Raw genomic sequence first — 57,671 nt, 5'->3', positions numbered from 1 at the left:
GTCCCCCACTAGCTCTCGATCTCCATTATTTGCTAACAGCTTACGGAGCTAAGGATTTTCAGGCGGAGCTTTTATTGGGCTATGCAATGCATTTATTACACAAAACACCAGTTATCACATCGGATATTATTGAAAATACTCTGATAAATGCATCTACAACCAATACCTCAAGTGCTTTTTCGCAAGCTGTAGCAAGTGTGTCTGTATCCGATTTAGCTGAACAAATTGGTCAGATTAAACTGACTCCAGAGTTTTTCAACATGGAAGAAACTTCTAAATTATGGTCTGCTTTACAAACACACTATCGACCTTCAGCTACCTATCTGGCATCAATGGTGTTGATTGAGAGTAGCATTGAAAATTCTCAAGGTTTCTACATGATGCCCTTGTCTCAACCGAGTATAGAGCAAGTTATGACTCCGGCAAAGACCGATCAAATGATTGTTACGGGTACAACATTAGTAATTCGTGGTAAACGGTTACGCGGTGAGATTACCCGAATCCGTTTGAGTAATACGGAAACTTTGATTGTACCTGATGATGTTAAAGAAACCCAAATCAGCCTGTTAGTCCCATCAGATTTATCCGCAAGTGTGCAAGGTATCCAAGTTGTCCATCTCAGAATGGGCAATGGAGGGCAAACAGATTATGCCGTTGAATCAAACGTTGCGGCTTTTGTCCTCCATCCAACAATTACCGCATTTGTCGCTCAAGTGGGAAATAGCGGCGACAATTTACGCACAGCAGAAATTACCGTGAAATTCCAGCCGAAAGTTGGTAAGGCACAACGGGTTGTTTTGCTACTCAATGAGGCATCAAATAAGAGTCCGGCAACTTACTCTTTCTGGGTTGCACCACGCAATGAAGACACCGATGCAATTATTGTTCCTGTCAAAAACATCAAACCAGGAACTTATATTGTGCGAGTGCAGGTAGATGGGGCAGAAAGTCCACTGCACAAAAATCAGTCTGGGGCTTATGATTCGCCAGAGGTGACTATTCTATGAATGCCACAACAAATCACAATTGGGATGAGGCAAATTATCGCTATCTATCGGCAGCCCTCGCCGTGGTGCGTGGTTTTTTAGAAAATCACACGGCAAAAGAGCAAAACCAATCTGTAGAGAACAACCAAGAGCATTTACAGCAGACGTTACAGGAAGCTGCTGCTGCTATGCCTGCACCATCGGCATTAGAAAGAGTATGCAAAATATTTAGCCTCTCATCCTTTGAACGCGATTTGTTGCTTTTATGTGCAGGTATGGAATTAAATGGAGATTTTGCTAAATTGTGTGCTATAGCGCACGGGGATTTACAACGAGCTTACCCAACTTTAAGTTTAGCTCTGGCAGCTTTATCTGATGTCCACTGGGATGCGATCGCTCCAAATTCTTCCTTACGTCATTGGCGGTTAATTCAACTTGGTGATGCTCATTCTCTGACTCTCAGCCCCGTAAGAATTGACGAACGAATTTTACATTATCTCACGGGCATTCAATATCTTGACGAACGATTAGCTGGGATCATTGAACCATTACCAGAGGTTAGCGATTTAGTCCCCTCGCACCAAGATTTAGCCGAGCGAATAGCAGCAGTTTGGTTGCAAGCTTACAAAGTTAATAGCTTACCAATTGTGCAATTATGTGGTAGCGAAAATACTAGCAAACGTGCTATTGCCGCTAAAATTTGTGAACTTCAGGGTTTAAGCTTGTGGGTAATGCCTGCACAAATGATTCCATTAGCACCTAGCGAGTTAGATAATCTCATCCGCCTGTGGACTCGTGAGACGATTTTAAGTAAATGTGCGTTACTCATAGACTGCAACGATCTGGATACTAATGATATAGCGCGGTTAAATGCGATCGCACGTTTCATCGAACGCACAAAAGGCTTTTTAATAGTTACAAGTCGGGAACGCATTGGACTAGGACAACGCCTGGTAGTTAATTTTGACGTACATCAACCAACTACCACAGAACAAGGTACAGTTTGGCAAGATGCATTAGGTTCAATTGCACCGCAAATGAACGGGCAAGTTAAAACCCTAGTAGATCAGTTTAACCTCAGTGCCGCAACCATCCGCGCTGCTTGTGCAGAAGCCGCAGGACAGTTAGCCCAAACGCCAGAAAATGATATCACTAGTATTTTATGGGATGCCTGTCGCGTGCAAGCACGTCCCCGCTTGGATGAACTCGCCCAACGGATTGAGCCATCTGGTGATTGGGAAGATTTGGTATTACCAGAGGCACAGAAACAAGTTCTCCGGGACATTGTGGCTCATGTGCGTCAACGCAGTACTGTATATAACAATTGGGGTTTTGCTGCCAAAAGTGCGAGAGGATTGGGAATCAGCGCCTTATTTGCAGGTGCTAGCGGCACTGGTAAAACCTTGGGGGCAGAAGTGCTAGCTCAGAAATTGCGCCTCGACCTATATCGTATTGACTTATCATCGGTAGTTAGTAAATATATTGGGGAAACAGAGAAAAATTTGCGCCGGGTGTTTGATGCTGCTGAACAAGGCGGGGTGATTTTGTTATTTGATGAAGCTGATGCTTTATTTGGTAAACGCAGTGAAGTTAAAGATGCGCGCGATCGCTATGCCAATATTGAAGTTAGCTACCTGTTGCAACGAATGGAAAGCTACCCAGGTTTAGCAGTTTTGACTACGAACTTGAAAAGTGCAATTGATACAGCCTTTCTGCGGCGGATTCGCTTTGTGGTGCAATTTCCCTTCCCCGATACAACACAACGAGCCGAGATTTGGCGGCGTGTTTTTCCCGCCGACACGCCAACCGCAGACTTAGATGCTCTCCAACTAGCACGGCTAAATGTCGCTGGGGGTAATATCCGTAACATAGCCTTAAATGCAGCTTTCCTGGCTGCCGATGCCGGGGAAGCAGTGCAAATGAAACACGTATTGCGGGCTGCTCAGACGGAATATAGTAAGTTAGAGAAACCTTTAACTGATGCGGAAGTTGGTGGGTGGATGTGATTTTAAGCGTTGCTGAATCAAAATATGCGTTATTTAGAATCCTTGTAGAGACGTAAAACTGCTATGTCTCTACATTTTGCATCCGCAGCAATCTGTCTATCTTACTCATTAGAAATTTGTGGGTGTTAGATAATAGGAAGCAAATACACATTTACTGATTCAGGAGACCAACTTTTGAATAGGCTGCAAGGATTAACCCTTAACGGATTCAAGTCTATTAAGACGATAGAGCTTGAGTTGCGTCCCTTAAATATCTTGATTGGAGCAAACGGAGCAGGCAAAAGTAATCTCATTTCGTTCTTCAAGATGCTTAATGAGATGATGGCTGGACGCTTCCAACAATATATCGGTATGTCGGGGCGTGCTCAATCACTCTTACACTTTGGATCTAAGATCACTCCTCAGATAGAAGCAAAACTGGAGTTTGAAGTTGACAACGGGTTAGATACCTATCATCTGCGATTATTCCATGCTGCTGGTGATACACTGATCTTCGCTGAAGAGACATTAAGCTTTCTACAAATGGGTTGGACATCCCCAAGAATAGACCAGTTGGGTGCAGGACAGCAGGAAACAAAAATTAGTGAAGCAGTAGAGCAAGGTAAACAAACAGCCAGAGCGCTCAAGTACTTGCTTGATCGTTGCCGTGTATACCACTTTCACGATACATCTTCTACGGCGGAAGTGCGGCAATCTTGTTACGTTGGCGATAACCGATGGTTAATGCCTGATGCCGGAAACTTAGCTGCAATACTTCTGAAATTCCGCGAAGACGAGATTTTAGCTTATCAACGGATCGTCGGAACAATCCGTTTAATTGCACCATTTTTCAAAGACTTTGTTCTTGAGCCAGATGCATCTAATCGTGTCATTCTAAATTGGCAAGAAAAGGATTCAGATAGGGTATTTGGGCCACATCAATTTTCAGATGGCACTTTACGCGCTATATGTCTGGCAACACTGCTCTTACAGCCAGAAGATCAACTACCAAAACTCATCGTTGTTGATGAACCAGAACTAGGTCTTCACCCCTATGCTCTAAATGTTGTGGCTGCACTATTTAGCAAAGCTTCGCTTCATACGCAAATTCTTATCAGCACCCAATCGAGTTCTTTCTTAGATAATTTTGATCCTGAAGATGTCATCGCCGTTAACCGAGAGGGTAAGGAGTCGCAATTCAAACGGCTCAATCCTATAGAATTAGAAGCTTGGCTCGACGAGTACAGTCTGGGAGAAATCTGGGAAAAAAATATCATTGGGGGAGGACCACATTAATGATCCGCCTCTACGTATTTGCTGAAGGACAAACTGAGCAGACATTCGCTGACACTTTGATAAAACCGCACTTAGCTCAACATGAAGTGTTTATACACTACCCTCGGCTGATCGCTCACGCCAGAAAAAATGGGAAGGTGCATCGTGGCGGTGGACGCAATTACGCGCCAATGAAAAACGATATTCTGCGATCGCTCAAGGAAGATAGTAATGCTGATGTATTTTTCACTACTATGATTGATTTGTATGCTATTGCTCCTGATTTTCCGGGATTAATTGAGTCTGAAAGTTTGCGCCAAAATCCTATAGAGCGAGTTGAATTTTTAGAGCAACGCTTTGCAGAGGATATCAGTGATTACCGATTTATCCCATACATTCAGTTACATGAATACGAGGCATACCTTTTTGCCGATCCAACGTGCTTTGAATATCTTGATGCTCGTCGGACAAAGGAAATTGAGGCTCTCCAAGCGATCGCTAATCAATATGAAACACCTGAGTTTATCAACGACGGACAACAGACGGCTCCCAGTAAACGGATCATCGCTCAGTTTCCTGATTATGGAAAGTCAAAGTCTGCTTTTGGGCCACAGTTGGCTGAACTAATTGGACTGGAAGTAATTCGGAGTAGATGTCCCCACTTCAATGCATGGCTCTCACGCCTAGAATCATTAAAAAATTACTGTAACAACTCCCTTGAGACAGTCTGAAGTAAGTGACTAAATATCTTATTCTCTCCAAAAAGATGACATTGTAAAATAGACCTGTTAAGAAATAAGAGAGAGATATATGACAATATATACATCCATGTAGTAACGGTTAGACTAAATTCAACCTGGGGCATTCAAAGTAATCAGCAGCATCCAAAAATGGCAAAGAATAATCAGACTGTTCTGACACTAACCTTACTAATCACAGCAAGTCTTATCGGTATATTTGCTGTTTTGGGCTGGATTGGATATTCGTTAACGCGATCTAAGTCTGAGAGCAAAAATCCCGGAAAGACTGATTTAGTTAATACAACTACTAATTCTAGCTCATTGAAGCAGGTAGAAATTACCACAGCCCGCAATGTCGATTACAGTCAGTTGCAGAAATATTTACAAAACAAAGATTGGCAACAATCCGATCGAGAAACTTATCTGAAAATGCTAGATGTTGCAGGGACTAAGGCACAGGCAGAGGGTGCTATTAGCAAAGATGAAATGAATGCACTTTCGTGTGTTGACTTAAAAACTATTGACAAGCTTTGGAGTACAGCCAGTGATGGTAAGTTAGGCTTTAGCGCTCAAGAAAAGATTTTGAGGGAACAAAAAAACGACTATCGCAAGATGTATGACGCGATTGGATGGCAAACGTTAACAGGTGAGTGGCTGATTCAGTGGAACTATAATCAGCAAACTAAAAGATACGAGTATAAACCTGGCAAAGAACCAAACTTTAAAACCTTCCCCCCTGGACATCTGCCAACTGTGGAGAGAGGATATAACTTTGGTGTTTCTCTGGATGTGGCACTGACGAGGTGCGGGATTTAAGTTAGCACAACTTGAAGCGGTTCTTGCCAATCTAACTGTAACGTTGAGTGAGCATTGCCGCTATTAATGGCAATTTCTACCCAGCCGTGACTGCCAACTAAAGCTACTACCTCTCCCACGCTGACATCACCGTAAGTTTTACAGCCTGGTATAGTCAACCCAGCAGCTTGCACATACCAAGTTTTGCCTTGTACGTAACTCGCTGGAATGTTGCTCACTAAGTTGCCGAAGCGATCGATATATTGAATGCAACCCACTACACCATTGCTTGTCTGCTTGCACTTGTCTATATCCAGTTTGACTAAACTTGCTGGATCAATTTCTTGTCCTAGCTGTTTGAGGGGGACACCACTAGCAAGATTAGCTGCTACTGGTGCAAAGATATCTCTACCGTGAAAAGTGTTACTTGGTTGGGAAGTTCGCCAATAGTTAAGATTTGTCAGTTCGACGGCTGCGTAGGCGTAGCCCGTCGTAGACATCGCCAGACTTTGACTAAGTACCCCACTAAAGATCCCATTATCTGGGCCGACTAGAAAGCCTTGAGCAAATTCTACTGCGATCGCTCGTCGCTTGCTTCCCACACCTGGATCTACTACTGCCAGATGCACTGTGCCTACGGGGAAATAGGGATAAGCATTCATCAGGCAAAACCTGGCTGCGGCGATGTCTTGCGGCGGAATTTGGTGTGTTAAGTCTATTACTGTCAGTCTGGGGTTGATTTGGGCGATGACTCCCTTCATTATGCCTACATAGGTATCGCGATCGCCAAAATCGCTGAGAAAAGTCATGAGTTGTTGTTGACCTATCTGCTTTTCAGACATATTTCTGCTAAAATCTACGTTAAGTTATAAATTTCTGTAGCAACAGCTACAAAATATGTGTTATGTTAAGAATACAAGATATAAAGTAAAAAATTAAAGAAGGTAATCACTATGAATCTAAGTAGACTGCAAAGTGCTAGAAAAGCACAAGAAGCTCACAGAGAGAATATTCAAAAAAGCCTAGAGCATCGTTTGCAAGTAGCCAAAGCAAAGGGCGACGAACAACTGATTCGTCAACTGGAAGCTGAGATGAGGTATTCGGGCTAAATCAAGTTTTCAATGTTCTTAGTTTGTTGTGTAACCCGCTACGGCGGGTTTTTTTTGTTTTTAGGGAGTTTTCTGGTAGCAGCATTAATCCCCTTCATCCTACCAATAGATTTTCTACACCTACTGTTGTCGTCGTAGTTGCTACCTGGATAATCCTACTGGATTGCGATCGCCACTGTAGTGCATTATAAATTGTTAGATAGCCAATTTCTGGCGGTTGCTGCAAAGGCGAAACCCACCAATACCAACAAAAAGCTCTAAGGCTTTGAGTTTGTTTGTTGTCATGCCACTATTGCAACCGCAAAGCATAATGGTAAAACTCTTCATTCTTTAGGACTTTGGCTAATATAAAGATGGATACAATTAGGAATGAATTTAATAAATATTTTTCTAAATGGAAAATTACCTTGCCAGAAGAGAATATACAAAAGCGTCAGCAAGGTTCAATTTTTTAAGCTGGTTGGAAGATAAATTTTATTTTTGGGATAAAAGATAATGCTGAGTACCTTGAGTATTACACTATGCATAGAATGACTAACGATCGTCACATCATAATTTATGAAAATGGAGAAAAAGAACATTTACAGTGTTTAGAGCCTCCTTTAGAATACAGTCCAGCAATTGACGAAAGGCAAAGGGAGCATAATAAACATAACAGAAGAGTTAAAGAAGAACTGAGCTATAAAGGCTTACTTTAACTTTCTGTACTCCCCTTACACTTTGCTAAGATTTTGGTTTATAAGTTGAAGCAACGTGCAATTCTTTCAACTGTTTAGCATCTACACTCGAAGGCGCATCTGTTAATAAGCAACGCGCTTGTTGTGTCTTCGGAAAAGCAATTACATCTCGAATGGATTCTTCTCCAGCTAACAACATTACCAAACGATCTAAACCGTAGGCGATGCCACCATGCGGTGGTGTACCATATTCAAATGCTTCTAACAGAAAACCAAATTTACTTTGTGCTTCTTCAGGAGATAAACCAATCGCTTCAAACACCTGCTGTTGAATTTCTCGCTGATAAATCCGCAGACTTCCGCCACCAACTTCTACGCCGTTGAGTACTAAGTCGTAAGCTTGGGCGCGTGCTGTCTTTAAGTCGCTCAAATCATCAGGATGCGGTGCTGTAAATGGGTGGTGGAGTGCTTCTAAACGTTTTTCGTCAGCATTCCACTCGAACATCGGGAAGTCTGTAATCCACAGCAAGTTGATTTTTTCTGGATCGATTAAGGCGAATTCTTTAGCGATCGCTTGCCGTAATCTATCTAATGTTTTATTAACTGTAGCAGTATCACCAGCCCCAAACAAGAGCAAATGTCCAGCTTTTGCACCTGTACGCCGCAAAATTTCTTGTTTTTGTTCAATACTAAGGTTGTCTTTAATCGCGCCGATGGTGTCAATTTCGCCATCATCTCTGACGCGGATATAAGCTAAACCTCTAGCACCGGCTTCGCTGGCTTCTTTAAATAAATCGCCACCTGGTTTAATACGGACGTTAGAAATTACATCGTTACCGTTAGGAATGGGCAAGATTTTAACGATACCACCATTAGTAACAGTGTCCCGAAAGACTTTGAAACTAGAGTCTTTGACAATATCTGAGACATCAACTAATTCCAAACCATAGCGGGTATCTGGTTTATCACTCCCGTAGCGTTCCATCCCCTCGGCGTAAGTCAGGCGGGGGAAGGGGCGCTGTAACTCAATGCCTTTAACGGTTTTGAAGATATGGCAAACTAAGTTCTCATTCAGTTCGATAATTTCTTCTTGAGACATGAAACTCATTTCCATGTCCAACTGGGTAAATTCCGGTTGTCTGTCGGCGCGTAAATCTTCGTCACGAAAGCAACGCGCAATCTGATAATATCTATCTAAGCCGGATACCATCAGCAATTGTTTAAATAGCTGGGGTGATTGGGGCAAAGCATACCATTCACCAGGATTAACGCGGCTGGGTAGAACATAATCCCGCGCCCCTTCTGGGGTAGAACGGGTAAGGATTGGGGTTTCGACTTCAATAAAACCTTCCAAATCTTCCAGATAACGCCGCATAGCTTTAACAATTTGATGACGCAGTTGCAAATTTTGCGCCATGCGTTCGCGTCGCAAATCTAAATAACGATATTTTAGCCGCAAGTCTTCGCGCACTGTCTCGGTATCAACTATAGAAACTTGGAAAGGTAACTGTTTACGAACAGCATTGAGGAGTTGAATTTTATCGGCGTAGATTTCTACCTCGCCTGTGGGGATGCGGGTATTTAGAGATTCTTCGGGACGGTGCGTTACCCTACCAGTGATTTCGACAACATATTCGTTTCGCAGGGCGTTCGCCTGTTCGTAAGAATCTGGGGTGCGTTGCGGATCGCTGACGATTTGGACAATTCCAGAGCGATCGCGTAAATCTAAAAATATCACACCACCGTGATCGCGGCGACGGTCTATCCATCCGTAAAAGGTAACAGTTTCTCCAATATGTTCTTTTCGGAGTTCGCCGCAATAGTGAGTTCGCATAAGTCTTAGTTATTGTTTCCGGGCTAGATTGGGAAGAAAATGTCAAAGCTTTCCCATTATCTAGCATCAATAGTAATTGTAGTAATAAACATACAATAATCTCACGCCAATTTGGCAAAGGTGGATTGCGGGAGTGGGTGAGACGCAAAAGCTCAAAGAAGACGCAATGAGGCAAAGAAATTATCGGATATTCTAACCGTGTCCTGTCACCACCATGTTTTCCGTAATATAATGTTTCCGTTTTTACAATGTTTTTTGTGTAACTTAACTATGGAACACAACTGATAACTGTTAATCACTGTCTCCATAAAAATCTTCATCTAATAACTGTTCTATCAGAAAAGGACAATCGAGAGGATATTCTGCGTCCGTTGGTTTTCTGACTCCTAATTTAGCTTTTTTACTTTCTTTGATTGCCAGTTTGCGAGCATCGGCATAGGCTTGAGAAATAACTTCAGTAATATAATTTTTAAAAGAAGGATTTTCTGAAAAATCCTTGTTTACTCGAAAACGATGTTCTGTGACAGAACTATACCAGCTTGTTTTCATCATCTCAGGAGCATCAGATTGAACAGTTAACTTGAGTAAATGAGCAATCAAGATTGTTAAATTACTCATAAATGACCGTTTCTCTGACTTTCCCATGTCTTCTAATTCTACAAGCAAATGCTCCCAATCTATGTCATTAAAACGATGTTCTTTTATCTGCTCAATAATGCTTTCTCGCCACAGATTAAAATCTTGTTCATACAGTTGATTGTTCATATAATATTGAATGGTTGGGACATCTGGAAATTGTTATTTCGGAGAATAATATAATTTTAGAGTAGCCCAGTAGCTGCGATCGCCAGTAGAAGAACTTATGCCAATAAAGTAACCTTTAGTTTTATTGATAGGTGAAAAGCTATGACACAGATAGCAGCGATTGCAGAAGCAATTACTAGCTTAACAGATGCCGAAACCCGATTTGGTTTAGTCCGCATTGAAGACGAGCAGTTTTTCCTAGAGTGGTTTGAGGAATTACCTCAAATTACTGAAGCTGAAAAAACCTCACTGGATGTACTGCGGCGCAGATATCTATATCATCGGGCTGAAGGTGATTTGTTAGAGGGGACAGTGATTCGCCGGATTTTACAATCCTCCCTTTAAAATTGCCGCCGAGTCATCAGTAGAGTTAGTGCTGAATGATAGAGAAGAAGTACTGCGTGGACGGATTGACGTTCTAGTGCTGCAAAATCAGTTGTGGGTGATGGTGTTAAAGTCTAACAAAACTACGCTTTCGGTTTAATCAGCTTTGCCACAAGCACTAGCTTCTTTGATGGCTAACCCTCACCCTGATAAACCTGTGTTTGGGATGTTGACTAACGGAGACGATATTTTATTTATTAAATTGAGGCAAACACCTACTCCTCAATACGAACTGTCGCGGGTGTTTGCTCTGTTTACCTCTGCTAAAGAGGTGTATGATATATTGCAAATTCTAAAAAGTATCAGTCAAGCGATGTCTACGACGGGCTGCTTCTAACCACCTTGATAAACTCTGCTGCTCTTAGAGGATGTTTGAAAAGTGTTTCGCTGTGACTTTAGGCACTTTTAGATCCCCCCTAACCCCCCTTAAAAAGGTGGGAACTGCAATCAAAGTCTCCCTTTTTAAGGGAGATTTTGAGGGATCTAAAACTTTTGATACCGACAAAAGGACTTTTCAAACATCCTCTTAGTGAGTAATATTGCAAGGTAGATGCCTCCCATAAGTTGTGTAACCGCTCCCGTCACGAGGTAAGTCGCTCCCGTTACGAGGTAAGTCGCTCCCGTTACAAGGTAAGTCGCTCCCGTTACGAAGTAAGTCGCTCCCGTCACGAGGTAAGTCGCTCCCGTCACGAGGTAAGTCGCTCCCGTTACGAGGTAAGTCGCTCCCGTTACGAGGTAAGTCGCTCCCGTCACGAGGTAAGTCGCTCCCGTCACGAGGTAAGTCGCTACAGTTGCAATATTGATAACTACAGATGATTGGTTTTGGTTTCTCTACAATACTTATGGCAATTTTTGCTATTTACTGTCACAAGTGAATAAAAAAGAGGTTGAAATCATGGATGTAATTAATGTTAATAATGCACAACAGCACCTTGATGCTGTCATTAATGAAAGTGCAAAATCTCATATACCAGTAATAATTAGTAGTAATTAAAATCAAGCAGTACTTGTTGCTCTTAAAAACTGGAACGCAATTCAAGAAACATTGCACATACTGCAAGTTCCGGGAATGCGAGAGGATATTCTTGAAGGAATCCGTACTCCTGTTGAGGAATGTGTTACCAAAGAGGAACTTGATTGGTAGTGTGGGAATTACGTTTTACCAAGCGGGTACACGGGTAGGGACACAACATGTTTTGTCCCTACGATTATCTGTACCTCACCAAGTTGTAATCTGCTGTATTGATGAAAATTTCCCAAAATCGGGAATATCACAGGGCAAAGTTGTATAAAATCTCAGTAACACCAGTTATCCAAAATCCGCCACCAGATTCAAACCCTCAAACCCAGATTTAATCTGACTTTCTTAACTACGAATTACGAATTACGAATTAGTGATTATGCCGCCAGACTACTCCGGTCAAAATCTCCGAGGTCGCTCTTTTAAAGGTCAAAACCTGACTGGAGCCAACTTTAGCAAGGCGGATATTAGAGGAGCAAACTTTAGCGACGCGATTCTTAAAGATGCTGATTTTACAGGAGCTAAGGCTGGATTACAGCAACGTTGGACAACTGGTTTGCTCATAGTCTCATGGCTGCTATCGGGACTATCAGGGTTTTCATCACTCTTCCCTAGTGCATTTTTAACATATATTTTTGACAAAAATACTGATAAGACTCAAAACTTGATCATAGGGATAGTCTGCTTAATTTTGTTGCTAGTTTTTTATATTATTACCATTCGTAAGGGTTTAACAGCAGGTTTAGGAGTCGTAGCCGTAGCCTTCGCCTTTGCCGTAGCCTTCGCCGGAGCCGGAGCCGGAGCCGGAGCCGGAGCCGGAGCAACCTTCACCTTTGCCGTAGCCTTCACCTTTGCCTTCGCCTTTGCCGTAGCCTTCGCCGTAGCCGGAGCCGTAGCCGTAGCCGGAGCCGTAGCCGGAGCCTTCGCTGTAGCCGGAGCCGGAGCCTTTGCTTTCGCCGTAGCCTTCGCCGTAGCTGGAGTCGTAGTCGTAGCCTTCGCCGTAGCCGTAGCCGGAGCCGGAGTTTTTACATTATTTAGTGCTTACACTGGCTGGCGTAGTCTGGCTGGAAATGAAAAAGACGCTTGGGTTCGCTCATTTGCTGTCGCCTTTGCTGCTACAGGTGGAACTAGTTTTCGTAGTGCTGATTTAACTGATGTTGACTTTACAGGTGCAATTCTCAGAAATACAGATTTTAGAAATGCCAACCTCACACGCACTCGTTTTTATGAAGTCAAAAAACTCGACTTTGCCAGAGTAGACAACACTATACTAATTAACCTTGCTGTTCTCAATTTGCTCGTAAGCTGCAATGGGAGAAAAAAATCATATATTGGCGCTAACCTTAAAGGTGCTAACCTGATATGTGCAGATTTAAAAGAGGCAAATCTCAGAAATGCTAATATTATTGAAGCAACCTTTCAAGGAGCTTGTTTAGAGTGGGCAAATTTAACCCTAGCTCAAGCTATTGGTACTAATTTCACTAGCGCCAAAATGACTGGTGCTTGTGTGGAAGCATGGAATATTGAAAGTTCAACTCGGTTAGATAATGTTGATTGTCGCTTTATTTATCTTCTAGAACACCCCAAGCCTGAAACCGATGACAGCGAACGCCGTCCCAGTAGTGGCGAATTTAAATCAGGAGAATTTACCAAACTATTTGAAGAGGTTTTAAATACTGTTGATTTAATTTTTGATAATGGTATTGATTGGAAGGCTTTTGTTAATGCCTTCCAAACAGTGCAAGACCAAAACGAAGACACAGAATTAGCCCTACAGAGTATTGAAAACAAAGGTGATGGCGTAGTAGTCGTTAAGGTTGGTGTACCTGATGGTGCTGATAAAGAAAAGATTCATAGTGATTTCTCACAAAATTATCAACTGGCATTGCAAGCTGTAGAAGAAAAATATAAAGCACAATTACAGGCTAAAGAGAATGAAATAGTTATCTATCGCCAACAAAGTGGAGAGATGACAGAGATTGTCAGATTATTAGCGAATAAACCAATTAATGTTCAAGTTGACAATAAAGTTGAGAATAACAATATGACTAACAGCAATGATGCCAGCCGCAAAATTGAAATTGGCAGTGTTGGCAGAGACTTTAATGCCAGTGGACAAGCTTTAAATTTAGGTGATATTAGCGGTACGGTAACAAATACCATCAACGAGTTACCAGCGTCTCCCGAACCAGATAAACCGGGAATTAAGGAACTGTTGACGCAATTACAAGCAGTAATTGAGGCTGATACAAACTTACCCCCAGAAGATAAAGCTGAGGCATTAGAACAGGTGAAAGCCTTAGCAGAAGCGGGGAAAAGTCCTCAAGAGGGGGCGATGCAAAAGGCGGCGAAAACGGCGATAAAAATTTTAAAAGGGACAATTTCTAGTTTACCCAGTGCCACAAAATTGGTTGAACAGTGCAGCAATCTGTTGCCGTTAATTTCAACTTTTTTGGGTTTAGGGTAGCGTGTCAAATTAAGAGGTTGTTTAAAAAGTGTTTCGCTGTGAATTTAGGCACTTTTAGATCCTCTTTAACCCCTGTGTACATACAAATTTTTGATGAGGCCAACCTCTGAGATACCTCAAGAAAGGTTATGCTACGCAAAACTTGTCCCTCTCCTTAGTAAGGCTATGGTGTATACACAAGTCTGAAACAGTCTACTCCCTTTTATTAGGCGTAAATTTACCCCACCCTAATCCTCCCCTTATAAAGGCTACGGTGTACACACAAGTCTTTGAGAGTGACCTTATAGGCTTTTGATCCCCCCAACCCCCCTTAAAAAGGGGGGCAAAAGTCTCTTAAAGTCCCCCTTATTAAGGGGAGCCACTGCGATCTTGGGGTTTCCCCAAGTGGAGCATGTGGCGTGGATTTAGGGGAGCCACTGCGGTTTTGGGGTTTCCCCAAGTGGAGCATGTGGCGTGGATTTAGGGGGATCTCCAACAATTTTGGGTTTGTATAAAGATGTGTGTACACCGTAGCTTTACAAGGGGAGGGAACTAGATTTTCCGGTTTCCCCCCTTTATAAGGGGGGATTAAGGGGGGTAATTCGATGACTTGTGTACGCCAGCACCCTTCGACCCCATTCAACTCAGAGATTAAGGTAAAATTATAAATAAAGATATTAAGAATCTTAAAGAAACTAATCAATGTCCAGCGTACCTCTTGACAAAAGTAACTCTCATGTCGTTGTTATCGGTGCCGGCATAGGTGGACTGACTGCCGGAGCATTATTAGCCCATAGAGGTTACAGCGTTTTAATTTTAGATCAAGCCCTCGTACCGGGAGGCTGTGCTTCGACGTTTAAACGCCAGGGATTTACCTTTGATGTGGGCGCAACTCAGGTGGCGGGGTTGGAACCAGGGGGAATTCACCACCGCATTTTCTCAGAATTGTCAATAGATTTACCAGCAGCAACGCCTTGCGATCCTGCTTGTGCAGTATATTTACCTGGGGAAAGCATACCAATTAATATCTGGCGCAACCAAGAGAAATGGCAAGAGGAACGACAAAAACAGTTTCCTGGTAGCGAACCCTTTTGGCAATTGATGGCAACTTTGTTTAATGCCAGTTGGGAATTTCAAGGACGCGATCCGGTGCTACCACCACGTAATTTATGGGATTTGTGGCAGCTAACGCAAGCGGTGCGTCCCAGTACATTAATTACCGTACCCTTCACTTTGTTTACGGTGGGAGATGCTTTACGCTTATGTGGACTGGGAAATGACCAGCGATTGAGGACTTTTTTAGATTTGCAACTAAAGCTATACTCCCAGGTGGATGCAGAGAATACAGCATTACTTTATGCTGCTACAGCGTTGAGTGTATCTCAACTTCCCCAAGGATTGTTTCACCTCCAGGGAAGTATGCAAGTATTAAGCGATCGCCTGGTACAATCTTTAGAAAGAGATGGCGGCAAATTATTGATGCGCCACACTGTAGAACAAATCAAAGTAGAAAACGGTAAAGCTACTGCTATAGTCATTAGAAATCAGAAAACTGGCGAAGTCTGGACAGAAGCAGCCGATCATATTGTTACTAACGCCACAGTGCAAAACTTGGTGCAATTATTAGGAGAACAAGCGCCATCTGGATATAAAAACCGGGTGGAAAAACTACCCCAAGCATCGGGTGCGTTTGTGGTGTATTTGGGTGTAGATGCTAGCGCGATTCCAGTTGGGTGTCCTCCCCACTTACAATTTTTGTATGATGTTAATGGCCCCATTGGCGAGAATAATTCTCTATTTGTTTCCGTTAGTCATCCTGGAGACGGCCGCGCACCGGAGGGGAAAACGACAATTATTGCTTCTTCATTTGTCGATCCTGCACAGTGGTGGGAGACTGAAGATTATGAAGGACTAAAAGAAAAGTTTACCCAAGAAGCGATCGCTCATCTTGCCCAATACTTCTATCTCAAACCAGAAACGATTATTTATCAAGAAGCTGCAACACCGCGCACTTTTGCTCATTTCACAGGGCGCGATCGCGGTATAGTTGGCGGCATAGGTCAAAGAATACCCACATTTGGCCCCTTTGGGTTCGCCAATCGGACACCAATTCAGCATTTGTGGTTAGTTGGTGACTCCACACATCCCGGTGAAGGTACGGCTGGGGTGAGTTATTCGGCGCTGACAGTAGTCAGGCAAATTGAGGCGCAAAAACTTATCAACTACCAATAATCGAAAAGTCCTCCTTCCTTGGCTGGCAAGTCATACTTGTAACCGATGGCAAACAGGACACAAAACTGATGAAATAAGGTTAGTGTTGCCAATCTGGAGTAATGACAGATAACGTTTTAATTCTTGGTGGAAGGGGGCGGATTGGTAGCAGTGTTGCTCAGGATCTAGCTACCCATACGCAAGCTCAAATTACGATTACTGGACGTTCTGCGGAATTTGGCAAGGCTGTTAGCTTGTCTTCAGGCGGACAAGTGCAGTTTTTGGTATTGGACTTGGCAGAAGTTGACAAATTGCGAGATGCGATCGCAAACTCTAACTTAGTCATTCATTGTGCTGGGCCATTTCACTATCGAGATACTAATGTTCTCGAAAACTGTATTGCTGAAGGCGTTAATTATGTAGATGTCAGTGATCATCGTTCTTATACCAGAAAAGCTCTCAATTATCACGAGCAAGCTGCGGCGGCTGGTGTGACAGCAATTATTAATACTGGGATTTTTCCTGGTATTTCTAATAGCATGGTACGTCAAGGTATTGAACAATTTGATAAACCAGAAAAGATCCATTTAAGTTATTTGGTTTCTGGTTCTGGTGGTGCTGGCATTACAGTGATGCGGACAACTTTTCTGGGGTTGCAGTATCCTTTTGAGGCTTGGATAGATGGAAAATGGGAAATAATCAAGCCTTATAGTGAAAGAGAAATAATTGAGTTTCCACCTCCATATCAACGTAGCGGAGTTTACTGGTTTGATATGCCAGAAACCTTTACACTACCCAAAGCTTTCCCATCAGTAAAAACTGTAATTACTAAGTTTGGCTCTATTCCCGATTTTTACAATCACCTAACTTGGATTGCGGCACACGTTTTTCCCAAGTGGTTAATGCAGCGTCGTTACATGATTGAATTCCTATCTCATGTCAGCCATTCGATGACAGATGTCACTAATAACTTTAGTGGAATTGGGGTAGCAGTTCGTTCAGAAGTTACAGGACAAAAAAATGGTGAAACCGCCGTTTATTGTTCAACTGTAGTGCATGAAAATACAGCGATCGCTTCTGGTTGTGGCACAGGTAGTATTGCCCAATTACTCCTAGAAGGTAAACTCAACAAGCCAGGTGTTTTTGCTGTGGAAGAAGCACTCCCAACAGATTTGTTTGAAGAGATAATGCAAAGCCGAAGAATTAACATTACTCATAGTTGGTTATTACACTAGATCCTAAAACGTTTAGATAAGTAAGTACGTCAAATTAAATATAAAACCTCACCCTACCTCCGGCTTCCCTCTCCGATACTTTGGAGAGGGATTGAGGGTGAGGTTTTGTCTTATATTTAATTACGCCTACCTACTTAGCATTAACTGAACTATAGGTAAAAATTAATATACCTTGCGATAGAAGGAAAAACTGTACCTAAACATTTAGGATGCCTGTGAGCCTTAAATATTGAATATATTTATAGATAACCAAGGCTTATAACAGAATAACAGGAGCAGTTTTCCATGCAAAAAATTCTATTAACTTTAAAAAAAGCGTTACGTTCAAGCTTTTTAATTGTTTGCTTGATGCTTTCCATCAGCTTATCAGGCTCATTTATTTTTGTTCAGCAAGCTAGTTATGCAACTACTCTTGAAGAATTAAAGCTAATCCCCCCAGAATATAAACCAAATTCTGAAGAAAAAATTAATCGTGCTAACGAATTTGATCCAGGTGTTGCCGTTGAAGAAGAAGAACGACAAGAAGCTTATGAGCAAGCAATAAAAGATTCAAAAAACCTTAATACTATAGAGAAAACTTACGAAAGAAATTTGAAAGCTGAAAAATCACAAAATCCCCCAGAAACTTTTGGCGAAAAAGCGAAAGAAGTTCTTGAAAAGGTGACAGGTAAATAGGGAATATAGACTGTAATATTCAAAGTTTCTCTAGTTTCACTAGTTCAGAAGATTAAATTGTAGGGTGTGTTATCGCTTTAGCGTAACGCACCCTACAATTTTAAATGGATTCGCCTTTTTCAGAAGAGATCATAAAAAATTACTTTTATTCAAATTCATCAATTGTGGCCGCAGGAGTAGCATTTCTATGATTAACAATATTGCGCTCATACCACTTCATTAATGGAGTTGCACTAATACCATGTATAATTACAGAAGCTACAATAGTAGTGTAAGTTATCCAAGCAATTTGTTCCGCAGCTTCACCTTTTAAGCCATTACCAAAGGCATAGGCAAGATAATATAAAGAGCCAACACCACGAATACCAAACCATCCAAATAACCAACGAGTCCCTGGATGAAAGGTTCGGCGGTGTGATTCTACAGGGCGTTTACCTATGGTGCTAATCCAAACTCCTACAGGTCTAATTATCAAGAATAACAAAATTATTACTAACAACGATTGCATAGCATAATTGAGCATCGGCTGCAATAACAATATTGAACCCAATAGTAAAATTGTTCCAACTTCTAGGAGTTTTTCAACTTGCTCAACAAATTCCAACTGTGCTAGCGGTCTTTCAGGATTGCTGTAACTGCGTTGGACAACTAACCCAGCAACAAATACTGCCAAAAATCCATAGCCATTAACCATTTCTGTTAAAGAATAAGTTATTAGAATTGTGCTGATAGCAACAAAATCTTCCATTAACTTATCAGCAGCACGGCGTTTTTGAATTTTATTTTCAATCCAAACTATAGATTTGGCAACAACAATTCCCATAATAATGCCAACTGCGATCGCCCAAATTAAATCAACCTTAATCCACTCCTGAAACCAGTTATCCCAATTGTCATCTTTTAATGCATGGAGGCCAAAATAAACGAAGGGAAAAGCTAAAGCATCATTTAACCCACCTTCCGAAGTTAAACCAAATCTCAACTCATCTTGGTCATTTGTATCAGTCAGTTGTACTTCTGATGCTAATACTGGGTCGGTAGGTGCAAGAATTGCTCCTAATAAAATTGCTTCTGCCCAATTCATCCCTAAAAACAATTTACCCACAGCAGCCAGAGCAAAAATTGAAATTGGCATCAGAAATACAATTAATCGTACCGTAATATCCCAAGCCCCCAATCTAAGAGGACGAACAATTTTTAACCCGCAGCTAAATACAGAAATAATTACTACAAGTTCTGTTATTCTCTCCAGCATTTCGGCGTTAAAAACTTCATCTCGACGTAATTGAATCAGCCCAAAGGCGTAAGGGCCTAACAAAATACCAACTATTAGATAGATAATGGCAAAAGAAAGAGGTAGGCGAGCAATCCAACCTGATCCTAATGTTACGATCAATAGAAGTAGACCAATCACAAATAGGTCAATAATATAGATATCTACCATATAGTGATTTCTATAAGAATTAGGTGTTGCTTGTAAGTTTAATTGCAATAACTTTTAATTAGAATTACCTATAGGTAGATTTTCTATAATTAGGGATTCAGACGGGACACTAAGTTGGAGAAGAAAGGAGTAGATAAGAGGATTTACCTACTGTAAACCTGAAATTTAGATCCCCTCTAACTCTCCTTCAAAAGGCTATAGTGTATACCCAAGTCTTGTTGGGAATCAAAAAAGCTGATGTGCAGCTAAATTGCATAACACGAAAACGTAAAATTATTGTAGTGCGGACATCTTGCACGCATCGTATATACGAATTAAGTACGCAACGCCTTAAAGCAATGGGATGGGATGTGGCACGCAAATATCGCTAATGTACATCTTGCTGCAATGAATAGTCTAAGCTGTCGTGCTTATAACTTGTACTTTTTATAGTCTAGAACCCTTATTACAACGAGAATATTTTGGAAAATTAAAGATGCGACAGCTTATCTACCCTAATTTCTCACTCCGATATTGCCCATTTTAGTACAAATATACTATAATATGGATAGCGTCCACAAAGCCTAATGAGATGCCTAACGGCTGTGTGAAAACCTTCCAGAAGATGGATTCAAGGGTTAGTTCGATGATGAAGCATTACATTCTCAACCTCAATCCGACTGCCAAGCATGAATGGGATCGGTGTATTTTACGCGATCCGTTGACTGCCAAACGCCCAGACATTGCTAGACTAATTGCTGAAGCGGTTGGTGCTGATACAGGCAGTTATTTAGTCAGTGTGAATATCGAAGTTCAAGTTTTGCAGCAAGCCGCAGTTCCTCAAGCAGAACAACTCTCGCTTTCTTTTCCAGAAGTGAGTGTGCCATCACAACCGCAACTGCGAGAAGCGGCTTAATATAAGCGATCGCTTGGAATATCTAGCTAAGTTGAGAGCCAGATTAGCGATCGCTCAATAACTTATATTATTTAACCAGACAATGTAAGATCAGGGGTTTCCAAAAAACAAATTATCCCAAATTATTTGTAGGGGATCTTGGCCAAAATCCCCTACTTCTGCCACAGTGTACTAGAATCTTTGGGACAATAGTTGAGCAATTTGTTGATTAATAATTGCAACATCAAAGCGCCCACTAGCAGTAGTCCTGGCATTATTGGCTATAGTTGCAGTGATTTCCGTCTCCTGAAGACAGGTGGTAATTACTTGTGCAAGTTCTTGGAATTCTCCTGGTGTCACTAGAAAACCATTAAGCCCGTGTTCTACTAATTCCATAACACCCCCTGCTTTTGCTGCAACTATCGGTTTTCCAGATAGCATTGCCTCTACAATCACTCTACCAAAAGGTTCTGGAGAAGTAGAAGTATGTGCTACCAAGTCACAAGCTGCCATTAACGGGGGAATATCTGAACGAAATCCTAAAAATTTGACGCGGTTTTCTAGTCCCAGATTCGCAACTTGTTGGTGTAATTGTTTGACATAATCTTGTTCACCAAAGAGGGCATCACCCACTAAGATAGCTGTCACTTCTTGCGGACATTTGGCAAGGGCATCAATTAAAATATGTTGTCCTTTCCAAGGTGCAAGACGGCTAAAGTGTCCAACTACAAATTTTCCTTGTAATCCCAACTCTTGCTGCAATTTATTAATCTCAGACTCATCAGTTTGATAATTTTTGGGATTAAAGCCGTTATAGACAACTTCGATGATATCTCGTCGTCCTCCTGCTTGGATAAAGGCTGTTTTACTAGCTTGAGAATTGGCAATTACTAATGAAGCAAAACGATTAGCTAAGTTAATAGCAATGCGAAGATTAGTTTGACTAAAATGTTCTGTCGAAAGAATATCATGTAAATGATAAACCAGAGGACGACGACTAAAAAAACTTGCTAATGCTCCGACAACTAATGCTTTTTGAGTGTTGGCATAAATTAAATCGTATTCACGTGCTTTTTTAATTACCTTAGTAATCAAAGGTGCAAGTTGTCCCAAACTCTTTAATCCTTGCACCAAACTGCTTTCTTTGCGAACTTGGATTGCTTGAGTAGCGAGAACTTCTACTGGAATATTATTTTGCTGTAATAAAATTTTAAAAGGCCCATCTGCAAATAAACCTACCAAAGCCCTATCGCAGTATGGTTTGGCAATATCTATTAAACATAATTCTGCACCGCCTGGTTTACCGCTTTGGTCTAAGAAAAGAATTTTCATAAAAGTTCCTTATAATACAATACAAAGACGCTAAATCTTGCGCGTCAGTTTAAGCTAATAAAATATTCCGTACTTGCTGGGCGATTTGATTCCAGTCGTAGTGTGTGGTGGCGTACTGGCGACAGGCTTCTCGTGAAGGTATGGGGATATTTCCCAAAAGTGCTTGTTCTAATTTTTCAGCAATAGCTGAAGCTTCTGTTGAAGTAGTAATTAAATTGGGTGAAAATTCTGATAAAATTTCTGGCATTCCCCCAACTGGTGTACATATAACAGGAGTACCACAAGCCAGAGATTCAACTATTACTAATCCGAACCCTTCAAAAGATTGACTAGGCATAATAGTCAATTCCGCAGCTTGGTAAGCTATAGGTAATTGCTCATCAGGGAGAAAACCTAAAAATTTAACGTTGTCGTCTAGTCCTAATTCTGTAGCTTGTTGTTGTAGTGCAGCTTGGATGTGACCACGACCTGCGATCGCTAGCCAAACATCTGGTATTCTGGGCTTAATTATAGCCAGTGCTTGCAATAATTTGTCAACCCCCGTTCGATGCACTAAGCGGCGAGATGTAAATATTATCCGGCGATTATTTGGCCAGCCTAACTGTCTACAAGCCTCTGGCTGTGATAAATTTGCTTGAAAGTAGTTAATATCAACTCCACCAGGAATAACATTAATTTTGCTCCACGGTACTTGATATTTTTCATGTAATATTTTACCAAATGCTTTGCTCAAAACAATGAAGCGATCGCAGCGATTGTAAGTATTTTTTTCTATCAGCCAGTGTTTGATTAAAAGACTAAGGTTTTTATTAACTACTTCTTGCTGACTCTCAGAAGCCCAAGGGCCATGAAAGTTAAAAGTAACTGGTACTCCCTTTGGTAAAATATCTAAAATAGGAAAGCTATATAATGCAAAGTGCAAATTAATAGCATCTGGTTTGCTTGTTCTTGTTTTCTTGAAATTACTGCGAATAGACCATAATCTTTGCCAAATCGCGCTATCAGGTGAAGCTAAATTATTAAGCTTGATTGGTGAATTTAGTTCAGTCTCTGGTAAACCAACTCCACATAACTCCACCTGGTCTTTATTTGCTGCTAATTTATGAGTTAGTTCATAAATATACCTTTCTAATCCTCCAGGTGTTTTGGGAAACCAGCCTAATCCTAAAGTAACAATAGATGCAGATGATGAAGCAAAAGTTTCTGGTTTATTTTCCATTCATGTATTTCCTATAAATATATTCAAACGGTAGAGTAGCACAGATGTCTTAGAGGTTGTTTTAAAAATGGTTACTGAGGTATGCAAAACTTGAGATCCTCCTAAATCCTCCTTAAAAAGGAGGACTTTGAGAAGGTTATTCCTCCCTTTTTAAAGGGGGTAGGGGGGATCTGAATACAAGCGTAGACTTTTAAAACATCCTCTTACCCTACAGTATCTTCAAAAGATGAATCGCTAGAATTTATAAATACACATTACCAATAAAACTTTTATATAAAACACCAATTTATAAACTATTTATCCGTCAACGTCAACAAGGAATAACTTGTGTTTTTATTAACTTCATAACACCGATGTGGACATGTATTATACCTGCTAAATAATTAAATAAATGCTAGACAGAGAAAGACAAAAACCATTACAAACTAATATTTATAGGAACTTAATGTATTAATACTTACCATTCATAGCTATAACTGAGTAACTATTAATACCTAAAATAGATATTAGCTGAAGAATTACATGATAAAGAAAATATTGTAAAGATTATGTGAAATTTTCGGTCATTTATAATAATTATATTTTTTACTGATTTACGAAAATATGATTGTATATCAATAATTAAAAGCTTAAAAAATATATGAAAAATAAATTATTGGTGCAGTTAGTAAAACTACGCCATAAATTCAATCAGCGAATCAAAAAATTATCTCAGCTTAGATATTTACAAAAAAGTAAAACTTTCAATTTATTACTAAGTATGGCTGTGGGAGTCATTGTTACTACCATTGGGATTACAACCGACTGGGCGACAACTGGAACATCCACACTTACATACAAAACATCGTGGATAGGTAACACTATTGGCAGTGGAAATCTGCGGGTACAAAACAATATTGAGGCAATGTATGTTGCACCTGATGGCATAGTTTATACCAATAGCCATTGGGATGAGGCGGGAATGGAGGCAGCCATATATAAAGATGGTAAAGTTATTAGTGCCATTGGGGATACTCACGGCTGGAGTCGTGGAGGTGGCATAGCTATAACAGCAAATAGTAAATATATTTACCTTGCCATGACTCAGGGATCGAAAGGCAAAACCGATGAAGATTATCCCCCTGAAGGAACAGCTTGGCATTGCGTTAGACGTTATGATTTGTCGGGAAAACCTGCACCGTTTCCAGAAGGGCGTGGCTGGGATAAAAGTATGTTAATTACCAGTACTAAAAGTGAAGTCACTGGATTAGCAACTGTCGGAAGTGAGTTATATGTGAGTGATTTTGCTGCTAATCGCATTCGTGTCTATGATACTGATACGATGAAGGAACTCCGCAGTTTTACCTTTGCTAATCCGGGAGCAATAACTATCGATTTACAAAAAAATCTGTGGATTATTCAAAGTAAAAATAGTACTAAGCCTGGGAAGATTTTACATTATTCTCAAAGTGGAAAGCAATTACCCCAACAGATTGCAGATATCGTTGAACCAACTGCGATCGCAATTGATCGTGAAGGTAAGCTGTTAGTGGCAGAAAATGGCCCACGTCAGCAAATGTTGGTTTATGACATCAAAGATAAGCCAGTGCAGGTGGGTAGTTTTGGCTGTAAGGGAGGTATTTATACAGGAATTGCTGGTGAAGTTCGAGATTTAAAACTTTATGGACTTACCGGAGTTGGTAAAGATGCTTCAGGTAATATCTATATAAATAGCAATGGTTTCAACAAATCAGGAACAGATTTGCGGAAATTTTCGCCATCGGGAAAACTAATATGGCGATCGCTAGGATTGATATTCGTCGATAATGCAGATGCCGATCCTAAAACTGATGGTGTAGATTTATTCACCAAGCAAGAACACTATCTCATGGATTACAGTAAGCCTGCTGGTAAACAATGGACTTACCAAGCCTACACTTTAAATCCTTTCAAATATCCTCAAGATCCCCGACTGCATACATCACCCGATGGAACCTTTGTTCGCCGCATCAAAGGGAAGCCGTTTTTGTTTCTCACAAATATGTATAACAGCTTTCTGCAAATATATCGTTTTAATCCAGCTACAGATGGTAAAGTTGCCATCCCAGCCGGAATGTTTGTCGGTAGCAATGGCGCAGATAAACCATTTCTCGCCGGAAAATGGCCACCCTCTCAACCACAAAAAGGTGAGTGGATCTGGCGCGATCGCAACGGTAATGGCAAATTTGAAAAGAACGAATATGATACTAGCAAAGATTATCCCTATATCGGCGGCTGGTGGGTAGATAGCAAAGGAGATGTTTGGAAAGCTTTGCGAACAAAAGATGGGATTCGCCACTATCCTTTACAGGGAATAGATGCTAAAGGCAACCCCATCTACAACTATAGTTCGATGGAAAAGCAAACTACTCCCAACATCTTTAACGACTTGCGGCGAATCGAATATTTTCCTGAAACAGATAGTATGTATTTGTCAGGTTTTACAATAGATCATCCTGCATTTGGTGACGATACTGGAGTTGCTGGATCTGAAATTGCCCGTTTTGACAATTGGAGTAAAGGTAATCGTACTCCCCGTTGGCGAATTGTGATTCCCTACGACACCACTGGTAAGCGCGAAGTGTCTACAGCAGCCATGAGTGTGGCGGGAGATCGTGTATTTGCTGTGACAGTCAAAACCGCAGAGGTATATGTTTATAACGCCAAGACAGGAGCGCAAGTACAAATTTTAAAACCAGGCTCAGAAGTTGGTAGCGAAAGTGGCTGGATTGATATACCCTACGGTATCCGCGCTTTTCGACGTTCAGATGGTGAGTATCTGGTATTTGTAGAAGAAAACTGGAAAGGAAAAGTGATTATGTATCGGCTAGCGGGGTGAACATTTAATAATATAGTGTCCGCTTAAAAAGTTATCATCAGATTTAGGAAATAGCTGTAGCAATCCTATCTGATCTATAAAAATCCGAGTATCCAGATCCCCGATTTATTTGATAAATCGGGGATATAACTTTTTACGAATGATTTAGAATTGCTATATGTAACGAGATATGTGATTAAATGTATTGCACGTTGAAGAAATCAAGCATAATGCTTCATGCGTCGAGACTCGATTTTTTATAAACTCTTTCAACAATCTCCCACTTTACTATTTGAATTATTGGCAAATCCGCCTACCAATGCAGATGCATATCGATTTTATTCGGTAGCTGTAAAAGAACCTAAATTTGAGATAGACTGAGTGTTTCTCCCACCAGAAAATGAGGGAGCAGGAATTGTATATTTCTGTGAAGTCCAGTTTCAAAGAGATGAACAACTTTACGAAAGAGTATTTGCAGAATCTTCACTATATTTCTACCGCAACTGTACCAGATTTAGTGACTGGCAAGCAGTAATAATTTATCCATCTCGCAATACTGAACAAAGTAACATCTACCCTCATCGGGGATTGCTTAACAGTAACCAAATACATCGGGTGTATTTAGATGAATTGGGGAATATTCGCAAATTACCTTTATGGGTAGCTTTGATGGTGTTAACTACCCTAGAAGAAGAACAAGCACCACAAGAAGCTAGATATTTACTTGAGCGATCGCTAGTAGAGGATGTTTGAAAAGTCGTAAAGTATACTAGAAACCCCTCTCCAAACCTCTCCCCGAAGCGGAGAGAGGCTTTGAAACCCCGGGGGCTAGGGGGGTTAGGTCTCTGGGGCTTTGATGTTAATAAAAATACTTTTCAAACATCCTCTTAGACTTGCAAAGCTCAGATCCCCGACAACTTTTACGAAGTCGGGGATCTCATTGTTCAGTATCAATATTTTTTAAGCTCCAAATTTATTTGTGGCGTAATTATTAATTATGCAGATGGCGATAGCTAGTTTTGCTGAAATCACCTAAATTTCGTAGTACCAAATTTCTTCTTCCTTCAGCACAATTCTATGTAGAGAGAGACGAGCAATCAAGCCCTCTTGCTCAAACTGTCCAAGAACACGAGTTATAGTCACACGAGTTGAACCAAGCATTTCCGCCAAGTCTTCGTGAGTTAAACGCATATCTATTAAACGTCCTTTGTCAACTTCCGAACCAAACTTTTTAGATAACCATGCCAACAACTTGATCAGCATGGTATCAACTTTTTTATGGCTACGAATAACCATCAATTCTTGAGCCTGTTGGATATGAGTCAGTAGAGTTTCTGTTAGTTGAGTCCACTCCTCTAAAGGTAAGACTGTCGCCTCTACTTTAGTTAGGCATTCCATCTGATAAGGTTCTAATTTTGACAAAGACTTACCAACTATATCTCCAGGCCCCCACAATCCCAAAGCGACGGTTGTACCATCTTCCAAATAGGTAAAAGTCCTGACAAAACCGGTTTCAATTTTCCAAAGACTATTTTGATGCTCTGGTAGAAATGACCTACGGGCAAAAATTTCCTTAGTATTATTACTCTTTAAGCTAGTTAAATTCGCATATAAAGATACCATATTCTTATTACTATTCTCCGATAAATTAACCGTAGTACTATACTTATATCAGGTTCTAAGAGCATCTGGACATTTTAAATAGGGAGTTAGGAGTTAGGCAGATGAGGGGAATAGCCAATGCCCAATGCCCAATGCCCAATTCCCAATTCCCAAAATTAAATTCCCGCACCATCAAGAAAATCTTCAATTATCCCATCAGACTTATTGCTCTTAGAGGATGTTTGTTCCTCACCAAGCTCGGTTGGAGACAAACTTGATTGTTGCAACTGCTCAAACTCTTTCTCTAGAGCCTTGACACGTTCAAATAAAGCGCGGATGACTTCAGCTTCTACGTCGCGGACTTTATTATGATCCAGAACATTGGTAGACAAATTATTCTGACGAGTCACACGTCCTGGAATCCCAACTACAGTAGTATTACTGGGTACATCTCGTAGCACTACAGAACCGGCTCCAATACGGACGCGATCGCCAATTTCAATATTTCCTAATACCTTCGCACCCGCTCCCACAACTACATGAGAGCCTAAAGTTGGATGGCGTTTGCCGCTTTCTTTCCCAGTCCCGCCAAGGGTAACACCTTGATAAATCAGCGCATAGTCACCCACGATCGCAGTCTCACCAATCACAACTCCCATACCGTGATCGATAAACACTCCCTGCCCAATTAATGCTCCAGGATGGATTTCAATCCCAGTTAAAAACCTACTAATATGAGAGATGAAGCGAGGTATAAAGGGAATTCCAATTTTATACAGCCAGTGTGCTAATCGATGGAATATTAGAGCTTGAAGTCCAGGGTAACAGAACAATACTTCTAGCCAGTTACGGGCTGCTGGGTCACGCTCAAAAATGGTTCGCAAATCAGTTAGTAGCATACTTTCTTGAAGTTTTCGTTGGTAAGTGAGATTCTGAAAACAGAAACTCAGGATAATTCCCACAAAAAGATCCAGCCATTTATGGGAATTGTGTAAGATAATAATCTACGGTAAGTCGATAGAATATAGTGTTTTTGTGTCTAATAAGTGGGATACTATCACATTCCACTCTTTGAAAAATTAATTTCGCATTAACTGCGACAAGTCCCCCAATTCACCGTAGTATGTTGAGTACAGTCTTGAATAGCCAAAACTACGCTCTCTTGGATCTGTCTTCCAAAGTGGAATACGCGCTGCTGGCACTCTTAGAACTGGCAAGCCACCACGGAAAAAAACTTCCTCTAACCATGAGCGAGATCGTTGCCAAACAACCCATACCTGAACGCTACCTGGAACAAATTTTGACCAACCTCCGGCGGGCTGGTGTGGTGCAGAGTCAACGCGGCTCGAAAGGAGGTTTTGTTTTAGCTCGTGAACCTTGGCAGATTACACTGCTGGAAATTGTCACTTTTGTTGAAGGCGAACGGAAAGAGAAAGATACTTCTGACTCTCGGACTCTAGAAAAGATTCTGGTTTATGAGGTTTGGGAGCAAGCTAACGCTGCCTCAATTGAAGTTTTAGGTCGCTATACACTCCAAGACTTATGCGAGGAAAGAGCAACTCGCGCACAGCAAAGCCCGATGTATTATATTTAGACACCACGGAGTATTCACATGCGGATAGCGAAAGATATCACAGAGTTAATCGGACGGACTCCTTTAGTTCAATTAAACAAAATTCCCCAAGCTTCAGGAGCGGTTGCTCGGATTGTGGTGAAGCTAGAAAGCATGAATCCAGCATCTTCTGTGAAAGATCGGATTGGCGCGAGTATGGTGGAAGCGGCGGAAGCAGCAGGCTTAATTCACCCTGGAAAAACTGTTTTAGTAGAACCGACTTCTGGGAATACAGGAATTGCGTTAGCGATGGTGGCGGCCGCTAAGGGGTACCATCTTATTCTAACGATGCCTGACACAATGAGCCATGAAAGACGATTAATGCTCAAAGCTTATGGCGCTCAATTAGAGTTAACGCCAGGGGTAGAAGGGATGCGAGGAGCGATCGCTCATGCAGAGGAGATTGTAGCTAAAACGCCCAATGCTTATATGTTGCAGCAGTTCCGCAACCCTGCCAACCCGAAAGTTCACGCCGAAACCACCGCAGAAGAAATCTGGAATGATACCGATGGAGAGGTGGATATTTTGGTAGCTGGAGTGGGTACTGGTGGGACGATTACGGGAATTTCAGAAGTTATTAAAAAACGGAAGCCAAGTTTTCAAGCGATCGCAGTTGAACCAAGCAATAGCCCAGTTTTGTCAGGTGGTAAATCAGGTCCTCACAAAATTCAGGGTATCGGCGCGGGTTTTGTTCCAGCAATTTATCGTCCAGATGTGGTGGATGAAGTGATTCAGGTAGCGGATGAGCAGGCGATCGCTTACAGCCGTCGTCTAGCAAAAGAAGAAGGATTATTATCGGGGATTTCTACTGGCGCTGCTTTATACGCGGCTATTCAAGTAGCACAACGACCAGAAAATGCAGGTCGTTTAATCGTCATGATCCAGCCTAGCTTCGGCGAACGCTACCTCAGCACCTCACTGTTCAAAGATCCAGAAGAAAATGAGTGGTTGAGTAAAGTTTGATTCCATATACCAATTTGAGATTTTAGGTTTTGGGGACTTCCAAAAAAGAAATTATCTCTTGGGGTGTGTTGACGGGACAGCGTAATACCATTTCTGTGACATATCCTACACTGATTGTAAGCAATACAGTGTAGGCTTCTCTGCGTCTGTAGTGGTAGCCTGCGGCAAGCCGCTTTGCGTCTACGTTTATTTGGATGATTTATATCATGTCCACTTGATTACTTATTAAACCCGGAGAACCCCACCCCGCCTGCGGGGCTATGGTGTATACACAAGTTATCGAATTACTACCAGTCCTTGAATTACCCCACCCTAACCCTCCCCTTAGAAAGGTGAGGGAAAGAAATTCTCTCGTTTCCCACCTTTCCAAGGGAGGATTAACGGGGGTAATTATACTTGTGTGTACACCGTAGGACTGCGGGAAGGGGTTGGCGGTGGGGTTCTTTTATTAGACCTCTTGCATAAATCAAAAATACAAGAACCTCACCCCGCCAAAGCTACGCTTTGTCTCCCCTCCCCTTAGCAAGGCTACGGTGTACACACAAGTCTTTGAGAGTGGCCTCATAGGCTTTTGATCCCCCCAACCCCCCTTAAAAAAGGGGGCAAAAGTCTCTTAAAGTCGCCCTTATTAGGGGGAGCCACTGCGGTCTTGGGGTTTCCCCAAGTGGAGCATGTGGCGTGGATTTAGGGGGATCTCCAACGATTTTGGGTTTGTACAAAGATGTGTGTACACCGTAGCCTTAGCAAGGGGAGGGGTTCTTTTCTTATGGGTAATTTGGCGGACATGATATTATTTCTCAGAAATCCCTTAAATGACGCTTTTTTAGGCAATTCGAGTTACTTGCTGATTCACACGGGGACGGCCAAAGCGCTCCCAAGCACTCCCTCCTCGCAGAAACAATTCTAGAAAGCGTAATGGCTCTGCTGATTCGCCTCTTGACCAACCGGAACTCCCAGGAGCAAAGGCCAAAGTTCCTTCAGACACTTTGAAGCTGCCATCAGAATACACTGCATCGCTCACCACATCTCCAATTCGAATCACAATCTTGCTTTGAGGCTCCAAGTTAAGCGTATGCGCCCCAATAGTTGTTTTGATGTTACCGTAGCCATCAATCCAGGCAATTCGATCTGGTGGAACATCTGGGATTTGCTCACTCTTAAGGTTATCTCCCAGAACGCTAAAATCTTCATTCATAATGGCCTCTGCCGCCGGAGGAAAAACATCTCGTGAGCGAAACTGCGAACCACCACGAGAAACGTTAACCACTTGCAATTCCTTTGTATAGTCTTTGATAAAAGAAAGGGTGTAACCTGCATTCACACCCACTACTTTTACACCATTGGATAAAAGGGCATAAGTTAGCCCTTCACCTTCATTGTCTCGACGGGCTTCGGGATCATCCTGGCGAGGCGCACAATTGTGATAAATTAAGCGATCGCTAGGGCCTGAGTTAAGTCCCAGTTGGGCAATCCAGAATCCTGTTGCCAAGGTGCTGAATGCTGGAACCGAAAGCAAATGAATTTGGGCATCAGGAAAAGCCATCAGCAGACGTTGGGTAACTTCTGTAAATGCCGGATCTCCTGTACCGTAGTCTGCAATGACGCAAATAAACATTCTGCTTCTCCTTCTTTAAGATAGTAATTTGCAATCAACTTAATTCATATAGGACTTAGAGGTTGTTTGAAAAGTGTTTTGCTGTGATTATTAGACACTTAGCGATCCCCCCTAACCCCCCTTAAAAAGGGGGGAACCGGAATTAAAGTCCCCCTTTTTAAGGGGAGCCACTGCGTTGGGCGGCTCTGCCGACTTGAAGCACGTGGCGTGGATTTAGGGGGATCTAAAACTTTTGATCCAAAAATAGGACTTTTCAAACATCCTCTTAGATAATTATCAATTATTCGGTCATCATTTGATTACAGTGTGAGAAGAACAGTTGTTTGTTCATTTCACTGCTATTAGTAATTTCAAGTCTTAGCCAACGCAATGAAAACAATAATTTCACTTTTTAGCGAAGAACGCAACCAACTTCAGACAGATATTGAGAACACAACCAATATTGAGGAGACAGTTAAGCTGGTTCAAAACCGAATCGATGGTTTTGAAAGAATTTATATTGAAAAACTTAATTTGGCTCAAGTTCGTCTAGCTTCCTTTTTTTTAGATACACTGCGACAATCTATTGCCACTCTCGCGGCGGCTAACTATTCTCAAGTTTTTCCCACAGAAAAAAGACAAATTACGAACCCAGGTACAAAGTTTTTTCCTAGCAGAATAATCTTGAAATTGCTACGGGGACTCATTTATATAGGTATTTTAAGTTTGTTGTTCTCTCTAACTAAAAATACCCCAGGTGCATGGATGGCAATCTTGTTAACCCTTATACTTCTGGGGCTAGAAGTTGTGCTTCAACTTGACTTAAATAAGCAGCAAAATTCTATGTCTTTAGAACTATTAGAATTACCTCAACCGATTGTTAGGGTTGATAGTAAAGTATTTTTACATTGCCTTGGCGATGCTCTGAACACGATTGACCTAGCAGTGGCTAGAGTAGAAGAATCGAATAAACATGAAGGCGATCTAGCAATAGAAGAACTACCAGAACTATTAAATTTTCTGCAAAGGCTAATGGGCGCATCAAAACTTGATAAACCCCAAATGGCTTATGAACTGGCAAAACTTTTGCCACAGATTTTAATGTCTCAGGGAATTAACGCTCAAGTTTACCGACCAAATGAACCTGATAGCGATCGCAAATATTTTGACTTTGAGCCAAGCATCGACCCCGATACCAAAGATCACGTCACTTTAACTCCTGCTCTGTTAAAAGGCGATCGCTTACTCAGGCGCGGTCGGGTAATTGAGCCTGCATATTCCTCTTCTAGAGAATAATAGACAATAAGGGTATGGAAATTTTAGAAACAATCGGTTTTGATTTGGGACACGGTGAGACGGCTGTAGCAAAAGCTGTAGTGGAAAGCATCGAACCCCCCCAAATGCTGGAGATTAATAACAAAAAGAACCAAATTACGGCTCTTGGTTGGCATCCTAAACTTGGTTATCTGGTTGGAGAACAAGCATTAATTCAAGCTGGTGTTACTCAACTGACAATTTCTTTCAAGCAAAAACCCAACAACGATCCTAAATATCGGGAAACAATTAGCACTTTTGTTGCAACCTACTACCGCCTTTTGAAAGAAAGCAAACAAATTGAAGGTGGGGAAAGTAGCTATTTTTACATTGGTTGCCCTTCAGGATGGTCAGTTAGCGATCGCATAGAATACCAAAAGCTACTCCAAGAAGCTGGCATTTCTCAAATAAATGTTGTCCCAGAATCGCGGGCTGCTTTCATGCAAGCTAAGGAAGCCGGGAGGCTGGAATATGACAAACTTGTTGCATCGGTGCTAATCGTCGATATTGGTTCTTCAACCACAGATTTTACTCTAGTTAAAAACTTAGAAGAGATTCCCATAGATTTTGGGAGTAATACTTTAGGTGCATCCCTAATTGACAAGGCTATTTTTGCCCAGACTCTCGCCAACCACGAACAAAAAGCATTACTCGAAAAAGTATTTAAAGAATATCCTCATCACCAAGCTCGTTGTGAACTTGCTTGTCGCAAAGCTAAAGAAGATTACTTTTCTAATGAACAGCTATACAGCGATCCTGAATCCTTTGCGCGGGGGTTCGAGTCCATCAACGAACAGATTTATTTTATTCCCCAAGTAAATAAATTGCTGATGGAGGAAATTTTAAACCAACCCTTAGCTGAATTGGGGTTTCAGAGTTGGATTCAAACTTTTAACGAGTCTTTAAATGAAGCCCAAGAAAAGTTAGAAAAACTTGGAATTGTGCCAAAACTTGTGCTGATGACTGGCGGTGCATCTCGAATGAAATTTACGCACATTCTTTGTCAGGAAATGTTTCCCGAACCAGAAACGCTACTTCGTCCCGATCCTGAACCGGAACGGTGCATTGCACTGGGTTTAGCACGAGTCGGAAGATGGGATCTGCGTGCTGCTGCTTTTAAGCAAGAAGTCAACAAACTATTTACTTCCAATCAGCTTAAAACTTTGATTGAGAGGCATATCCCGGAGTTAATCAAATCGCTAACTAAGCCTTTGACAGATGGTTTGATTGTCAACGCAGTTAAACCAGGTTTAAAAGATTGGCAAAAAAACAAAATACGAACTTTGGCAGATTTGGAAACATCTTTGATCGGTCGTGCAGAACAGTGGCTCAAAAGCGAACTCGCTGTGCAGATAATTAATAATCAATGTGCTTTTTGGTTTAGCAATAAAATACAACCAGATTTAGCTGCACAAACCGATCCAATATGTCGAAAGTTTCAGATACCTAGAAGCAGCTTAAGGTTTCAAGATAGCATTGACCCAAATTTTGTTAACCCAGAACTCCGAATTGGAGATGCGATCCTTGCTGAAACAGTGGCGTTTATCGTCAATGTAGTAATTGGTGGAGGTACTGTAGCTAGCATTATCACTTTAATCTTAACTGGACACTTAACCTGGCCTATAGCATTAGTATATGGGGCTTCGGTTATGGCGGCAGGAATGGAGCTAAATCGCAAAAGTGTTCAAGAAGTAATCAAGACAAATGTGGATGTACCTAGTTGGGTTCGTTCTAGTTTTTTAAGTGACAAAAAAATCGAGGAAATGTGTGAGCAGATAAAGCCGGAGTTAGAGAAAGTTATTCAAGAACAACTCACAGCAGATAGAGAGGCTTTTGACAAGCTGATTGTCAAAGTTGAGCAAGGGCTTCAAAAAAGTCTTTCTAACAAAGTTCAATCTTGCATAATTTTGATTCAATAGTGGTGATGTCTGCTAATAAATTATGTATGAAGGTATGGCAATATAGGACTCATATTTGATTTTTTAAATATACGTAGGGGAGCCAGTCGTCTGGGCAGGTTTCCCGATTTGCAATGCTGGGAGTGGCAGTTACGCGAAAAGTTTCATCTGTTTCAATCCCTAATAGGGATTTAGATGAATTGCAATCTATTTCTGTAATAAAATCTGTAACTGTCATACTTATGTTTCAATCCCTAATAGGGATTTAGATGAATTGCAATTGGCTAGCAAGAATTGGTGAAGGAATTGAAATTGGTTTCAATCCCTAATAGGGATTTAGATGAATTGCAATTCATCGTAATAGGCTATAAAGGTCGATGGCAGGGATAGTTTCAATCCCTAATAGGGATTTAGATGAATTGCAATTGGCGCTAATAAACCATTTGGGAACTTGAAGCGAGTTTCAATCCCTAATAGGGATTTAGATGAATTGCAATTCATCACTTATTGCTTACTCTCCCCATCGAGCCTTGTTTCAATCCCTAATAGGGATTTAGATGAATTGCAATTTGGTCGCCAACCTAGAACGATTATTCGCTCTCTGGTTTGCGCGTTTCAATCCCTAATAGGGATTTAGATGAATTGCAATGCGGATATGGGGCGGTTACTACTTTAGACACTGCGTTTCAATCCCTAATAGGGATTTAGATGAATTGCAATAGACTTTGGCGGGCAGTTTCATTGGCTGCTTTAGTTTCAATCCCTAATAGGGATTTAGATGAATTGCAATTTTATGCCAAGAAAGCTGTGAACGAGAAAGAGAAGAGGTTTCAATCCCTAATAGGGATTTAGATGAATTGCAATCCTTCCTTTCTATTTTTGTGGGTGGTGGTGGGGTAATGTTTCAATCCCTAATAGGGATTTAGATGAATTGCAATCTCTGTTACTTTCGCTTCAGGGATATTTATTTGCGTGTTTCAATCCCTAATAGGGATTTAGATGAATTGCAATACAATTCAGAAAATATCGGGGCATGGAGACTTGGGGTTTCAATCCCTAATAGGGATTTAGATGAATTGCAATTCGATTCTCCTTATGCTTATGCTTCTGCCCTTACTTCGTTTCAATCCCTAATAGGGATTTAGATGAATTGCAATTCCTAATCCCAATTCCACTCCAACTCCAACTTCTGTTTCAATCCCTAATAGGGATTTAGATGAATTGCAATGTGATGTAAAAGCAACTGCTGAATCTGCTGAAAGTGGTTTCAATCCCTAATAGGGATTTAGATGAATTGCAATCAAATCCTACAAATTCCTTAGTGTCAGGAGGCATGTTTCAATCCCTAATAGGGATTTAGATGAATTGCAATTGGTTTTGATTAACCTGCAAAATGTAAATTAATTGGTTTCAATCCCTAATAGGGATTTAGATGAATTGCAATTCACAATGGCGATGCACTTCAAAGTCCCTGCGATCGCAGTTTCAATCCCTAATAGGGATTTAGATGAATTGCAATTTGCAATTCTGCTACTACTTTTTTGCCAAATTTCCCTGTGTTTCAATCCCTAATAGGGATTTAGATGAATTGCAATTCTAACGGAAAGATTAGTGGCGAAATAGCGAGAAGTTTCAATCCCTAATAGGGATTTAGATGAATTGCAATATTCCCGGCGTTCACCTTCCTCAACTAAGGCTACTGTTTCAATCCCTAATAGGGATTTAGATGAATTGCAATGGCGATCGCCTGGCTTGCCATTAATTGTTCATGGAGTGCGTTTCAATCCCTAATAGGGATTTAGATGAATTGCAATCCGCTTGATTGCGGGGTTTCCTATTTCTGATTCAAGTGTTTCAATCCCTAATAGGGATTTAGATGAATTGCAATCAGCCAATCTTTTAGCTAAAATTAATGCTGGTGCAGTTTCAATCCCTAATAGGGATTTAGATGAATTGCAATCTTTCCTGTTTTGGATGAGAAAATTAATTCTGTGAGGTTTCAATCCCTAATAGGGATTTAGATGAATTGCAATGTCGGTCGGTGTACCTTCACACTCATAGACGCGGTTTCAATCCCTAATAGGGATTTAGATGAATTGCAATAACGATCACCCCCCACGATCACCCCAAAGATTCAGTTTCAATCCCTAATAGGGATTTAGATGAATTGCAATTCTTCCAGCAAGGCTATGCCTGTCATCAGCAGAGAAGGTTTCAATCCCTAATAGGGATTTAGATGAATTGCAATATGCAGCTACGGAATGAGAAAGGGGACGCATCCCTCGTTTCAATCCCTAATAGGGATTTAGATGAATTGCAATTCACCTAGAAGTAGCAGCAGGGTAGCTTGCACGATGTTTCAATCCCTAATAGGGATTTAGATGAATTGCAATAGCGGCAGGCTGAAACCCAAGCTGTATTTAGTTTTCAAGGTGCAGTTGCGCGACTTAAGAGCAATCATAGCATTACAGAATTTGTTTGGAAAGAGTGTCAGGAAAATTTAAAAGCTGAAATCGTCTTTTGATCGGCATTTCAGAGATTGCGCGGATGAGATTAGACGACTAATGGGTTGAAAGCCTTACTGGAACTGGGATAAAAGCATTTTTTTGGGGCTGGGTAAATTGTACACCTACCCTTCCGCGCATTTGAGACACAAGAAATTAATTATATGTGCCATACGTGTAGCTTTTTGCTGAGAACAGACAGTTAACAATTCAAAATTCAAAATTCAAAATTAAAGACAATTTCAAACGGGGATTTAAACCCCGACTGAAACTGGGGCTACCTTTATGGTTGGGGTCTTAAACCTTTTTATTTACGATAATACGGTAAACTGATTCATAAATTGTAATATTTCTTGTTGTACACCTGTACTGATAACCAACAATAAAATTTCCGCCAATTTAAGGTAAAGATGATGAAAGAAATAACACGCCGCAAATTTATCGCTACAACCACCTTAGCGACGGGTTTTGCTTTAGCGGTACAACCTATTTCTGCTCAAGTCACCACCACCGATGCTAAGGGGTTGGTAGCTGGTGCGGTGAAAATTCCCGTCAAAGATGGCGAAATTCCTGCCTATAGAGCAGTACCTGCTACTGGTGAAAACTTCCCAATTGTCTTGGTAATCCAAGAAATCTTTGGTGTACACGAGCATATTCAAGATATTACTCGTCGCTTTGCTCAGTTGGGATACTTGGCGATCGCACCAGAATTATTTATCCGTCAAGGTGATGTCACTAAGTTAAGTAGTATAGACGAAATTCGCCCAATTGTTGCCAAAGTACCAGATGCCCAAGTCTTATCCGATCTCGATGCCACGGTAAAATGGGCTGTGAAATCAGCCAAAGGGAATGCCAATAAATTAGCAATTACAGGCTTTTGCTGGGGCGGACGGATTACCTGGTTGTATGCAGCACACAATCCCAAAGTGAAGGCAGGTGTAGCTTGGTACGGGCGACTCGTAGGCGATGCTACCAAACTTCAGCCCAAGTATCCCGTCGATATTGCATCAAAACTGACAGTTCCCATTCTCGGACTCTACGGCGGCAAAGATACAGGTATTCCTCTTGATACAGTAGAGCAAATGCGCGATCGCTTAAAATCCAGCAGCAGCAAATCTGAAATCATCGTCTACCCCGATGCACCCCATGCTTTTTTTGCCGATTATCGCCCCTCCTACCGTGAAAAAGAAGCCAAAGAAGGTTGGAAACGTCTTTTAACTTGGTTTAAGAAATATGGCGTATCTTAACATCACGCCCTTTTACCCCCCTTAATCCCCCCTTATAAAGGGGGGAAATGATATTTTCGGTTCCCTCTCCTTTATAAAAAGACTACCTAAAGAACCGCGCTGCAAGCTTAAAGGGGAAATGATATTTTCGGTTCCCTCTCCTTAGTAAGGCTATGGTGTACACACATCTCTGTACAAACCCAAAATTGTTGGAGATCCCCCTAAATCCCCCGATAAATTGAGGGACTTTAAGAGACTTCCGCCCCCCAATTTATCGGGGGGTTGGGGGGATCAAAAGCCTATGAGGCCACTCTCAAAGACTTGTGTGTATACCGTAGCCTTTATAAGGGGAGGGTTAGGGTGGGGTAACGCCGATTGTGATAGTAAGTGAGCGATAAGTGAACTCAATATCCAGTTTTCACAAGGGTTTCACATTAAGTTGACACCAATGGGCGCTGCCGTGTCCTACACCTGGCAATATAATCTTATACAGCATCTGAATCAAAAACGCTTGCGATCGCCTATTATTTTTCTGTCTACGCAGCAATTTCTAGCAACAAATCGCTTTGCGTTTACGCATCACTCACAACGGGAGCGACTCCACTCACGACGGGAGCGACTCCACTCACGACGGGAGCGACTCCACTCACAACGGGAGCGACTCCACTCACGACGGGAGCGACTCCACTCACGACGGGAGCGACTCCACTCACGACGGGAGCGACTCCACTCACAACGGGAGCGACTCCACTCACGACAGGAGCGACTCCACTCACAACGGGAGCGACTCCACTCACGACGGGAGCGACTTCACTCACGACGGGAGCGACTTCACTCACGACGGGAGCGACTTCACTCACAACGGGAGGCTTTGAATTTCCGCTTTCTGACAGGAAAAAGGTGTTCACCCTGCCTCCGGCTTCCCTTTCGTTAGTAAGCCTACAGTGTACACAGAAGTCGTATTACCCCCCTTAATCGCCCCTTATAAAGGGCTACGGTGTACACACATCTTTGTACAAACCCAAAATCGTTGGAGATCCCCCTAAATCCCCCGATAATTTGGGGGAACTTTAAGAGACTTTTGCCCCCCAATTTATCGGGGGGTTGGGGGGATCAAAAGCCTATGAGGCCACTCTCAAAGATTTGTGTGTACACCGTAGCCCCTTAGAAAGGGGAGGGTTAGGGTAGGGTAAAACCTAGTCCTTAAGCTATTTTCAGACTTGTGTGTACACCGTAGCCCTAGTAAGGAGAGGGATTGAGGGTGAAGTTTGATCTTATATTTAATTATGCCTACCTACTTAAATCCCCATAAATCAATTCAAGGGATTTAAACTTTTGACGTATTGTTTCTTGCACTGTGTCTCCTAGACGCGGAGCGGCTTCTGGGAGAACCGAAAAATTACCGATATAAACTGAAAATTTTATCAGGGGAAATTGCGAATTCTGCTGAACCGGAAGACCCTTTAATTAAGGCAAGCTAGGTATATTAGCATCTTAAAGGAAAATCTTATGCCTCGTTCAAAACGTACATCGCGTATTTTAGAAAAAGCTCAATTAAGATCGGCTGGAATGAAATCGATTGTTCCAAACATTAAATTTAATGAAGATTATAATCTGGAAAAACTAATTGAGTCAATCGATGAGTTGCGAAACAAAATTGATGTTTATAATACTGCTCTTTCTGTAGTTGACTCTTCTAAAACTGAAATTGATGAGATGGAGAAAGACTTAAGTCAGCTTTCTGAAAAGATGCTGATGGTGGTTGCGATCAAATACGGTAAAGACAGCCGTGAGTATGAGATGGCGGGTGGTGTTCGCAATAGCGATCGCGCCCGCAAAGTTAGGTCGAGCCGCTTAAAAAATGTTGTAGAACAAGCATTAGATGAAAATGCTAAAACTGCATAAAAGCATAGTAGGGTGCGTTAGGCTAGCGCCATAACGCACCCTACGGATCTTTTTATAAATCAAACCGGATTTTTACATATATAGGACTTACGCACTGTACAAATTAGTCATAGTATGATTTCACCGAAATAGCTTGTTTCAGACTTTGACTAATTATATATTTACCGATAACTTAACCGTGGAGTAGGGGTTTAGCAATGCTAAACCCCTACGAGAAATATGGTTTTTCCGGGATATATATTTATTATTTTCTGTCAATGCGTAAGTCCTAATATACTAAAATCGTAAAATTGGATGTTAGCACACTAGCAAAATCAGCAGATAATACAATACATATAGCTAGCGTCCACTAAAAGCCACTAATGCCGCAAAGTAATCAAAAAACTGCTGTCGAATTCCGCGATGTGACTTTTAGCCGCAATCATCGCCCCTTAGTATCAAATCTCAATTTTACCATCCGCCAAGGAGAAGCACTGGTATTACTTGGACGCAGTGGTAGCGGCAAAACTACAACAATGAAGTTAATTAATCGCCTATTTACACCTACAGAAGGCGAAGTTTTTTTTGATAATATTCCCACAACTCAATGGGATGAAATTAAACTGCGGCGAAAAATTGGTTATGTAATTCAAGAAATTGGTTTATTTCCCCATTTCACTGTAGAACGCAATGTCGGTTTAGTGCCGGCTTTGGAAGGTTGGCAACCGAAACAAATTAAAACGCGGGTTTATGAGTTGTTAAAATTAGTGGGTTTAGAACCAGCACAATTTGCAGGGCGTTACCCGCACGAACTTTCGGGCGGGCAAAGGCAAAGAGTCGGTGTCGCCAGGGCTTTAGCAGCAGATCCGCCAGTATTGTTGATGGATGAACCCTTTGGCGCACTCGATCCGATTACGCGCCTAGAATTGCAACAAGAGTTTCGGCGTTTGCAGCAAGAGTTAGGCAAAACAGTTGTGTTTGTCACCCACGATATTCAAGAAGCTTTAGTATTGGCATCGAGAATTGGTTTAATGGATGGCGGAGAATTAGTAGTATTGGGGACAACAGATGAATTTATGCGATCGCAACACCCAGAAAGCCTAGCTTTTCTTCAATGTCTGCGTCCTTTTCAAGACAATTTATGAACAATTTCTTTCTCGTTAAGTATGCCCCAGAAATTCTTCAGCATACTCTAGAACACCTATTTTTAGTAGGTATCGCTATTGCGATCGCCATAATTATAGGGATTCCTTTAGGTATTTTAATTACACGGAAAACTTCCCTTCGCCAACCAATTCTTGGCATAGCGAATATTTTCCAAACTATTCCGAGTTTGGCAGTTTTTGGCTTACTCATTCCTATTCCTATAATTGGCGGAATTGGTACAGTTCCAGCAATCATTGCTCTGACTGTATATTCTTTGCTGCCGATAATTCGTAACACTTATACAGGTATTACTAGTGTAGATCCAGCGATTCGGGAAGCTGGTATAGGTATGGGAATGACTGATAGACAATTGTTATTACAAGTTGAGATTCCCTTGGCAATAGGAGTAATTTTGGCAGGTGTGCGAGTAGCAACGGTAATCGCTATTGGTATTGCAACCATTGCAGCCGCGATTGGTGCTGGTGGTTTGGGAGTCTTTATTTTTAGCGGTATATCAGTAGTGAACGATCAGTTAATTTTAGCTGGTGCAGTTCCGGCGACGGTAATTGCATTACTGGCTGACTTTGCAATTGGCTGGTTGGAGAATAAATTAAAGATTAAAAGTTAGTCCAATTTGCTATGAAGATGCACTTAATTATTAAACGAACCGCCCTTCGGGTTCACCAGTCGCCTACGGTGGGAAACCCGCCTACAGCGCTGGTTCACCAAGTACGCCATCGCGTAGGTGTTTTCTTTCTGGTGGTTTGGACTCTAGCGCGATCGCTGCTTTAGTAGCAAAATTCTATAAAACACCAGTTCACACCTTCTCGATTCATTTTGGTTCGGAATGTCCCAATGAGTTAGAATTTTCCAGTCTTGTTGCATCCCATTGTCAGACACAGCACTACATTTTAGAAATTACCCTGAACCCAGAAGCGCTATATTTGAATGATTACAAAACCGCAGAGACGCTGAGGACACAGAGAGAGAAGGAAAAGGAATAATTCCGATATAAACGGATTTTATATTAGACACAAAATAAAAGACGCAAAAAATAAATTTGCGTCTTTTTTGAATGTTTTGAACAATTAGAAAGTAAATGTGGTTCTCAATGCGCCAATCACAATATCATCGTTGTTATTATCATGATCTGGAGATGTTAGCCAAACGACTCCTGGGGTAATGGTGATATTGTCAGTCAACTTGTACTGGTAGAACGCCTCAAGATGATAGGATGTATCGGGATCTTTGTTGATACCTGCATTGCTGAGAGAATTGCTCACACTGGTAACTTTAGGTTCCATACCCACAATAATGCCTCCAATGTTACCTGCTTTACCAAGATCCGGGAAAGCTAGTGTTACTGCATAGTTCCATATTTCAGCATCACCAGGAGTATTTGAAAGGATACGAGCTTTAGTCAAGCCAGCCCAACCACCAATCACAAATTTTGAGCTAGGTTGGAAGGATGCTTCTATGCCGTAGGAGTTACTAGAAGCATTCTCTAATATATTATTAGCGTTATTGCTACCACCACTACCATTGGCAAAAAAAGTATTTTTGTAAGCGTTAAGGTAAGTCAAACCAACAGTAATTTGATTAGTAGGCTTAACAGTTAATTGCGCGATCGCACCATAAGCACCGTTGAATAATCCAGAGCCTAGCTGAGGATTAGCAGTATCATTTCCTAAATATCCCAAGCTTAGTTCTAGCTTATCACTGAACTCGTGTTTGATTCCTATACCAGCACCATTGGCTAAATAATAAATTGGGTTGCGAGTCCCAAAATGGGAAAAAGCACCGCTACCACCGTCTCCATCTAGGTACGGATTGACTGTGTTGGTGAAATCATCAATTGCACCTGCATTTGCTTCTAGGGTGATTCCTGTTTTCTTACCGAGAGGGAACTGATACAACAGCGCATCTATCACAACTCCATTACTGTTGTTACCACCAGCAAATCGGAAGTCACCTTCTGGTGTAAAAGTAGCAGTTTTAGAGAAAGGGTCTAGATTTGTTGCTTGAAGCCGTGTTCTGAGTAAATCTTGCCCAGTAAAACTGGTGTCGAGGTTCAGACGCACCCGATCTCCAAGGACAGTATTTTGGTTGACTTTTTGCCCATTAACTGTATTTCCACTTACGACACTCGCGATCGCTACTACTACTTCCCCATTCAATTTGGTAGTAGTGGAAAACTGATGTGCCTCCAATTCAGCACTTTTCCCTTCTACTGCATCTACACGACCTCGGAGTGTCGTCAGTTCTGCGGAAAAATCTGTTTGCAGCTTTTGTAATGTGGCTAAATCTTGTTTGGTAACTAAATCGCCTGTAGCTGTAGCAATTAGTTCGTTAACGCGATCGAGACAAGCATTCAAACCAGCAGCAAACTCATATCTAGTTAATGCCCGATTACCGCGATAAGTGCTATTTGGGTATCCAGCAATACAGCCATAACGCTCAACCAAAGACTGCAATGCTTGGAATGCCCAATCAGTGGGTTGTACATCAGAAAATTGAGATACGGAAGTAACTTGCCCGGTTATCTGAGTTTGTGTGTCTGGACTAGCTAAAATCTGCGGTTGATTAGTTTCTGAAGTACTGGATATTTCACTTGCAAATGCAGCAGTATTTACAAATAGCATTGCACAGCAGACTGCTGGACTAACTAGCAGATATTTACAGAATTGTTGCATTTTTCTCCTCACACTGATCTCCCATTCACACCCAAAGCACGTTTATTTAACGTGTGTTTCATGCAAATATTTGTCAGCAATCTTATCAGGAATAAGCAACCTTTTTAACAAAAAAAGTCAAGAAATCCTAATTATTCAGAGAAAACTAAATTGCAGAGGCTGTACTACTTGACAAAATTTTCGTATTACTCATTACACAGGAAACCGGGAATGATATCATGTGTTGTGAATGAGAATGAGAATTATTATAGTCTAGAATTTAGAATAAGTCTCATAGACTTGCATCCATTTTGAGGAGAAAAGACCGTGGTGATGAATTATAGAGGGCTGATAACAGGCAGACAAAGAAGCAGCATCTTGTCGATGATTACTCTGCTAACGTTGTCAATGATTGCTGGCTGTAGCCAATCGAATCCGAATCAGGGAACAATAGCAGAACAGTCGCCGCCAGCACAGGGGACTGTATCCACCCCAGTAGCGCAGGGAGGAAAAACTAAAGTTGTGACGACATTTTTGCCGATATATTTGTTTACTAAGGCAGTAGCCGGGAATGTGGCAGATGTAGAAATTCTAGTTCCACCTGGTACGGAGGTACATGAATACCAAGCGACACCAGAAAATGTCAAAGCGATCGCCACTGCGAATGTGTTAGTAAAAAATGGTTTAGGTTTGGAGGGATTTCTGGAAAATACTGTCAAAAATGCCGAAAATAGTAAACTAGCTGAAATTGATGCAAGCATTGGTATTAAACCCTTAAATGAAATTTCCCCCATTGTGAAAACAGCCAAAGAAGAAGACCACGACCACGCCCAAGGTAATCCTCATGTTTGGTTAGATCCCGTTTTGGCAAAACAAGAAGTAACAAATATTCGGGATGGATTAATTGCTGCCGACCCTGCGAATAAAGCTACTTATGAAGCAAATGCTGCGGCTTATATTAAAGAATTAGAAAGTTTAAATAGTGAATTTAAACAGACTTTACAAAAAACTCCTAACTGCACCTTTATTACCTTTCATGATGCGTTTCCCTATTTAGCTAAACGTTATAACCTCAAGCAAGTTGCTGTGGTACAAATTCCCGAAGATCAACTTTCACCTACTGATGTGCAAAATGCAGTCAGTGCTGTGAAAAAGTACAAAGTTAAAGCTTTGTTCAGTGAACCAGGAGTAGACAACAAACTTCTAACTAGCTTATCGAAAGACTTGAAATTAACTTTGCATCCTCTAGATTCCCTAGAAACTGGCGAAACAGATCCACAACATTACTTCAAGGCGATGAAAGCTAACTTACAAATTCTAGAAACTTCATGTAAATAGGTTTGTCATTTGTTCTTTGTCCTCTGTCCTTCGCAAATTCCCAATTCCCAATTCCCAATTCCCAATGCCCAATAACATTGCTATTTTGAAAGTGGAAGGATTAACTGTCTATCAAGGCAGCTATCTGGCTGTTCGAGATGTTTCCTTTGAATTGTTACCAGGAACAGATACAGCCATTGTTGGCCCTAATGGTGCTGGCAAAAGTACCTTGGTAAAAGCAGTTTTAGATTTGATCCCTCGAAGTGCTGGTACGATTGAAATATTTGGTCGCCCAATTGCAAGGCTGGGACGCTTACGTGATTTTTTGGGCTATATGCCGCAAAATTTCATCTTTGATCGAGGCTTTCCTATTTCTGTCAGCGAATTAGTCGGACTAGGATGGGCCAAGGAAGGTAAAAAGGGAGATATATTTTTCTCCAAGCTGTGGAGACAAGACAGAGAAAAATCAGCCGCAGTAGTAGAAGCTTTACGGCGAACTGATGCTTATCATTTACAGCATCAAGCTATTGGTACTCTTAGCGGTGGTCAACTTAAGCGGGTGTTGTTGGCTTATTGTTTAGTAATGCCTCGAAAACTGTTGGTACTCGATGAAGCCTTTGCTGGCGTTGATGTCCAAGGTTCAGCAGATTTTTACGCTTTACTAAATGAGTTAAAGCGGGAGGAGGGTTGGACGATATTGCAAGTTTCCCATGATATTGATATGGTAAATCGCCATTGCGATCGCGTGCTTTGCCTCAACCAAAGCATTGTTTGTACTGGTAAGCCGGAAATTGCTCTTTCACCGCAAAATCTGTTAGCAACATACGGCCCAGGTTTTAGTCGTTACCAGCACCAACATTAATGCCCATAAGTATGGATTATTTTTTCAATGATTGTCAGATAGCAAGGCTAGCGATCGCTAGTAGTAATGACTTGATAAAGTTGCTAGAATTTCCCTTTATGCAGCGTGCGATCGTCGGTGCTGTGTTAATGGGAATACTTGGCGGGATGTTGGGTAGTTTTGTCACCTTGCGCCAGTTGTCTTTTTTTAGCCACGCCGTTGGTCATGCAGCGTTAGTAGGGGTGGCGTTAGGTGTGCTGCTACAAATAAATCCTACTTGGATGCTATTACCTTTTACCTTAGTTTTCGGGATTATTGTCCTCTACTTCATCGATAAAACCGACTTAGGTAGCGATAGCGTCCTTAGTATAGTACTATCTGGGGCATTAGCGATCGGTGTGATTCTCACGAGTCTAATTAAAGGATATCGTGGCAACTTGATGGCTGTGCTGTTCGGCGATATTCTAGCGATCGATACCACGGATTTGATTTTGACGCTGCTAGTACTTGTAGGAGGTAGCATATTTTTACTATCAACCATGCGTCAGCAAATTTTGTTGACCCTTAACCCCGATGTAGCTCAAGTTCAAGGGGTTCCCGTCCAATTGTACCGCTACATCTTTGTAGTTTTGCTTTCACTCGCCGTTGCTGTAGCGATTAAAGCTGTCGGCGTTTTACTGGTGAACGCCTTTTTGGTTATTCCCGCCTCCACCGCCAAACTGATGAGTCACCACTTTAGCCGCTTTCTAATCATGTCCGTGATAGTTGGTTCCATGAGCAGCATTGCTGGCATTATTGTCTCAGGTATTTTCAACTTTGCTTCTGGCCCAAGTATTGTTCTTGTCCAATTCCTGCTATTTATTGCCGTTTTCATCTGGTTTAAGTTGAATTTGAAAGCTGCATAAATCTTTTTTCTCCAAGGGCTTGCTATATTCTGAGATGTTTGCTACATTTATTAATCGTGGCTCACAAAAGCCCCAGCCGGGATAGCTCAGTTGGTAGAGCAGAGGACTGAAAATCCTCGTGTCACCGGTTCAAGTCCGGTTCCTGGCATTTACAAAAACCCTTGAAACTCAATAGCCTCAAGGGTTTTCAGTTTATTAAGTGCTAACTAATAGAGAGCTAGCGTACTAAATTCAAGATAAATTTTGGACATTTTTGGATACCTTTAGACAAAAAACGGGTGTAAAGTGGGTGTAAAAGAGATAGAGTAGAGGAGTAATTACACCTTAATAAAGCTATGTTCTCCAAAACTCCTACAGGGCGGGCATCTAAAGGTTCTGTCTCTATCCTTAACTCTAATGAGCGATTGCAGTTACGGTTCAGATATAGGGGCAAGCGTTATTACATCTCTACTGGTTTAGCAGATACCCCAAATAACCGTAAATTGGCTGAACTTAAGGCCTCTGAGATTGAGAAAGATATACTCTGTGAGCGATTAGACTTAACTCTAGAGAAGTACCAACCTCAATCTGCTTTAAGTACGATTACACCCGTTACATCCATCAAGAAGCCTAAACCCAATTTAAATGAACTTTGGGATAGGTATAGCGAGTTCAAGAAACCGCAAATTAGTCCTAGTACATACGTCAAAGATTTTGCCAAGCATCGGAATCACATTGCTAAGTTACCAACGCGATCGCTAGATGAAGCATCTGCTATTCGAGATTATCTTTTAGCCAATTTAACTCCAGATGCTGCTAAACGTTGTCTAATTCAGTTCAAAGCTTGTTGTAATTGGGCAATGGAAGAGGGGTTAATCGACACGAACCCTTTTGCTGCGATGAAAATCAAAACACCCAAAGGTGCTACTGAAGAACAAGATGTTAATCCTTTCAGTAAAGAAGAAAGAGATTTAATTATTCGTACTTTTGCTAGCGATCGCCATTACAGCCACTACACTCACTATGTCCGCTTCCTTTTCTTTACAGGATGTAGACCATCTGAGGCAATCGGTTTGAAGTGGAAACACATCACTAATAATGTGGTTCAGTTCCGGGAATCAGTTGTTGTCTCTGAAGACGGCTTAGTGTTAAAAGAGGGACTGAAAACACAAAGAAAGCGAGATTTCCCAATTAATTCGGAACTAAAAGCGATTTTGGATGAGATTAGGCCTATAGAACCTAATGCTGAAGCATTAATTTTTACCAGTCCAAAAGGAAAATTTATCGACCATCACAACTTTTCTAATCGTGCATGGAAGTCTATGTTAGCCAAATGCTGCGTTCCCTATCGCAAAAGCTACCAGACACGACATACCTTTATCAGTTTGTGTGTGGAATCACATATTAACAGTACAGCGATCGGGCGATGGACGGGAACATCCGCCAAGATGATTGACAATCACTACGGTGCTACTAACTTTACAAATTTAAGACCACCTGACCTTTCATAGGAGGAGTTCATTAATGATAAATCAATCAAATGAACAAGAAAAATCTCTGTTCATAGGAAGGTATTGTTATCTCAAATATTTGTCTACAACACTAAGAGGAAATTTTTCAATTTCTGATGTAGAGTATTGCTACTGTTCAGTTGGTTCTCCTAACGGAACAGAAGAAGAGCAAATTGCATTTTTTATATCTGGGATACCAAATCCAAAATTATTAGATGGAGGAAAAAACCTTTGTCACGGAGTTATGGACATTTGGGTAGGATACAAAGATTCATGTGTTGAACTTGCTAAATGCTTTCTGTTCACTAAAGGAAAAGAGGATGATCCTTTTTTGGAATCTCTTAGCAAAAAAGAAATTAATCTCTCAGAGTATGAATATGAATGGCTAAAAGGTGAACTGTATAAAAATCTTTGGCACCTGATACATCACAATAGTGAATTTATAATCAAGAATTTAGAGGAAAATTGGGACTATTATTTTGTATCAGATATAGATTTAATGTGCGAAATTGTTAGAGGAGTAATAGAAGGAGAATTTAGCCGTTATCTTTTGAACATTTATCAATACAATGCTAGTGAAATTGATGACATTAATAAACTTAAGCGGAAAATGTACAAAAATGAATTATGTATGGTAGAGAAAGAAAAATTTTGGAATTTAATTGATAAACATACAGCCAAAGCAATTTGGTTCGATCGCGTAATTACGATAGCTAATGCGCTCGCAGATCATGGGATAAATGAGATAAAAACTCACTTAGATATTCATTCAAAGATTATTGATGCTATGGCTCGTTTCAGTATTAAGAGGGTTCGTAATCCAGCGCTGAGGAGTCCTCGGAAATCTCACTATTGTATTGAAGGTGTAATTACTGAGGGTACTATACCAAAATGGAAGCTTCACGAAGCTTAACACTTTAGGCATCCTTTACATTCCAGAGGGTGTTGTCGAACAATGGTGTCCATAGTAGTTTAAAGGTACTTATGGACATCTATTTTTGCTCAAAAATAACTCTAAGCCAAAAGACAGGCCTATCAAACTCTACTTTCAAGAAATATCGACTCTCTGGTGTTTGGCTGGAAGGAATTCACTGGCAGAGGTTGAACTCTCGCTCTCTTCTCTATAATCTGCCGTTAATATTGGACTGGGTAGCTAATCGTAATGCGCCAGAGATACACCAAAGAGCAATAGAGAATTATTTGCGATCACTACCGTCCAATCAGAAAAAATACACCAGAAATAATTCATAGTTAATGGGGGATAACCACTTCAATACTGTACTGACTGTATTGATAACTTTTAGTGGGCTGCACCACACCACGTTGTAAAAAGGTGTAATAACTTTGATCGCTTTCTGGGACGGATACATAAGCCTAACAATGTCCATAAAGCAAGGTGATCAAAAACTTCTCAAGCTGAAAGCTATTTCATATTTATTGATGTAGAAGCAAATTTTGAACAATTAAGAAACCTAATACCTTTGTACAGAGCAGAATTACAAGGCAATCCCCCCGTGCCTGAAAATTGGGCTGATATGCGAAAGCTATCTCAATATCTGGAGGGATATAAACCAGGGGGGCGCAAAGGTTGGATAACCTGTAAATGTCCTGTTCATGGTGGTGAAAGTTATGACAGTTTACACGTTACAGCGCTTCCGGCTATTATGCAATACAGTTTTCCTCTTGCCCCTCTTCTCTCACAGCTTTCAGCTTTGAGGATGTACCTCATAGCTGCCGTAAGTGCTGTAACGAAGCTACAGGACAATTTCACTGTCATAGTGGGTGCGATACTAAAAAGATTTTCAGAATCACCCTAGACATTGCAAAATCCAAAGGTCACATCGTACCAGAGAAACGACAATCATATACACCGCAGGCGATCGCCACTAAATCAAATCTTATTGCTCACCCCGCAGCAAGGATACAGCGAATTGATGTTGAGGGCATCAAGGCAGAATACACAAAACTGTTAGCTATTGAGGCAAGTCAATCTGAGCTTGAATTATTCAAAATTCAAACCCGCCAAAATTACCCCCTACTTCAACCATCAGAACTTAAGCGCCTACTCGATGCAACTGGAGATGAATTTGACAAGGCTGAAAACTTATTAAACGACACTGAAGAGCTGCGGAGACTGGTAGAGTCCAGCGAACAAACGATCAACCTAGCTCACTACTTACCGCAATCCTTAGCCAAACCCCTAACCCAGTATTGTGAATGGCAGAAGATCAGACACGCTGTGGTTTTAACCTCTCTGTTAACATCAGTGTCGTCTTTGCACAAGGTTGGTACAGAAGTAATTTTACATAAAAACCTTAATTTTGCTGTACCTCCTACTTTGTACAGTGCAATCGTAGCTGAAAGTGGAAGCAAAAAATCCCCAATCTTTAGAGCTACAGCCAAATTACCCCTAAACGGTCTTAAACAATCCAGAGTTGATGAATATTTACAGAATCTAAAAGATTACCAAACGGAATTAGACGCATGGGAGGAGGAAAACGCCAATCTGAAGAAAGGGGTGAAACCGAGGCAACCTAAACCAACCGAACCAGCACAACCACCAATTTTTTACTTCACAGATGGAACCGGGGAGAGCATCAAGTCACAGGCACAGAAAGCACCGGATAAGGCTTTATTCCTACTCTGTGATGAATTGGCTGGGTATTTTGCCTCACAAGATAAGTATTTTGGTGGTAAAGGTAGTGATAAACAGGATTTACTCAGCTACTACGATGGCACGGGTGCAACTGTGCTGAGGGCTGGAGGAGTCAAGGTGGATGTACCTAGAATCTACCTGTCAATTTTAGGAACCATCCAACCAGACATTATCAAAAAGATAATGGGGAACACCAATGACCTTGACGGTAGTTGGTCACGGTGGTTGTTTGCAATCCAGCCCAACATCCCTACAACCTTACCAGACGATGTACCGTGTGGGGTTGACTGCACTGATGTGATGACGGGTTATTTTGAGAAAGTTTTTGATCTACCCCTAACAAAATACAAGTTAAGTCAGGAGGCATTTAGAATTTATCAGCCATTTTACAACCGACTAGAACAGTTACGAGTTTTATACCCCACATCCGGTTTTAGGGCTGTATATGCAAAAGCTGAAGGGTTGGCTGGTAGGTTAGCTCTAAACCTTCACGTCTTATATGAGTTCGCAGAAGGACGCATACCATCACAGGTAATTGGATCTGATATGATGCATCGAGCGATCGCATTAATGAAGTTCTATATTGGTCAAGTTCGGATGGTTCATGCTTTCGTTAATGATGGCGACAGTGTTGCACCGCTTCTACTCAAAGTAATCGAGTTATCAAAACGAAATCAGTTGGCCGGTGAAGAGGGATGGATTAAAGCATCAGATGTGCAAAAAAATACCACACGAGCCAAACGTCCATCAGCAGTTGAGGCACGGAATTGGATGATTCAAGCCTCTAACCTTGGATATGGAATTATCAGGGGTGAAGGTTCAAAAATTGAGTTTAGGACATCTTTACAAAACTCAATAGACAAAATAGATAAGAATAGACAAACTATAGACACGGTGTCTATTCTTGAAACACTTGCGATACAAGGCGTTCCCAAAAATATAGATAAAATAGACGACCTCAAACACTCAGATACAATATCTGACGACACACCCCACACCACAATATTGAATAGACAACCAATAGACGACTCCTGTCTATTTGGTCTATCGAATCTTGAAAGTATTGATGTAGCAAGCAATCCAACAATACATAGCCCGTCTATAATTACGTCTATAGAATGTCTATCGTTTAATAAGGAGACACAGGAAGTTATGGCTACGACGGGTGCAGTCATGACACCCCAGTCCCAATCGCAACCAGAATATAAAGTAGGCGATGGCGTCGAATTTAAGCACCCTGACAGTTGTAATATTGACTGGATCAAGGGCAGGATTGACGATGTGAATTGTCAGCAAGGTTACTTCATCAGCTATACAATCAGCTATTTACAGCGCGGGAAAAACTCCACCTGTAAACTTCACCGTCAGGACTGGGTAAGGGTGGTGAGATAGGGAGGCGATCACCAAACCCTCTATGCAGTTAAAAGTTATATAGAGTTACCAATAGCACTTATCTATTTGAATAGATAACTATGTAGGGTGGCTACTGAGATATTTATGTCGCTATGAGCAGGTTTACAATCGTTTTCGGTCTTGTCACCGTTTTGGGAAGATGTCAATGATATCTATGGGGCAAGTTGGTCTGACTGCTCCATTCCCAGACTGAAAATCATTGTGAAAGTCACGCTTGGTATGAGTCGGCGCAGAGCTTGTAAATGAGCCTCAGCGTAACTCCGGCGACGAAAACGGGCAACAATTTGGTGTTGCATAGTGGGAAAATGGCGGACTACACACCAAGGATTTAACTTTTCGACGTAGGTCATAATATTCTCCTGACAATCTTGTGATTTAGCTGGCTAATTTGGGTTGAATAAAACTCAAATTCTGGTTCAAAAATTTCCTAGACAAAAACCACCCTAGTGTGAGGGTGGCTGGTAAAGAAATGTCAGGTTGATATTGAAATTTGCTAACTTTTCAATTCCTATTTATGCCGATCGCGGAAACAGACCTTTTTTAAGAGTTCTTCAGGAATACCCTCAAAGCCTTCTAGTAGAAAATCCATCAGAGCAAGATGGCGTAAATCGGAAGGCATGGGACGGCGTTGCGCCCTCTAGAAAACCAGCGCCGGACAGTTGAAACTGAACGGGAGCAAATTCGGGCGATCGCTTCATGATTAACATCCCACTTGGCATAAAATTTACTGGGTGTCATTCCTAGTTGACAATGGCTGTAAAAATCAATCAGGTTTTGCTCTCATGCTTGTAGACGACGGGGATTAGTCATAACACTGGCTCTCCTTCCAGTGGTTCTAAATCCTCTTCCCAAGCAATATCGGCAGATATCCAAGCTGCACTGAGGCTGTCTTTGCTTAACCAAATTAAGTAACACCAACTCCAGCAGCAAAGATGGGGAGCAAAGCTGTAAAATCTGCCAATAACTATTCCCCAGTCGGTGTTAGAACCAAGCCAGCGTAATCTATCGCCATACAAAAAGCGGGGTGTGTTGGCTGTATGAGGAAAATCGTCGGGTAAATCAACAGACTCTAGAGAAAATTTCTGGTTAATTAATCTTGGGAGTCGATGCTGATGATTGAGCGCGATCGCTTCTAGTGGGGCATAGCGTATCGCACCCAAATAATTAGCAATCAGTTCAGCGTCAATTTTTTCACGGAATTTGACGTTTGTTTTTATCCCTTGCAGCCATATTTTAATGATGTGGTTTAGCAAGAAATACCGAATTAGAAGCTGATTTAAGAAATTTCCGTGAACTCTCAGCGAAATTATGTATTTATTTCATAGAATTTGCGGATATATCAAATTATCAAGTTGACAATATGCTTCTAAGTGGTGTTGAGCGCTTGAGAGTCATGCTTGTAACTCTACTGTTGTCGTTTGCTGTCACAGGAGAACTCAAAGCTGTTGCAGCTGTTGCAAACTTGACTTTGGCACAGACACAAACTGCCCAAAATCAGAAGGATGAGGCAGATAGACTACTAACAGAAGGAAAACAGAAACTAGAGGAAAACCAGTTTTCAGTAGCATTAAAGGCATTTGAGCAAGCTTTGGCTTTATACAGACAAGCTAAAGACCGCAAAGGTGAAGGTAATACTCTCTACAATATTGGCGATGTTTACTATTATCAAGATAAGTTTTCCCAAGCAATAGAATTTTACCAGCAGGCTTTAGTAATTCGTAGAGAAATCGGAGATCGCACTGAAGAAGCCACAACACTCAACAATATTGGCTTATCTTACATTAATTTAAGTCAGTACCCCAAAGCCTTGGATTACTTGCAGCAAGCTTTAGTCATTTTTAAACAAATTGGCGATCGCTCAACTGAAGGCACAACCCTCAACAACATTGGCTTTATTTACTCCAGTCTCGGACAGTACCCCAAAGCCTTGGAGTACTATCAGCAAGCTTTAGCGATTATTAAACAAATCGGCGATCGCTCCGGCGTTGGACAAACCCTCAACAACATTGGCTTGATTTACCACAGTCAAGGACAGTACCCCAAAGCCTTGGAGTACTATCAGCAAGCTTTAGCCATTCGTCAACAAATCGGCGATGCAAGAGGTGTTGGCACTACCCTCAACAACATTGGCGGAATTTACGACAGTCTCGGACAGTACCCCAAAGCCTTGGAGTACTATCAGCAAGCTTTAGCCATTACTAAACAAATCGGCGATCGCTCAACTGAAGGCACAACCCTCAACAACATTGGCTTAATTTACTTTAGTCTCGGACAGTACCCCAAAGCCTTGGAGTACTATCAGCAAGCTTTAGCCATTCGTAAACAAATCGGCGATCACTCAACTACTCTCAACAACATTGGCGGAGTTTATGACAGTCTCGGACAGTACCCCAAAGCCTTAGAGTTCTATCAGCAAGCTTTAGCCATTCGTAAACAAATCGGCAATCGCTCTGGCATTGGCAATAGCCTCAACAACATTGGCGGAGTTTACGACAGTCTCGGACAGTATCCCAAAGCCTTGGATTACTATCAGCAAGCTTTAGCCATTAGCAAACAAATCGGCGATGCAAGAGGTGTTGGCACTACCCTCAACAACATTGGCGCAATTTACGACAGTCTCGGAGAGTACCCGAAAGCCTTGGAGTACTATCAGCAAGCTTTAGCCATTATTAAACAAATCGGCGATCGCTCTAGTGAAGGCACTACCCTCAACAACATTGGCTTTATTTACTTCAGTCTGGGACAGTACCCGAAAGCCTTGGATTACTATCAGCAAGCTTTAGCCATTATTAAACAAATCGGCGATCGCTCTAGTGAAGGTACTAACCTTAGTAATATTGGTTATCTCCTAGATGCACAAAAACAGCCTGAACTAGCAATTGTTTTCTTAAAGCAATCTGTGAATATCAGAGAAAAGATTCGGCAAGATTTGGGAGTATTACCTAAAGAACAACAAGAATCATATACAAAAACCGTCGCTTATACCTACCGCCGTCTTGCTGATTTATTACTACAAAAAGACCGCGTACTTGAAGCGCAGCAAGTTTTAGATTTATTAAAAGTACAAGAGCTGCAAGAATACCTCCGCAATGTTCGGGGTAATCAGCAGACAGCACAGGGAGTAGATAATCTACCACCAGAACAAAAAATTTCTGACAGCTACAATCAGGTTTTAAATCAAGCGATTGAAATCGGTAAGGAACTTACTGAACTGCAAAAGATTCCCTATCCTCAACAAACACCTGCACAAAAACAACGTTTTGCCGAACTCACAACCAAGCAAGGGCAAATTGTCAAACTGTTTGAAGAATTTACCAGTCGTCCAGATGTGGTTGCCAGTGTGCAACAATTACGCCAAACTGCTAAAGACCAAAACGTCAGTTTGCAACGATTGAGAAATATTGCCGACGACCTCAAACGATTACAACAAAACGCTGTCCTGCTTTACCCTTTAATTCTCGAAGACCGTTTAGAACTAATTTTAGCAACACCTGGTTCGCCACCCATCCGGCGCACTGTGGCTGTCAAGCGGCAAGATTTGAACCGAGCAATTGTCAACTTTCGCAGTGCTTTGCAGAATCCTAACATGGATGCGAAAAAACCAGCAAAACAACTATATGACTGGTTAATCAAACCTTTAGAAAATGATTTGCAAAAGGCAGATGCCAAAACTATTATTTATGCTCCCGATGGGCAACTGCGTTACATTCCTTTAGCAGCTCTCTACGATGGTAAACAATGGTTAGTAGAACGTTTGCGGGTAAATAATATTACGGCTGCATCCTTAACTGACTTTACTACAAAACCGCAACCACATCTAAAAGTTTTGGCAGGTGCTTTCACCCAAGGGCATTATGAATTTCAATTAGGCAAGCAGCACTTCAACTTGTCTGGACTACCCTTTGCTGGTAAAGAAGTCGCCGACTTAGAAACAGCTATTCCTGGTACAACGAAACTGTTAGATAAAGACTTTAGCACAATAGCCACAATTCCCCAAATGAATCAAAACTCGGTGGTGCATTTTGCGACTCATGCCGCTTTTGTTCCTGGTTTACCAGAAGATTCATTTATTTTATTTGGGAATGGCGATAGAGTAACTCTGCGAGATATTCAAAACACCTGGTTTTTAACTAACGTTGATTTAGTCGTGTTGAGTGGTTGTGAAACAGGATTAGGCGGAACATTAGGCAATGGCGAAGAGATTTTAGGATTTGGCTACTTGATGCAAAATGCTGGTGCAAGAGCTGCGATCGCTTCTCTCTGGTCAGTTAATGATGGTGGTACTCAAGCTTTAATGGATGTATTTTACGCCAAGCTCAAACAAGGAAATATAACTAAAGCCGAAGCTTTAAGACAGGCTCAAATAGCTTTGATTAATACTAGCAAAAATACTGATGGAAAACAACGTGGGAGTAGTATTGAAATAGAAGCCTTACCATCAAATGTCAGTGATCGCCTCAGTCATCCTTACTATTGGGCATCGTTTATTTTGATTGGTAATGGATTGTAATCCGCAACTCGTAATTTTATTTAATATATCAGTCTGCAATGCGATTGTATCGGCTTACAATGTCAATGCATCGGCTTGCAATGTGATTGCATTGGTCTGCAATGCCAGTGCATCGACTAACAATGCGATTGTATCGACTGACAATGCCAATGCATCGGCTTGCAATGTGATTGCATTGGTCTGCAATGCCAGTGCATCGACTAACAATGCGATTGTATCGACTGACAATGCCAATGCATCGG

General features: G+C 41.4%; 47 protein-coding genes, 1 tRNA gene, 3 pseudogenes and 1 CRISPR repeat array (1 of these 52 running past the window's edge). Of the genes and pseudogenes, 34 read left to right on the top strand and 17 right to left on the bottom strand.

Annotated elements, in window-relative coordinates:
- The 5 genes from V7K38_RS12280 to V7K38_RS12260 all read left to right on the top strand — a co-directional run.
- Positions 1 to 1,007, top strand: the 3' portion of a protein-coding gene (locus V7K38_RS12280; RefSeq protein ID WP_334858086.1) for a DUF4255 domain-containing protein. Its footprint begins 265 nt before the window's first position; 1,007 of the gene's 1,272 nt are visible here — the last part of the coding sequence; its start codon lies beyond the left edge, outside the window; the stop codon is at positions 1,005 to 1,007.
- A complete protein-coding gene (locus V7K38_RS12275) occupies positions 1,004 to 2,992 on the top strand; it encodes an ATP-binding protein (RefSeq protein ID WP_334858084.1) in 1,989 nt (662 codons plus the stop codon). The genes V7K38_RS12280 and V7K38_RS12275 overlap by 4 nt, the downstream gene beginning before the upstream one ends.
- Before the next feature lie 174 nt (positions 2,993 to 3,166).
- Entirely contained in the window at positions 3,167 to 4,267 is a 1,101-nt protein-coding gene (locus V7K38_RS12270; RefSeq protein WP_334858081.1) for an AAA family ATPase, read from the top strand.
- On the top strand, positions 4,267 to 4,977 hold the full coding sequence (locus V7K38_RS12265; RefSeq protein WP_334858079.1) for a DUF4276 family protein: 711 nt from the start codon (positions 4,267 to 4,269) through the stop codon (positions 4,975 to 4,977). Before V7K38_RS12270 ends, V7K38_RS12265 begins: the two co-directional genes overlap by 1 nt.
- A 159-nt stretch (positions 4,978 to 5,136) precedes the next feature.
- A complete protein-coding gene (locus V7K38_RS12260) occupies positions 5,137 to 5,802 on the top strand; it encodes a GUN4 domain-containing protein (RefSeq protein WP_334858077.1) in 666 nt (221 codons plus the stop codon).
- Here V7K38_RS12260 and V7K38_RS12255 read toward each other — a convergent pair.
- Positions 5,799 to 6,623: an SAM hydrolase/SAM-dependent halogenase family protein gene (locus V7K38_RS12255; protein WP_334858076.1), complete on the bottom strand. Its 825-nt coding sequence runs from the start codon at positions 6,621 to 6,623 to the stop codon at positions 5,799 to 5,801. The two genes, V7K38_RS12260 and V7K38_RS12255, sit on opposite strands and share 4 nt — an antisense overlap.
- Positions 6,624 to 6,734: 111 nt before the next feature.
- Here V7K38_RS12255 and pirA point away from each other — a divergent pair, with 111 nt between their 5' ends.
- The gene (gene pirA, locus V7K38_RS12250) at positions 6,735 to 6,890 is read left to right on the top strand and encodes an arginine synthesis PII-interacting regulator PirA (protein ID WP_334858075.1); all 156 of its coding nucleotides are present in this window, start codon (positions 6,735 to 6,737) and stop codon (positions 6,888 to 6,890) included.
- A 94-nt stretch (positions 6,891 to 6,984) separates the two neighbouring features.
- On the opposite strand, the gene V7K38_RS12245 is transcribed toward pirA, so the two are convergent.
- Positions 6,985 to 7,116 carry a hypothetical protein gene (locus V7K38_RS12245; RefSeq protein ID WP_334858074.1) on the bottom strand — a complete coding sequence of 44 codons (132 nt, stop codon included), beginning with the start codon at positions 7,114 to 7,116 and terminating at the stop codon, positions 6,985 to 6,987.
- A gap of 304 nt (positions 7,117 to 7,420) precedes the next feature.
- On the opposite strand from V7K38_RS12245, the gene V7K38_RS12240 reads away from it, so the two are divergent.
- Positions 7,421 to 7,588 (top strand): hypothetical protein, encoded by a 168-nt coding sequence (locus V7K38_RS12240; RefSeq protein WP_334858072.1) that lies wholly within the window; start codon positions 7,421 to 7,423, stop codon positions 7,586 to 7,588.
- Between the two features lie 25 nt (positions 7,589 to 7,613).
- On the opposite strand, the gene aspS is transcribed toward V7K38_RS12240, so the two are convergent.
- Together aspS and V7K38_RS12230 are read right to left on the bottom strand one after the other, a co-directional pair.
- Entirely contained in the window at positions 7,614 to 9,401 is a 1,788-nt protein-coding gene (gene aspS, locus V7K38_RS12235; protein ID WP_334858071.1) for an aspartate--tRNA ligase, read from the bottom strand.
- Positions 9,402 to 9,692: 291 nt separating this feature from the next.
- The gene (locus V7K38_RS12230) at positions 9,693 to 10,166 is read right to left on the bottom strand and encodes a DUF29 domain-containing protein (RefSeq protein WP_334858070.1); all 474 of its coding nucleotides are present in this window, start codon (positions 10,164 to 10,166) and stop codon (positions 9,693 to 9,695) included.
- Positions 10,167 to 10,307: 141 nt separating this feature from the next.
- Here V7K38_RS12230 and V7K38_RS12225 point away from each other — a divergent pair, with 141 nt between their 5' ends.
- Positions 10,308 to 10,550, top strand: a complete 243-nt coding sequence (locus V7K38_RS12225) for a hypothetical protein (protein ID WP_334858069.1) — start codon at positions 10,308 to 10,310, stop codon at positions 10,548 to 10,550.
- Between the two features lie 145 nt (positions 10,551 to 10,695).
- Positions 10,696 to 10,926: a hypothetical protein gene (locus V7K38_RS12220; RefSeq protein ID WP_334858068.1), complete on the top strand. Its 231-nt coding sequence runs from the start codon at positions 10,696 to 10,698 to the stop codon at positions 10,924 to 10,926.
- A 146-nt stretch (positions 10,927 to 11,072) separates the two neighbouring features.
- Here the strand turns inward: V7K38_RS12220 and V7K38_RS29655 are convergent, their stop codons facing one another.
- A complete protein-coding gene (locus tag V7K38_RS29655) occupies positions 11,073 to 11,342 on the bottom strand; it encodes a hypothetical protein (RefSeq protein ID WP_442940766.1) in 270 nt (89 codons plus the stop codon).
- Between the two features lie 647 nt (positions 11,343 to 11,989).
- On the opposite strand from V7K38_RS29655, the gene V7K38_RS12210 reads away from it, so the two are divergent.
- The 4 genes from V7K38_RS12210 to V7K38_RS12195 all read left to right on the top strand — a co-directional run bounded on the left by V7K38_RS12210 (position 11,990) and on the right by V7K38_RS12195 (position 18,177).
- Positions 11,990 to 14,077, top strand: coding sequence for a pentapeptide repeat-containing protein (locus tag V7K38_RS12210; RefSeq protein WP_334858065.1), 2,088 nt, complete (start codon positions 11,990 to 11,992; stop codon positions 14,075 to 14,077).
- Positions 14,078 to 14,758: 681 nt separating this feature from the next.
- On the top strand, positions 14,759 to 16,288 hold the full coding sequence (gene crtD, locus V7K38_RS12205) for a C-3',4' desaturase CrtD (RefSeq protein WP_334858064.1): 1,530 nt from the start codon (positions 14,759 to 14,761) through the stop codon (positions 16,286 to 16,288).
- Positions 16,289 to 16,389: 101 nt separating this feature from the next.
- Positions 16,390 to 17,502: a saccharopine dehydrogenase family protein gene (locus V7K38_RS12200; RefSeq protein WP_334858062.1), complete on the top strand. Its 1,113-nt coding sequence runs from the start codon at positions 16,390 to 16,392 to the stop codon at positions 17,500 to 17,502.
- Between the two features lie 285 nt (positions 17,503 to 17,787).
- Positions 17,788 to 18,177: a hypothetical protein gene (locus V7K38_RS12195; protein WP_334858060.1), complete on the top strand. Its 390-nt coding sequence runs from the start codon at positions 17,788 to 17,790 to the stop codon at positions 18,175 to 18,177.
- 145 nt (positions 18,178 to 18,322) lie between these two features.
- Here V7K38_RS12195 and V7K38_RS12190 read toward each other — a convergent pair whose 3' ends face one another.
- Complete coding sequence (locus V7K38_RS12190; protein WP_334858058.1) at positions 18,323 to 19,621, bottom strand: cation:proton antiporter; 1,299 nt, start codon at positions 19,619 to 19,621, stop codon at positions 18,323 to 18,325.
- Between the two features lie 625 nt (positions 19,622 to 20,246).
- Here V7K38_RS12190 and V7K38_RS12185 point away from each other — a divergent pair.
- A complete protein-coding gene (locus V7K38_RS12185) occupies positions 20,247 to 20,516 on the top strand; it encodes a hypothetical protein (RefSeq protein WP_334858056.1) in 270 nt (89 codons plus the stop codon).
- Between the two features lie 171 nt (positions 20,517 to 20,687).
- On the opposite strand, the gene V7K38_RS12180 is transcribed toward V7K38_RS12185, so the two are convergent.
- Together V7K38_RS12180 and V7K38_RS12175 are read right to left on the bottom strand one after the other, a co-directional pair.
- Entirely contained in the window at positions 20,688 to 21,827 is a 1,140-nt protein-coding gene (locus V7K38_RS12180) for a glycosyltransferase family 4 protein (RefSeq protein WP_334858055.1), read from the bottom strand.
- A gap of 49 nt (positions 21,828 to 21,876) precedes the next feature.
- Positions 21,877 to 23,046, bottom strand: coding sequence for a glycosyltransferase family 4 protein (locus V7K38_RS12175; protein WP_334858053.1), 1,170 nt, complete (start codon positions 23,044 to 23,046; stop codon positions 21,877 to 21,879).
- Positions 23,047 to 23,686: 640 nt separating this feature from the next.
- Here V7K38_RS12175 and V7K38_RS12170 point away from each other — a divergent pair.
- Positions 23,687 to 25,903, top strand: a complete 2,217-nt coding sequence (locus tag V7K38_RS12170) for a hypothetical protein (protein WP_334858052.1) — start codon at positions 23,687 to 23,689, stop codon at positions 25,901 to 25,903.
- 216 nt (positions 25,904 to 26,119) lie between these two features.
- Positions 26,120 to 26,626 (top strand): annotated as a pseudogene (locus V7K38_RS12165) (Rpn family recombination-promoting nuclease/putative transposase); the annotation flags it as partial.
- Between the two features lie 288 nt (positions 26,627 to 26,914).
- Here the strand turns inward: V7K38_RS12165 and V7K38_RS12160 are convergent.
- Together V7K38_RS12160 and cysE are read right to left on the bottom strand one after the other, a co-directional pair.
- A complete protein-coding gene (locus V7K38_RS12160; RefSeq protein ID WP_334858051.1) occupies positions 26,915 to 27,505 on the bottom strand; it encodes a Crp/Fnr family transcriptional regulator in 591 nt (196 codons plus the stop codon).
- 155 nt (positions 27,506 to 27,660) lie between these two features.
- Positions 27,661 to 28,383 carry a serine O-acetyltransferase gene (gene cysE / locus V7K38_RS12155; RefSeq protein ID WP_334858049.1) on the bottom strand — a complete coding sequence of 241 codons (723 nt, stop codon included), beginning with the start codon at positions 28,381 to 28,383 and terminating at the stop codon, positions 27,661 to 27,663.
- Between the two features lie 224 nt (positions 28,384 to 28,607).
- On the opposite strand from cysE, the gene V7K38_RS12150 reads away from it, so the two are divergent.
- Positions 28,608 to 29,078, top strand: coding sequence for an RrF2 family transcriptional regulator (locus V7K38_RS12150; RefSeq protein WP_334858047.1), 471 nt, complete (start codon positions 28,608 to 28,610; stop codon positions 29,076 to 29,078).
- An 18-nt stretch (positions 29,079 to 29,096) separates the two neighbouring features.
- A complete protein-coding gene (gene cysK, locus V7K38_RS12145) occupies positions 29,097 to 30,059 on the top strand; it encodes a cysteine synthase A (protein WP_334858046.1) in 963 nt (320 codons plus the stop codon).
- Positions 30,060 to 30,882: 823 nt separating this feature from the next.
- On the opposite strand, the gene V7K38_RS12140 is transcribed toward cysK, so the two are convergent.
- Positions 30,883 to 31,674 (bottom strand): SAM hydrolase/SAM-dependent halogenase family protein, encoded by a 792-nt coding sequence (locus tag V7K38_RS12140; RefSeq protein WP_334858045.1) that lies wholly within the window; start codon positions 31,672 to 31,674, stop codon positions 30,883 to 30,885.
- A 369-nt stretch (positions 31,675 to 32,043) separates the two neighbouring features.
- Between V7K38_RS12140 and V7K38_RS12135 the strand changes: the two genes are divergently transcribed.
- The 3 genes from V7K38_RS12135 to V7K38_RS12125 all read left to right on the top strand — a co-directional run bounded on the left by V7K38_RS12135 (position 32,044) and on the right by V7K38_RS12125 (position 38,616).
- Entirely contained in the window at positions 32,044 to 32,949 is a 906-nt protein-coding gene (locus V7K38_RS12135) for a hypothetical protein (protein WP_334858044.1), read from the top strand.
- 14 nt (positions 32,950 to 32,963) lie between these two features.
- The gene (locus tag V7K38_RS12130; RefSeq protein WP_334858043.1) at positions 32,964 to 34,886 is read left to right on the top strand and encodes an Hsp70 family protein; all 1,923 of its coding nucleotides are present in this window, start codon (positions 32,964 to 32,966) and stop codon (positions 34,884 to 34,886) included.
- Positions 34,887 to 35,035: 149 nt separating this feature from the next.
- A CRISPR array of direct repeats spans positions 35,036 to 37,258; the repeat unit is 37 nt; unit sequence GTTTCAATCCCTAATAGGGATTTAGATGAATTGCAAT.
- A gap of 524 nt (positions 37,259 to 37,782) precedes the next feature.
- Positions 37,783 to 38,616, top strand: coding sequence for a dienelactone hydrolase family protein (locus tag V7K38_RS12125; RefSeq protein ID WP_334858098.1), 834 nt, complete (start codon positions 37,783 to 37,785; stop codon positions 38,614 to 38,616).
- A gap of 551 nt (positions 38,617 to 39,167) precedes the next feature.
- On the opposite strand, the gene V7K38_RS12120 is transcribed toward V7K38_RS12125, so the two are convergent.
- The gene (locus V7K38_RS12120; RefSeq protein ID WP_334858042.1) at positions 39,168 to 39,455 is read right to left on the bottom strand and encodes a hypothetical protein; all 288 of its coding nucleotides are present in this window, start codon (positions 39,453 to 39,455) and stop codon (positions 39,168 to 39,170) included.
- A 649-nt stretch (positions 39,456 to 40,104) separates the two neighbouring features.
- On the opposite strand from V7K38_RS12120, the gene V7K38_RS12115 reads away from it, so the two are divergent.
- The 5 genes from V7K38_RS12115 to V7K38_RS12095 all read left to right on the top strand — a co-directional run bounded on the left by V7K38_RS12115 (position 40,105) and on the right by V7K38_RS12095 (position 42,629).
- A complete protein-coding gene (locus V7K38_RS12115; RefSeq protein ID WP_334858041.1) occupies positions 40,105 to 40,500 on the top strand; it encodes a hypothetical protein in 396 nt (131 codons plus the stop codon).
- A gap of 362 nt (positions 40,501 to 40,862) precedes the next feature.
- The gene (locus V7K38_RS12110; RefSeq protein ID WP_334858040.1) at positions 40,863 to 41,624 is read left to right on the top strand and encodes an ATP-binding cassette domain-containing protein; all 762 of its coding nucleotides are present in this window, start codon (positions 40,863 to 40,865) and stop codon (positions 41,622 to 41,624) included.
- Positions 41,621 to 42,253, top strand: coding sequence for an ABC transporter permease (locus tag V7K38_RS12105; RefSeq protein ID WP_334858039.1), 633 nt, complete (start codon positions 41,621 to 41,623; stop codon positions 42,251 to 42,253). Before V7K38_RS12110 ends, V7K38_RS12105 begins: the two co-directional genes overlap by 4 nt.
- A gap of 11 nt (positions 42,254 to 42,264) precedes the next feature.
- Positions 42,265 to 42,417, top strand: coding sequence for a hypothetical protein (locus V7K38_RS12100; RefSeq protein WP_334858038.1), 153 nt, complete (start codon positions 42,265 to 42,267; stop codon positions 42,415 to 42,417).
- On the top strand, positions 42,390 to 42,629 hold the full coding sequence (locus tag V7K38_RS12095) for an asparagine synthase-related protein (RefSeq protein WP_442940765.1): 240 nt from the start codon (positions 42,390 to 42,392) through the stop codon (positions 42,627 to 42,629). The genes V7K38_RS12100 and V7K38_RS12095 overlap by 28 nt, the downstream gene beginning before the upstream one ends.
- Before the next feature lie 84 nt (positions 42,630 to 42,713).
- On the opposite strand, the gene V7K38_RS12090 is transcribed toward V7K38_RS12095, so the two are convergent.
- Positions 42,714 to 44,318 carry an iron uptake porin gene (locus V7K38_RS12090; RefSeq protein WP_334858037.1) on the bottom strand — a complete coding sequence of 535 codons (1,605 nt, stop codon included), beginning with the start codon at positions 44,316 to 44,318 and terminating at the stop codon, positions 42,714 to 42,716.
- A 312-nt stretch (positions 44,319 to 44,630) separates the two neighbouring features.
- On the opposite strand from V7K38_RS12090, the gene V7K38_RS12085 reads away from it, so the two are divergent.
- From V7K38_RS12085 to V7K38_RS12055, 7 genes are all read left to right on the top strand, one after another.
- Positions 44,631 to 45,635: a metal ABC transporter substrate-binding protein gene (locus V7K38_RS12085; protein ID WP_334858096.1), complete on the top strand. Its 1,005-nt coding sequence runs from the start codon at positions 44,631 to 44,633 to the stop codon at positions 45,633 to 45,635.
- A 64-nt stretch (positions 45,636 to 45,699) separates the two neighbouring features.
- On the top strand, positions 45,700 to 46,476 hold the full coding sequence (locus V7K38_RS12080; protein ID WP_334858035.1) for a metal ABC transporter ATP-binding protein: 777 nt from the start codon (positions 45,700 to 45,702) through the stop codon (positions 46,474 to 46,476).
- 11 nt (positions 46,477 to 46,487) lie between these two features.
- Positions 46,488 to 47,360, top strand: coding sequence for a metal ABC transporter permease (locus V7K38_RS12075; protein WP_334858094.1), 873 nt, complete (start codon positions 46,488 to 46,490; stop codon positions 47,358 to 47,360).
- Between the two features lie 75 nt (positions 47,361 to 47,435).
- Positions 47,436 to 47,508: transfer RNA gene (locus V7K38_RS12070), tRNA-Phe, on the top strand.
- 187 nt (positions 47,509 to 47,695) lie between these two features.
- The gene (locus V7K38_RS12065; RefSeq protein ID WP_334858033.1) at positions 47,696 to 48,850 is read left to right on the top strand and encodes an Arm DNA-binding domain-containing protein; all 1,155 of its coding nucleotides are present in this window, start codon (positions 47,696 to 47,698) and stop codon (positions 48,848 to 48,850) included.
- A 13-nt stretch (positions 48,851 to 48,863) separates the two neighbouring features.
- A complete protein-coding gene (locus V7K38_RS12060) occupies positions 48,864 to 49,763 on the top strand; it encodes a hypothetical protein (protein WP_334858031.1) in 900 nt (299 codons plus the stop codon).
- Positions 49,764 to 51,089: 1,326 nt separating this feature from the next.
- Entirely contained in the window at positions 51,090 to 52,898 is a 1,809-nt protein-coding gene (locus V7K38_RS12055; RefSeq protein ID WP_334858029.1) for a DUF3987 domain-containing protein, read from the top strand.
- A 173-nt stretch (positions 52,899 to 53,071) separates the two neighbouring features.
- Here V7K38_RS12055 and V7K38_RS12050 read toward each other — a convergent pair whose 3' ends face one another.
- The 3 genes and pseudogenes from V7K38_RS12050 to V7K38_RS12040 all read right to left on the bottom strand — a co-directional run bounded on the left by V7K38_RS12050 (position 53,072) and on the right by V7K38_RS12040 (position 54,172).
- Complete coding sequence (locus V7K38_RS12050) at positions 53,072 to 53,269, bottom strand: hypothetical protein (RefSeq protein WP_334858028.1); 198 nt, start codon at positions 53,267 to 53,269, stop codon at positions 53,072 to 53,074.
- Between the two features lie 158 nt (positions 53,270 to 53,427).
- Positions 53,428 to 53,690, bottom strand: a pseudogene (locus V7K38_RS12045) (helix-turn-helix domain-containing protein).
- 35 nt (positions 53,691 to 53,725) lie between these two features.
- Positions 53,726 to 54,172 (bottom strand): hypothetical protein, encoded by a 447-nt coding sequence (locus V7K38_RS12040; RefSeq protein WP_334858026.1) that lies wholly within the window; start codon positions 54,170 to 54,172, stop codon positions 53,726 to 53,728.
- Positions 54,173 to 54,279: 107 nt separating this feature from the next.
- Between V7K38_RS12040 and V7K38_RS12035 the strand changes: the two genes are divergently transcribed.
- Complete coding sequence (locus V7K38_RS12035) at positions 54,280 to 57,429, top strand: CHAT domain-containing protein (RefSeq protein ID WP_334858025.1); 3,150 nt, start codon at positions 54,280 to 54,282, stop codon at positions 57,427 to 57,429.
- 54 nt (positions 57,430 to 57,483) lie between these two features.
- Here V7K38_RS12035 and V7K38_RS12030 read toward each other — a convergent pair.
- Positions 57,484 to 57,671, bottom strand: a pseudogene (locus V7K38_RS12030) (hypothetical protein); the annotation flags it as partial.

Source organism: Nostoc sp. (assembly GCF_036917465.1).
Lineage (GTDB): Bacteria > Cyanobacteriota > Cyanobacteriia > Cyanobacteriales > Nostocaceae > Nostoc.
This window is presented reverse-complemented; position numbering and strand designations above follow the sequence as displayed.

Coding starts and splice junctions, on each gene's coding strand:
- V7K38_RS12100 (WP_334858038.1), top strand. CDS start 42,265: ATGAAGATGCACTTAATTATTAAACGAACCGCCCTTCGGGTTCACCAG.
- V7K38_RS12170 (WP_334858052.1), top strand. CDS start 23,687: ATGAAAAATAAATTATTGGTGCAGTTAGTAAAACTACGCCATAAATTC.
- cysK (WP_334858046.1), top strand. CDS start 29,097: ATGCGGATAGCGAAAGATATCACAGAGTTAATCGGACGGACTCCTTTA.
- V7K38_RS12175 (WP_334858053.1), bottom strand. CDS start 23,046: ATGGAAAATAAACCAGAAACTTTTGCTTCATCATCTGCATCTATTGTT.
- V7K38_RS12110 (WP_334858040.1), top strand. CDS start 40,863: ATGCCGCAAAGTAATCAAAAAACTGCTGTCGAATTCCGCGATGTGACT.
- V7K38_RS12050 (WP_334858028.1), bottom strand. CDS start 53,269: ATGACCTACGTCGAAAAGTTAAATCCTTGGTGTGTAGTCCGCCATTTT.
- V7K38_RS12135 (WP_334858044.1), top strand. CDS start 32,044: ATGAAAACAATAATTTCACTTTTTAGCGAAGAACGCAACCAACTTCAG.
- V7K38_RS12190 (WP_334858058.1), bottom strand. CDS start 19,621: ATGGTAGATATCTATATTATTGACCTATTTGTGATTGGTCTACTTCTA.
- V7K38_RS12140 (WP_334858045.1), bottom strand. CDS start 31,674: ATGTTTATTTGCGTCATTGCAGACTACGGTACAGGAGATCCGGCATTT.
- V7K38_RS12085 (WP_334858096.1), top strand. CDS start 44,631: ATGAATTATAGAGGGCTGATAACAGGCAGACAAAGAAGCAGCATCTTG.
- V7K38_RS12075 (WP_334858094.1), top strand. CDS start 46,488: ATGGATTATTTTTTCAATGATTGTCAGATAGCAAGGCTAGCGATCGCT.
- V7K38_RS12125 (WP_334858098.1), top strand. CDS start 37,783: ATGAAAGAAATAACACGCCGCAAATTTATCGCTACAACCACCTTAGCG.
- V7K38_RS12060 (WP_334858031.1), top strand. CDS start 48,864: ATGATAAATCAATCAAATGAACAAGAAAAATCTCTGTTCATAGGAAGG.
- cysE (WP_334858049.1), bottom strand. CDS start 28,383: ATGCTACTAACTGATTTGCGAACCATTTTTGAGCGTGACCCAGCAGCC.
- V7K38_RS12185 (WP_334858056.1), top strand. CDS start 20,247: ATGATGAAGCATTACATTCTCAACCTCAATCCGACTGCCAAGCATGAA.
- V7K38_RS12065 (WP_334858033.1), top strand. CDS start 47,696: ATGTTCTCCAAAACTCCTACAGGGCGGGCATCTAAAGGTTCTGTCTCT.
- crtD (WP_334858064.1), top strand. CDS start 14,759: ATGTCCAGCGTACCTCTTGACAAAAGTAACTCTCATGTCGTTGTTATC.
- V7K38_RS12275 (WP_334858084.1), top strand. CDS start 1,004: ATGAATGCCACAACAAATCACAATTGGGATGAGGCAAATTATCGCTAT.
- V7K38_RS12200 (WP_334858062.1), top strand. CDS start 16,390: ATGACAGATAACGTTTTAATTCTTGGTGGAAGGGGGCGGATTGGTAGC.
- pirA (WP_334858075.1), top strand. CDS start 6,735: ATGAATCTAAGTAGACTGCAAAGTGCTAGAAAAGCACAAGAAGCTCAC.
- V7K38_RS12210 (WP_334858065.1), top strand. CDS start 11,990: ATGCCGCCAGACTACTCCGGTCAAAATCTCCGAGGTCGCTCTTTTAAA.
- V7K38_RS12105 (WP_334858039.1), top strand. CDS start 41,621: ATGAACAATTTCTTTCTCGTTAAGTATGCCCCAGAAATTCTTCAGCAT.
- V7K38_RS12195 (WP_334858060.1), top strand. CDS start 17,788: ATGCAAAAAATTCTATTAACTTTAAAAAAAGCGTTACGTTCAAGCTTT.
- V7K38_RS12260 (WP_334858077.1), top strand. CDS start 5,137: ATGGCAAAGAATAATCAGACTGTTCTGACACTAACCTTACTAATCACA.
- V7K38_RS12230 (WP_334858070.1), bottom strand. CDS start 10,166: ATGAACAATCAACTGTATGAACAAGATTTTAATCTGTGGCGAGAAAGC.
- V7K38_RS12180 (WP_334858055.1), bottom strand. CDS start 21,827: ATGAAAATTCTTTTCTTAGACCAAAGCGGTAAACCAGGCGGTGCAGAA.
- V7K38_RS12265 (WP_334858079.1), top strand. CDS start 4,267: ATGATCCGCCTCTACGTATTTGCTGAAGGACAAACTGAGCAGACATTC.
- V7K38_RS12150 (WP_334858047.1), top strand. CDS start 28,608: ATGTTGAGTACAGTCTTGAATAGCCAAAACTACGCTCTCTTGGATCTG.
- V7K38_RS12090 (WP_334858037.1), bottom strand. CDS start 44,318: ATGCAACAATTCTGTAAATATCTGCTAGTTAGTCCAGCAGTCTGCTGT.
- aspS (WP_334858071.1), bottom strand. CDS start 9,401: ATGCGAACTCACTATTGCGGCGAACTCCGAAAAGAACATATTGGAGAA.
- V7K38_RS12160 (WP_334858051.1), bottom strand. CDS start 27,505: ATGGTATCTTTATATGCGAATTTAACTAGCTTAAAGAGTAATAATACT.
- V7K38_RS12115 (WP_334858041.1), top strand. CDS start 40,105: ATGCCTCGTTCAAAACGTACATCGCGTATTTTAGAAAAAGCTCAATTA.
- V7K38_RS12240 (WP_334858072.1), top strand. CDS start 7,421: ATGACTAACGATCGTCACATCATAATTTATGAAAATGGAGAAAAAGAA.
- V7K38_RS12080 (WP_334858035.1), top strand. CDS start 45,700: ATGCCCAATAACATTGCTATTTTGAAAGTGGAAGGATTAACTGTCTAT.
- V7K38_RS12255 (WP_334858076.1), bottom strand. CDS start 6,623: ATGTCTGAAAAGCAGATAGGTCAACAACAACTCATGACTTTTCTCAGC.
- V7K38_RS12130 (WP_334858043.1), top strand. CDS start 32,964: ATGGAAATTTTAGAAACAATCGGTTTTGATTTGGGACACGGTGAGACG.
- V7K38_RS12035 (WP_334858025.1), top strand. CDS start 54,280: ATGCTTCTAAGTGGTGTTGAGCGCTTGAGAGTCATGCTTGTAACTCTA.
- V7K38_RS12225 (WP_334858069.1), top strand. CDS start 10,308: ATGACACAGATAGCAGCGATTGCAGAAGCAATTACTAGCTTAACAGAT.